50 protein-coding genes and 2 tRNA genes (2 of these 52 cut by a window edge) are annotated in these 55,484 nt (G+C 70.3%); 32 read left to right on the top strand and 20 right to left on the bottom strand.

The annotated features are described in order from the left end of the window. Nucleotides 1-9, bottom strand: the beginning of a protein-coding gene (locus K8556_RS00880) for a hypothetical protein (RefSeq protein WP_223738125.1). Its footprint begins 348 nt before the window's first position; 9 of the gene's 357 nt are visible here — the first part of the coding sequence; the start codon lies at nucleotides 7-9; the stop codon falls past the left edge of the window. A gap of 95 nt (nucleotides 10-104) precedes the next feature. On the opposite strand from K8556_RS00880, the gene K8556_RS00885 reads away from it, so the two are divergent. Next, entirely contained in the window at nucleotides 105-1,925 is a 1,821-nt protein-coding gene (locus K8556_RS00885) for a long-chain fatty acid--CoA ligase (RefSeq protein ID WP_223738126.1), read from the top strand. A gap of 78 nt (nucleotides 1,926-2,003) precedes the next feature. On the opposite strand, the gene K8556_RS00890 is transcribed toward K8556_RS00885, so the two are convergent. From K8556_RS00890 to aroF, 8 genes are all read right to left on the bottom strand, one after another. Beyond that, complete coding sequence (locus tag K8556_RS00890; protein ID WP_223738127.1) at nucleotides 2,004-3,305, bottom strand: citrate synthase; 1,302 nt, start codon at nucleotides 3,303-3,305, stop codon at nucleotides 2,004-2,006. Between the two features lie 86 nt (nucleotides 3,306-3,391). Next, nucleotides 3,392-4,687 (bottom strand): 3-phosphoshikimate 1-carboxyvinyltransferase, encoded by a 1,296-nt coding sequence (locus K8556_RS00895; RefSeq protein WP_223738128.1) that lies wholly within the window; start codon nucleotides 4,685-4,687, stop codon nucleotides 3,392-3,394. Continuing rightward, a complete protein-coding gene (locus K8556_RS00900; protein WP_223738129.1) occupies nucleotides 4,684-5,754 on the bottom strand; it encodes a 3-dehydroquinate synthase family protein in 1,071 nt (356 codons plus the stop codon). The genes K8556_RS00895 and K8556_RS00900 overlap by 4 nt, the downstream gene beginning before the upstream one ends. Continuing rightward, nucleotides 5,751-6,770, bottom strand: a complete 1,020-nt coding sequence (gene aroC, locus K8556_RS00905) for a chorismate synthase (RefSeq protein ID WP_223738130.1) — start codon at nucleotides 6,768-6,770, stop codon at nucleotides 5,751-5,753. Before aroC ends, K8556_RS00900 begins: the two co-directional genes overlap by 4 nt. Next, nucleotides 6,767-8,014 (bottom strand): shikimate dehydrogenase, encoded by a 1,248-nt coding sequence (locus K8556_RS00910; protein ID WP_255651267.1) that lies wholly within the window; start codon nucleotides 8,012-8,014, stop codon nucleotides 6,767-6,769. Before K8556_RS00910 ends, aroC begins: the two co-directional genes overlap by 4 nt. Continuing rightward, nucleotides 8,014-8,613, bottom strand: a complete 600-nt coding sequence (locus tag K8556_RS00915) for a shikimate kinase (protein WP_223738132.1) — start codon at nucleotides 8,611-8,613, stop codon at nucleotides 8,014-8,016. The genes K8556_RS00910 and K8556_RS00915 overlap by 1 nt, the downstream gene beginning before the upstream one ends. Beyond that, a complete protein-coding gene (gene ubiE, locus K8556_RS00920) occupies nucleotides 8,594-9,283 on the bottom strand; it encodes a bifunctional demethylmenaquinone methyltransferase/2-methoxy-6-polyprenyl-1,4-benzoquinol methylase UbiE (RefSeq protein WP_223738133.1) in 690 nt (229 codons plus the stop codon). Before ubiE ends, K8556_RS00915 begins: the two co-directional genes overlap by 20 nt. Further along, complete coding sequence (gene aroF, locus K8556_RS00925; RefSeq protein ID WP_223738134.1) at nucleotides 9,280-10,119, bottom strand: 3-deoxy-7-phosphoheptulonate synthase; 840 nt, start codon at nucleotides 10,117-10,119, stop codon at nucleotides 9,280-9,282. Before aroF ends, ubiE begins: the two co-directional genes overlap by 4 nt. 204 nt (nucleotides 10,120-10,323) lie before the next feature. Here aroF and K8556_RS00930 point away from each other — a divergent pair, with 204 nt between their 5' ends. From K8556_RS00930 to K8556_RS00960, 7 genes are all read left to right on the top strand, one after another. After that, entirely contained in the window at nucleotides 10,324-11,619 is a 1,296-nt protein-coding gene (locus K8556_RS00930; RefSeq protein WP_223738135.1) for an isochorismate synthase MenF, read from the top strand. Beyond that, the gene (menD, locus tag K8556_RS00935) at nucleotides 11,619-13,388 is read left to right on the top strand and encodes a 2-succinyl-5-enolpyruvyl-6-hydroxy-3-cyclohexene-1-carboxylic-acid synthase (protein WP_223738136.1); all 1,770 of its coding nucleotides are present in this window, start codon (nucleotides 11,619-11,621) and stop codon (nucleotides 13,386-13,388) included. Before K8556_RS00930 ends, menD begins: the two co-directional genes overlap by 1 nt. Further along, nucleotides 13,379-14,230 (top strand): 2-succinyl-6-hydroxy-2,4-cyclohexadiene-1-carboxylate synthase, encoded by an 852-nt coding sequence (gene menH / locus K8556_RS00940; RefSeq protein ID WP_223738137.1) that lies wholly within the window; start codon nucleotides 13,379-13,381, stop codon nucleotides 14,228-14,230. The genes menD and menH overlap by 10 nt, the downstream gene beginning before the upstream one ends. Nucleotides 14,231-14,238: 8 nt before the next feature. Next, nucleotides 14,239-15,147, top strand: coding sequence for a 1,4-dihydroxy-2-naphthoate polyprenyltransferase (locus K8556_RS00945; RefSeq protein ID WP_370639872.1), 909 nt, complete (start codon nucleotides 14,239-14,241; stop codon nucleotides 15,145-15,147). Nucleotides 15,148-15,156: 9 nt separating this feature from the next. Beyond that, complete coding sequence (menC, locus tag K8556_RS00950) at nucleotides 15,157-16,311, top strand: o-succinylbenzoate synthase (protein ID WP_223738139.1); 1,155 nt, start codon at nucleotides 15,157-15,159, stop codon at nucleotides 16,309-16,311. A 41-nt stretch (nucleotides 16,312-16,352) separates the two neighbouring features. Further along, entirely contained in the window at nucleotides 16,353-17,816 is a 1,464-nt protein-coding gene (gene menE, locus K8556_RS00955; protein ID WP_223738140.1) for an o-succinylbenzoate--CoA ligase, read from the top strand. A gap of 107 nt (nucleotides 17,817-17,923) precedes the next feature. Beyond that, complete coding sequence (locus tag K8556_RS00960; protein WP_223738141.1) at nucleotides 17,924-19,249, top strand: cytochrome P450; 1,326 nt, start codon at nucleotides 17,924-17,926, stop codon at nucleotides 19,247-19,249. Nucleotides 19,250-19,318: 69 nt separating this feature from the next. Here the strand turns inward: K8556_RS00960 and K8556_RS00965 are convergent, their stop codons facing one another. Continuing rightward, a complete protein-coding gene (locus K8556_RS00965) occupies nucleotides 19,319-19,519 on the bottom strand; it encodes a hypothetical protein (RefSeq protein WP_120619305.1) in 201 nt (66 codons plus the stop codon). 107 nt (nucleotides 19,520-19,626) lie between these two features. Further along, nucleotides 19,627-20,421, bottom strand: coding sequence for a hypothetical protein (locus K8556_RS00970; RefSeq protein ID WP_223738142.1), 795 nt, complete (start codon nucleotides 20,419-20,421; stop codon nucleotides 19,627-19,629). Nucleotides 20,422-20,864: 443 nt separating this feature from the next. Between K8556_RS00970 and K8556_RS00975 the strand changes: the two genes are divergently transcribed. Further along, nucleotides 20,865-22,505, top strand: a complete 1,641-nt coding sequence (locus tag K8556_RS00975) for a bifunctional 3-(3-hydroxy-phenyl)propionate/3-hydroxycinnamic acid hydroxylase (protein WP_223738143.1) — start codon at nucleotides 20,865-20,867, stop codon at nucleotides 22,503-22,505. A 7-nt stretch (nucleotides 22,506-22,512) separates the two neighbouring features. Here K8556_RS00975 and K8556_RS00980 read toward each other — a convergent pair whose 3' ends face one another. Both K8556_RS00980 and K8556_RS00985 read right to left on the bottom strand, forming a co-directional pair. Next, on the bottom strand, nucleotides 22,513-23,256 hold the full coding sequence (locus tag K8556_RS00980) for an iron-containing redox enzyme family protein (RefSeq protein WP_223738144.1): 744 nt from the start codon (nucleotides 23,254-23,256) through the stop codon (nucleotides 22,513-22,515). Between the two features lie 11 nt (nucleotides 23,257-23,267). Beyond that, on the bottom strand, nucleotides 23,268-25,415 hold the full coding sequence (locus tag K8556_RS00985; RefSeq protein WP_223738145.1) for a hypothetical protein: 2,148 nt from the start codon (nucleotides 25,413-25,415) through the stop codon (nucleotides 23,268-23,270). Between the two features lie 398 nt (nucleotides 25,416-25,813). Between K8556_RS00985 and K8556_RS00990 the strand changes: the two genes are divergently transcribed. The 17 genes from K8556_RS00990 (at nucleotide 25,814) to rsmI (ending at nucleotide 41,695) form a co-directional block, all read left to right on the top strand. Beyond that, nucleotides 25,814-26,365 carry a sensor histidine kinase gene (locus tag K8556_RS00990; protein ID WP_223738146.1) on the top strand — a complete coding sequence of 184 codons (552 nt, stop codon included), beginning with the start codon at nucleotides 25,814-25,816 and terminating at the stop codon, nucleotides 26,363-26,365. Between the two features lie 179 nt (nucleotides 26,366-26,544). After that, nucleotides 26,545-27,840, top strand: a complete 1,296-nt coding sequence (gene icd / locus K8556_RS00995) for an NADP-dependent isocitrate dehydrogenase (RefSeq protein ID WP_223738147.1) — start codon at nucleotides 26,545-26,547, stop codon at nucleotides 27,838-27,840. A gap of 29 nt (nucleotides 27,841-27,869) precedes the next feature. Beyond that, entirely contained in the window at nucleotides 27,870-28,811 is a 942-nt protein-coding gene (mdh, locus tag K8556_RS01000) for a malate dehydrogenase (RefSeq protein ID WP_223738148.1), read from the top strand. Nucleotides 28,812-29,039: 228 nt separating this feature from the next. Further along, on the top strand, nucleotides 29,040-30,917 hold the full coding sequence (gene sdhA / locus K8556_RS01005; RefSeq protein WP_255651299.1) for a succinate dehydrogenase flavoprotein subunit: 1,878 nt from the start codon (nucleotides 29,040-29,042) through the stop codon (nucleotides 30,915-30,917). An 88-nt stretch (nucleotides 30,918-31,005) separates the two neighbouring features. Then, a complete protein-coding gene (gene sdhB, locus K8556_RS01010) occupies nucleotides 31,006-31,812 on the top strand; it encodes a succinate dehydrogenase iron-sulfur subunit (RefSeq protein WP_223738150.1) in 807 nt (268 codons plus the stop codon). 268 nt (nucleotides 31,813-32,080) lie between these two features. Next, on the top strand, nucleotides 32,081-33,241 hold the full coding sequence (gene sucC / locus K8556_RS01015; protein WP_223738151.1) for an ADP-forming succinate--CoA ligase subunit beta: 1,161 nt from the start codon (nucleotides 32,081-32,083) through the stop codon (nucleotides 33,239-33,241). Nucleotides 33,242-33,273: 32 nt separating this feature from the next. Beyond that, complete coding sequence (gene sucD, locus K8556_RS01020; RefSeq protein WP_223738152.1) at nucleotides 33,274-34,170, top strand: succinate--CoA ligase subunit alpha; 897 nt, start codon at nucleotides 33,274-33,276, stop codon at nucleotides 34,168-34,170. Nucleotides 34,171-34,212: 42 nt separating this feature from the next. Beyond that, entirely contained in the window at nucleotides 34,213-34,635 is a 423-nt protein-coding gene (gene ndk, locus K8556_RS01025; RefSeq protein WP_120546387.1) for a nucleoside-diphosphate kinase, read from the top strand. A gap of 207 nt (nucleotides 34,636-34,842) precedes the next feature. Continuing rightward, entirely contained in the window at nucleotides 34,843-35,973 is a 1,131-nt protein-coding gene (rlmN, locus tag K8556_RS01030; protein WP_223738388.1) for a 23S rRNA (adenine(2503)-C(2))-methyltransferase RlmN, read from the top strand. A gap of 102 nt (nucleotides 35,974-36,075) precedes the next feature. Continuing rightward, entirely contained in the window at nucleotides 36,076-36,336 is a 261-nt protein-coding gene (gene rpsP / locus K8556_RS01035) for a 30S ribosomal protein S16 (RefSeq protein ID WP_014397299.1), read from the top strand. Between the two features lie 23 nt (nucleotides 36,337-36,359). Further along, nucleotides 36,360-36,644, top strand: a complete 285-nt coding sequence (locus tag K8556_RS01040) for a KH domain-containing protein (protein ID WP_223738153.1) — start codon at nucleotides 36,360-36,362, stop codon at nucleotides 36,642-36,644. Further along, nucleotides 36,641-37,192, top strand: coding sequence for a ribosome maturation factor RimM (rimM, locus tag K8556_RS01045; protein ID WP_223738154.1), 552 nt, complete (start codon nucleotides 36,641-36,643; stop codon nucleotides 37,190-37,192). Before K8556_RS01040 ends, rimM begins: the two co-directional genes overlap by 4 nt. Continuing rightward, nucleotides 37,189-37,926 (top strand): tRNA (guanosine(37)-N1)-methyltransferase TrmD, encoded by a 738-nt coding sequence (trmD, locus tag K8556_RS01050; RefSeq protein WP_223738155.1) that lies wholly within the window; start codon nucleotides 37,189-37,191, stop codon nucleotides 37,924-37,926. Before rimM ends, trmD begins: the two co-directional genes overlap by 4 nt. 119 nt (nucleotides 37,927-38,045) lie before the next feature. Beyond that, entirely contained in the window at nucleotides 38,046-38,435 is a 390-nt protein-coding gene (gene rplS, locus K8556_RS01055; RefSeq protein ID WP_223738156.1) for a 50S ribosomal protein L19, read from the top strand. Between the two features lie 101 nt (nucleotides 38,436-38,536). Continuing rightward, complete coding sequence (locus tag K8556_RS01060; RefSeq protein ID WP_223738157.1) at nucleotides 38,537-40,447, top strand: ATP-binding protein; 1,911 nt, start codon at nucleotides 38,537-38,539, stop codon at nucleotides 40,445-40,447. A 35-nt stretch (nucleotides 40,448-40,482) separates the two neighbouring features. Then, nucleotides 40,483-40,848, top strand: coding sequence for a YraN family protein (locus K8556_RS01065; RefSeq protein ID WP_223738158.1), 366 nt, complete (start codon nucleotides 40,483-40,485; stop codon nucleotides 40,846-40,848). A 13-nt stretch (nucleotides 40,849-40,861) separates the two neighbouring features. Next, nucleotides 40,862-41,695, top strand: coding sequence for a 16S rRNA (cytidine(1402)-2'-O)-methyltransferase (rsmI, locus tag K8556_RS01070; protein WP_223738159.1), 834 nt, complete (start codon nucleotides 40,862-40,864; stop codon nucleotides 41,693-41,695). Between the two features lie 36 nt (nucleotides 41,696-41,731). Here the strand turns inward: rsmI and K8556_RS01075 are convergent, their stop codons facing one another. From K8556_RS01075 to K8556_RS01095, 5 genes are all read right to left on the bottom strand, one after another. Beyond that, on the bottom strand, nucleotides 41,732-43,036 hold the full coding sequence (locus K8556_RS01075) for a hypothetical protein (RefSeq protein ID WP_223738160.1): 1,305 nt from the start codon (nucleotides 43,034-43,036) through the stop codon (nucleotides 41,732-41,734). 78 nt (nucleotides 43,037-43,114) lie between these two features. After that, nucleotides 43,115-44,146: a M23 family metallopeptidase gene (locus K8556_RS01080; RefSeq protein WP_223738161.1), complete on the bottom strand. Its 1,032-nt coding sequence runs from the start codon at nucleotides 44,144-44,146 to the stop codon at nucleotides 43,115-43,117. A gap of 75 nt (nucleotides 44,147-44,221) precedes the next feature. Then, complete coding sequence (locus K8556_RS01085) at nucleotides 44,222-45,646, bottom strand: sigma-54 dependent transcriptional regulator (protein ID WP_223738162.1); 1,425 nt, start codon at nucleotides 45,644-45,646, stop codon at nucleotides 44,222-44,224. A 25-nt stretch (nucleotides 45,647-45,671) separates the two neighbouring features. Further along, nucleotides 45,672-46,544: an encapsulin nanocompartment shell protein EncA gene (gene encA, locus K8556_RS01090; RefSeq protein ID WP_120566121.1), complete on the bottom strand. Its 873-nt coding sequence runs from the start codon at nucleotides 46,542-46,544 to the stop codon at nucleotides 45,672-45,674. A 56-nt stretch (nucleotides 46,545-46,600) separates the two neighbouring features. Next, complete coding sequence (locus tag K8556_RS01095) at nucleotides 46,601-47,089, bottom strand: ferritin family protein (RefSeq protein ID WP_223738163.1); 489 nt, start codon at nucleotides 47,087-47,089, stop codon at nucleotides 46,601-46,603. 201 nt (nucleotides 47,090-47,290) lie between these two features. On the opposite strand from K8556_RS01095, the gene murJ reads away from it, so the two are divergent. The 4 genes from murJ to K8556_RS01115 all read left to right on the top strand — a co-directional run bounded on the left by murJ (nucleotide 47,291) and on the right by K8556_RS01115 (nucleotide 51,492). Continuing rightward, nucleotides 47,291-48,928 (top strand): murein biosynthesis integral membrane protein MurJ, encoded by a 1,638-nt coding sequence (murJ, locus tag K8556_RS01100; RefSeq protein WP_223738164.1) that lies wholly within the window; start codon nucleotides 47,291-47,293, stop codon nucleotides 48,926-48,928. A gap of 228 nt (nucleotides 48,929-49,156) precedes the next feature. Continuing rightward, entirely contained in the window at nucleotides 49,157-51,163 is a 2,007-nt protein-coding gene (locus K8556_RS01105) for a S1 RNA-binding domain-containing protein (protein WP_223738165.1), read from the top strand. A 103-nt stretch (nucleotides 51,164-51,266) separates the two neighbouring features. Next, a tRNA-Met gene (locus K8556_RS01110) sits at nucleotides 51,267-51,340 on the top strand. 78 nt (nucleotides 51,341-51,418) lie between these two features. Next, a tRNA-Met gene (locus K8556_RS01115) sits at nucleotides 51,419-51,492 on the top strand. Nucleotides 51,493-51,537: 45 nt separating this feature from the next. On the opposite strand, the gene K8556_RS01120 is transcribed toward K8556_RS01115, so the two are convergent. Further along, entirely contained in the window at nucleotides 51,538-52,479 is a 942-nt protein-coding gene (locus K8556_RS01120; protein ID WP_223738166.1) for a LysR family transcriptional regulator, read from the bottom strand. Nucleotides 52,480-52,589: 110 nt separating this feature from the next. Between K8556_RS01120 and K8556_RS01125 the strand changes: the two genes are divergently transcribed. After that, entirely contained in the window at nucleotides 52,590-53,225 is a 636-nt protein-coding gene (locus K8556_RS01125; RefSeq protein WP_223738167.1) for a pyridoxamine 5'-phosphate oxidase family protein, read from the top strand. A gap of 60 nt (nucleotides 53,226-53,285) precedes the next feature. Beyond that, a complete protein-coding gene (locus tag K8556_RS01130; protein ID WP_223738168.1) occupies nucleotides 53,286-54,497 on the top strand; it encodes an alpha/beta hydrolase in 1,212 nt (403 codons plus the stop codon). A gap of 9 nt (nucleotides 54,498-54,506) precedes the next feature. Here K8556_RS01130 and K8556_RS01135 read toward each other — a convergent pair whose 3' ends face one another. Next, a protein-coding gene (locus tag K8556_RS01135) for a patatin-like phospholipase family protein (RefSeq protein WP_223738169.1) crosses the window boundary here: on the bottom strand, nucleotides 54,507-55,484 show its 3' portion. Its footprint extends 87 nt past the window's final position; the window shows 978 of its 1,065 coding nt (coding positions 88-1,065); its start codon lies beyond the right edge, outside the window; the stop codon is at nucleotides 54,507-54,509.

A 55,484-nucleotide genomic window follows, 5' to 3' on the forward strand; every position in this document is an offset into this window, starting at 1 on the left:
GATGCTCATGGTCGGGCGCGGCATACAAAGCCGGTGAACATGCTGTCAACGCCTGAGACGGGGGGACGTGGAACGGGCGGGGCGCTTCCACTACGTTTCACCAGATGGACCTGCCCAAGACGATGCTGCATGCGCTCCATGACCAGGCCGCGCGGCTGGAACACCGCCCGGCGCTCTGGTCCCGGCATGGAGGCGCCTATGTCCCCACCTCGTGGTTCGACTACGCCCAGCGCGTCAAGCGCTTCGCCCTGGGGCTGCACGCGCTGGGGTTCCGGGACGGCGACCCGCTGGGCATCCTGAGCTTCAACCGCGAGGCGTGGCACGTCGCGGACCTGGGGGCCATGGCCCTGGGCGGCGTGCCGGTGGGGCTCTACACCACCAGCAGCGTGGACCAGCTCGTCTACATCCTGGGCCACTGCCAGGCGCGCTTCCTCCTGGTGGAGAACGCGAAGCACCTGGCCACCGGCCTGGAGGTCCAGAGGCGGCTGCCCGCGCTCCAGCACCTCATCGTGGTGGACGCGCCCGCGCCGCTGCCCGAGGGCGTGCTGCGCTACGCGGACGTGCTGGCCTCCGGCGCGAAGGCGGACGAGGCCCCCTACTGGGACGGCGTCCACTCGCTCCACCCGGACGCGCTCGCCACGCTCATCTACACGTCCGGCACCACCGGCCAGCCCAAGGGCGTGGCGCTCAGCCACCGCAACCTCGCCTGGACGGCGAAGCAGTTGGGCGACACCCTGGGCTTCCAGGACATGGAGGACGAGCGGCTGGTGTCGTACCTGCCGCTGTCGCACATCGCGGAGCAGATCGTCTCCCTGCACAGCCCGCTGCTGTTGGGCATGCAGGTGTACTTCGCGGACTCGCTGGACGCGCTGGGCCAGAACCTCAAGGACGTGCGTCCCACCCTCTTCTTCGCGGTGCCGCGCGTCTGGGAGAAGTTCAAGACGAAGGCGGAGGAGGGCCTCGCCGCGCAGCCGCCCCTGAAGCGCCGGCTGGTGGAGTGGGCCCGCGCCACGGCGCTGGAGCGCAACACGCGCGTGTTGAGCCAGGAGCGCGTCCCGTCGCTCATGGAGGCCAAGTTCGCGCTGGCCCGGCGGCTGGTGTTCCATCCGTTGAAGACGCGCATCGGCCTGGAGAAGGCGAAGCTGTACGCCACCTCCGCGGCGCCCATCGGCCGGGACGTGCTGGACTTCTTCGCCTCCATCGACGTCGTCCTGCTGGAGGTGTGGGGCATGACGGAGGTGTCCGGCCCCGCCACGGTGAGCACCGCCGAGTGCGCCCGGCTGGGCACGGTGGGCCGCCCCATGCTGGGCGTGGAGGTGCGCATCGCGGAGGACGGGGAGATCCTCGTCCAGGGCGGCAACGTGTGCCTGGGCTACCACCGCAACCCGGAGGCCACGCAGGAGCTGCTGGCGGACGGGTGGCTGCACACGGGCGACGTGGGGCAACTGGACTCCGAGGGCTTCCTGCGCATCACCGGGCGCAAGAAGGAGATCATCGTCACCTCCGGCGGCAAGAAGACGTCGCCCGCGAACATCGAGGAGCTGCTCAAGGCCGTGTCCCCCGTGGGGCACGCGCTGGTGGTGGGCGACCGGCGCAACTACCTGGTGGCGCTGGTGACGCTGGAGCCGGACCGGGCGCGGAAGCTGGCGCGGGAGAAGGGCTGGCCGGAGGACGTGGCCGCGCTGGTGAACGACGCGCGGCTCCAGCAGCACCTGCAGGAGGCCTTCGAGCGGGACGTGAACCCGAAGCTGTCCCGCTTCGAGACCATCAAGCGCTTCCGCGTGCTGCCGGGGGAGTTCTCCATCGACGGCGGGGAGCTCACGCCCAGCATGAAGATGCGCCGCAAGGTGGTGGAGCAGAAGTACGCGGACGTCATCGACGCGCTCTACAGCGAGCCCGGCGGCCCCGTCGCCGCCCACGGTTAGGGCAAAGCGAAAGGGGCGGGGGACTCACGCTTCGAGTCCCGCGCCCCTTCGTGCTTCAGCGGCCCTGGCGGCCGGTGACTACTTGCCGGTCCGCTTCTCGCGGGCGACGTAGTCGCGGCGGGCGGAGCCCGTGTAGACCTGACGGGGACGGGCGATCTTCTGCTCGTTGTCCGTCACCATCTCCTCCCACTGCGCGCACCAGCCCACCGTGCGGGGGATGGCGAACAGGACGGGGAACATCTCCGCCTGGAAGCCCATCGCCTCGTAGATGAGGCCCGAGTAGAAGTCGACGTTCGGGTAAAGCTTGCGCTTCACGAAGTACTCGTCCTCGAGCGCGATGCGCTCCAGTTCGAGCGCGATCTCCAGCAGCGGGTTCTTGCCCGTCACGTCGAAGACCTCGTCCGCCACGCGCTTGATGACCTTCGCGCGCGGGTCGTAGGACTTGTAGACGCGGTGGCCGAAGCCCATGAGCTTCTTCTCGCCCTCGCCGCCCTTCACCTGCTTGATGAACTCCGGGATGTTGGCCTTGCTGCCAATCTCGCGGAGCATGCGGAGCACCGCCTCGTTGGCGCCGCCGTGCAGCGGGCCGTAGAGCGCGCCCACGCCCGCGGCGACCGCGGAGTAGGGGTCCACCTGCGAGGAGCCCACCGTGCGCACGGACGTGGTGGAGCAGTTCTGCTCGTGGTCCGCGTGCAGGATGAAGAGCACGTCCAGCGCCTTCTCCAGCGTGGGGTGCACCTTGAAGGCGCTCGTGCCGATGCGCTTGATCATCGCCAGGAAGTTGGCGACGTAGGACAGGTCGTTGTCCGGGTAGACGAACGGCAGGCCCATCGCGTGCCGGTACGAGAACGCGGCGAGGGTGGGCATCTTCGCGATGAGGCGCGTGATCTGGATCTCACGGCTGCGCGCGTCCTTGATGTTCTTCGCGTCCGGGTAGAACGCGGACAGCGCCGCCACCGTGGAGCCCAGCATCGCCATGGGGTGCGCGTCGTAGCGGAACCCGTCGATGAAGGACTTGATGTTCTCGTGAACCAGCGTGTGGTGGGTCACGTTGAACGTGAAGTTGTCCAGCTCCTTCTGCGTGGGCAGCTCGCCCTTCAGCAGCAGGTAGGCCACCTCCAGGAAGGAGGACTTCTCCGCGAGCTGCTCGATGGGGTAGCCGCGGTACTCGAGGATGCCCTTGTCACCGTCGATGAACGTGATGGCGCTCTTACAGTTCGCCGTGTTCAGGAACGCGGGGTCGTAACCCATCAGACCGAAGTCATCGCTGCCGGTCTTGATCTGGCGCAGGTCGGGGGTGCGGATACAGCCGTTCTCGATCGGGATCTCGTACGTCTTCCCGGTCCGATTGTCGGTGACGGTCAGCGTGTCCTTGGGCATGGGCGGAGATTTCACAGGGCGGCGGACGCTTTCAACAAAAAAGAACGATAAGTCCGGGAGGCGAAGTTTCTGGTCCGCGCGCCCGCTCAGGAATAGCGGACGCCGGCCCGCGCGAGCTGCCGCCAGAAGCCCGGGAAGCTCTTCTCCACGCACTCCGGCCCCGTCAGCTCCAGCGGCACCCCGGACAGCACACACAGGGTGGCCGCTGACATCGCCAGGCGGTGGTCGCCCCGGCTGTCCATGGCGAAGCGCGCGGGCTTCACCTTCGGCGGGAGGATGCGGAGCGACTCACTGTCGGCTCCGGCCGACAGCTCCGTGGTGCCGCCGTAGGCCGACACCAGCGTGCGGATGCCCTCCAGCCGGTCGCTCTCCTTGACCCGCAGGATGCCCACGTCGCTGAGCGTGGTGGGGCGGGGCAGCACGCACGCGAGCGCCGCCAGCGTGGGCAGCAGGTCCGGGCACTCCTTGCCCGTCGCGCGCAGCTCGCCCGTGGCTTCACCCTCGAAGCGCCACGTGTTGGGCGCGCCGGACGGGAGCATCCTCAGGCCCACTTCGGCGGCCAGCCGGAGGATCGCCTGGTCCGGGTGGGCGCTCTGGGGCTCCGCGCGCTCCACCGTGCCGCCCGTGCGCCAGGCGATGAGCACCAGATAGCCCAGCGAGGACCAGTCGCCTGGCAGTGATGGCACGGATTCAGGCGCCTGATAACCCGTGACGGAATAGTGACCTCCGGACTGTTCCACGGTGAAGCCGAAGCGGCGCAGCCACGCCACCGTGAGGTCCATGTAGCCGGCGCTGGTGAGCGTGCCTTCAATCTCCACGCTCCACGCGCGCTTCTCCCGCAGGAAGCGCTCCGCGCAGCCCAGCAGCAGGCTGGAGGCGTACTGGCTGCTCTGCGCGCCCGGCACGCGGAACACCGGCGCGACCCTGGAGGTGTCCAGGGGCGCGTGCAGCTCCACCGGCCACGGGGTGCCCTCGGTGAGCGTCAGGCCCGCGGGGCCCAGGGCCTCCTTGAGCGACGTGAAGAGCGGGCCGTGCGGGCGTTCCCCCAGGCGGGGCGTGCCGGTGAAGCGCACGCGCGCGCCGGGCGTCACCGCGGCCTGCGTGACGAGGATGCGGAAGGGGGCGCCGCCGTCCGCGCAGTCCACGTCGCGCACGGGGCCCGCGGGAAGGCGCAGGGCCTCCACGCCCCGGCGCAGCACGCGCACGTCCGCGGGGAGGTCCTCGTCCGACTCCGCCTGCACCGACGGCAGCGGCCAGGCGCCCGTGAGGTGTCCCAACACCAGGGCGCGCTGGGCGTCCGACTTCGACACGGGCGGGGTGAGCGGTGAGGCGCTCAAGGCGCTCGGGTCGACGGTGAGGCGGTTCGGCGAGGCGTGGCTCACGGGCGGGCTCCACGGGTCCAGGCGGGCCACAGGGCCCGCCACGTCTTGGGCATCACATCCACGACCTCGGCGGTGCCCACGGCGGTGAGCAGCACCATGCGCAGCTCGCCGTTGGCGCCGGCCTTCTTGTCGGCGTCCAGCAGCGCGACCACGTCCTTCAGCGGCGCGCGGTGGGCCAGCTCCGCGGCGCGGTCACGCCCGAGCACGCCCGGGCCCCGCGCCAGCGCGCGCTCCACTTCATGCGCCACGGGCTCCGGGGTGATGCCCAGGTGCCGGCCCACGTCCAGGGCCCAGAGGATGCCCAGGCCCACCGCGTCGCCGTGCGACAGCTTGAAGCGCGACAGGCTCTCCAGCACGTGGCCGAAGGTGTGGCCGAAGTTGAGCACGCGGCGCAGCCCCTGGTGCTCGTAGGGGTCCTTCGAGCAGACGTCCTCCTTCAGGCCGCGCGCGTCCTTCACCAGCTTCTCCAGCGTCGGCGGCGTGCGCACGTAGCGCTTGAAGAGGGACCCATCCAGCGACGCGACCATCTTCCACGCCTCGATGGAGCCCTCGCGCACCTGCGCGTCGGACAGCGTGGCGTACAGCTCCGGGCACAGCCACGTCTCGTCCGCGTAGTGGAAGACGCCGGCGGGGTTCTTCACCACGCGGCCCCGCACCGTCAGGTCCACCGCGCCCTTGCCGCCCAGGCTGCTGTCCACCGCCGCGAGCAGCGTGGTGGGCACCTGCAACAGCCGCACGCCGCGCTTGAGCAGGTGCGCGGCCACGGTGGCCACGTCGCCCACGGTGCCACCGCCCACGGCGACGAGCGTGCCGGAGCGCGGCAGGGTGATTCCCCCCGCGAGCACCTTCTGGAGCGAGATGAGGCTCTTGGCGCGCTCACCGCCGACCAACTGGATGATGGCGCGCGGCCTGCGGGCCTCGATGGCGGGGATGAGCGTGGGGTGGAAGCGGGCGACGGTGCGGTCCACCACGGCGACGCTGCCCTCGGGCAGCCTGGCGACGAGCTTCGTGAAGGAACCCCAGCGGTCGTTGGGGGGGCGGTAGGAACCGGGAGGAAGCGGGCTCATGCGGAGTGGGGGCGGGCGTTGAACTGCTGGACGAGGTCGGCGATGACGAGCGACACCATGGCCTCCAGCACCGGGACGGCGCGGGGCATGATGCACGGGTCGTGACGGCCGCCCTTGGCGTGATCCGCCAGCGTCGCGGGCGGCTTGAAGAAGGCGCGCACCTGCATGGGCTCACCGTTGGCGAGGCCCCCCTGGATGCCGCCGTACGCGTCCTTCACGGCGTGGAACTTCGTGCCGGGCTGGCCGATGCGCTGGAGCAGATCCGGCGGGCCCCACACGACGCCGGTGACCGCGCCGATGCTGCCCAGCGCCTGCGCGATGAGCGCCTTCAGCTTGCCGAAGATGGGCTCGCCCAGGCCCACGGGCAGGCCCTCCACGCGCACGTCGATGGCGCCGCCCAGGCTGTCCCCGGCCTCCTTCGCGGCGAGGATCTGGCGGGACATCTCCTCGCGCACGGCGGCGTCCGGGCAGCGGGTGGCGTGCGCGTCCACCATGGCGCGGGTGAGGCCCGGCGGCGGGACGGAGGCGACCAGCTCACCCACCTGGGAGACGTAGGCGACGGTGCTCAGCGAGGGCAGGTCGCGCGCGAGGTACGCCTCCGCGACGGTGCCGCCGATGACGCGGCAGAGCGTCTCGCGCCCGCTGGTGCGGCCGCCGCCCCGGTGGTCGCGGTGCTTGTAGCGCTCACGCCACACGGCGTCCGCGTGGCCCGGCCGGTCCACGGTGGCCAACTGGTTGTAGTCCTGCGAGCGCTGGTTCGTGTTGCGCACGATGGCCGCGATGGGCGTGCCCAGCGTCTTGTCCTGGAAGACGCCGGAGAGGATCTCCACGGTGTCCGGCTCGTTGCGCGCCGTCACCAGCGCGGACTGCCCGGGGCGCCGGCGATCCAGCGCCGCCTGGAGCATGTCGCGCGTGAGCGGCACCCCCGCGGGACAGCCGTCGATGACGGAGCCCAGCGCGGGGCCATGGCTCTCGCCAAAGGTGGTCAACCGGAAGAGGGTTCCAAAGGTATTCATGTCGCCGTTTCCCAGAGTTGTCGCTGCCGCCGGGCCTGGGCGACGAACCACGCCGCCCCGAGCAGGAGTGGGGTGCCCCCGCGGCGAACGATCTCCGCGGCGACGCGCCGGCCCGGCGCACCGTATGCGATCACCGCCACGCGTGCCCCCTGGAATCGCAGGTTCTCAGGAGTGGCCACGCGGTCTGGCCACGTCCAGACCCAATCCCCGGACAGCGGTGCTTGTATCTCCGCGCGCTTGACGACCCGCAGGGCGAGCCCGTGTTCAGCGGCCACCAGGCGCAGGGCCTGCGTGGAGCCGCCATCGCCCAGCACCGACACGTCCTTCGCGCCCAGGCGCGTCAGCACCGCGCGCGCGCCCTCCGTGTCGGTGTTGAAGGACTCCCACCGCGAGCCCCGGCGCACCAGCGTGTTGATGGCGTCCAGCGACGAGCCCGTGTGCTTCGCGAGCCGCATCTTGAACGGGCTCGTCACGGCGAAGCCCGCGTAGTGCGGCAGCAGCGCGTCCACCACCGCCTCCACCGGCGCGTCCTCGGCCAGGTCGATGCGGTCGAACGGCGGGCGGTGGATGCGCGGCGAGCGCGAGTGCGCGATGGCGGTGCCCAGGATGCCCAGGCGGAGCGCGAGCGGGTCCTTCGCCTTGCGGTGCTCGCGCACCACGTCGTCCAGCAGGCGCTGTCCCGGGGCCGCCGTCCACGGGCCGCCCATGGCCACGTACTCCAGGCCATTCTTGCGCGACAGCACCGCGCGCGCGGGAATGGCGACAGGGCCCATGCCCAGCACGGTGACGCGCTCGGCGCCGAAGCGCTGGGACAGCGCGGCCTGCGTCCGGAGCAGCACCTCCAGGTGCGCGGGTCCGTCCATGGGCTCCACGTGCTTCACCAGCGCGTCCGGCGGGAGGGGGCGGGACCAGCGCCGGAGCGCCTCCTCCGTCGTCAGCGGCCCCTCCGCGTGGTGCGACGCGAGCAGCTTCCCCGGCGGCGCGTCCATGTCCTGCGCGCGCTCCACGTCGCGGTCAACGCGCCACGCGGCCTGGACCCACGGCGCCGGCAGCGGCTTGCCCCGCTCGGAGACGAGCAGCGGCATCACGCGGGCGAGCGCCTCCGGGTCGATGTCGCCGGGCGCGTGCAGATCCGTCCGCACCTCGATGACATCCGCGCCCCGCTTCAGGCCGTCGCGCGCGAAGGCCACGGCGTCCGCGCCGGTGAGGGTGGGGGGCAGGGTGATGATGCGCCGGGTGGCCATCACGCGGGCTCCTGGGCAAGACACCCCCGGAGGAAGTCCGCCAGGGAGATGGTGGGCACGCGGGCGTGCAGCGCCTCGCGTTCATGGAACAGCGAGTGGAGCTCCTCCTCCAGCGACACGTCCGCGCGCAGCCGCGGGCGCGTGGTGTCCGCCATCAGCCGCTCGCGGTACGTGTCGAAGGTGACGGGGACGACGAGCGTGAAGTGCCCCGCGAGCGCCTCCGGATGGTGCGACAGGAAGCCGCCGCCCACCGCCACCACGCTGCCCGGAGGCAGCAGGCCCAGCGTCTCGCGCTCGGCGGCGCGGAAGGTGGTGGGGGATTCAGCCACCCAGGAGCGCAGCAGGCGCCCGTGCCGGCGCTCCAGCTCCGCGTCCAGGTCCAGCCCGGCCCTGCCGAGCAGTTGGGAGACGAGCGGCAACAGGCGCGTCTTTCCGGCCGCCCGGTGCCCCGCGATGACGACCGTCTGCGCGCCGACGGGGCGGGGGCAGGGCCCCGGGGACGCGAGTGCCCCCTGGAGCGCCTGCTGGAGTCTGGGGTCTACCGACGCGACGACTTGCGAGACGAGAAGGCGCCGGGCCTCAACGGACGGTGCCGACATAGACGTAGGCGGTTCCAAACAGCAGGGGGTGGGCGGCGCGCTCGGAGTAGGCGCCGGCCTGGTCCATCAGCGAGAGGAAGCGCTCGCCGGCGGGGAAGGCCGCGGCGGTGCGGGGCAGGTACTGGTACGCCGCGCGGTTGCCCGTGAGCAGGCCGCCAATCGCCGGCATCACCGTCTTGCTGTAGAAGCGGAACAGCGCGCCGTACGGGCCCGTGGGCTGGCCGAACTCCAGCACCACCACGCGGCCCCCGGGGCGCACCACGCGCGCCATCTCCTGGAGGCACTTCACCGGATCATCCACGTTGCGGATGCCGAAGGAGATGGACGCCACGTCGAACGTGTTGTCCGGGAAGGTGAGCGCCATGGCGTCCTGCACCTGGAACTCCACTTCCAGGCCCGCCTTGGCCGCCTTGGCCGGCGCGCTCTCCAGCATCTCCGGGCAGAAGTCCGTGCCCACCACTCGGCCCGTGGGCCCCACCGTGCGCTTGAACGTCAGCGCCAGGTCGCCCGTGCCGGTGGCGCAGTCCAGGACCTGGCTGCCTTCCTTCGCGCCGCTGAGCTTCACCGCCGCACGCCGCCACAGACGGTGCACGCCGAAGGAGAGGACTTCGTTCGTCACGTCGTAGCGCGTGGCGATGGAGGAGAACATCTGACGGACTTCGGTGCTCATCGCGCCCCCGCGATCTGTGCCGGCCCCGCCGGCGTCCAAAGGTGACGGTCCACCGCGGCGAGCACGCCCGGCAGCCGTTGCATCAACGTAGCGAAATCCCCGGGCGGCATCGCCTGCTGACCGTCGCACAACGCCTGCTCCGGCCGGGGGTGGACTTCAATCAACAATCCATCCGCCCCACAGGCCGCTGCCGCCAGCGACATGGGAGCGATAAGCGACGGAATGCCCGTCGCATGCGAAGGATCCACGATGACCGGCAGGTGCGTGCGCTCCTTCGCCCACGCCACCGCGGCCAGGTCCAGCGTGTTGCGCATCGCGGTCTCGAAGGTGCGGATGCCGCGCTCGCAGAGCATCACCTGCTCGTTGCCGCCCGCCAGGATGTACTCGGCGGCGTTGAGCCACTCCTGCACCGTGGCGGACAGCCCGCGCTTGAGCAGCACCGGCTTGCGCAGCCGCCCCAGCGCGCGCAGCAGCCCGAAGTTCTGCATGTTCCGCGCGCCCACCTGGAGGATGTCCGAGTGCTCCGCCATGAGGGGCAGTTGCTCCGTCTCCATCACCTCACTGATGATGGGCAGGCCGTGGCGCCGTCCGGCATCCACCAACAGCTTCAGCCCCGGCTCCCCCATGCCCTGGAACGCGTACGGGCTGGTGCGCGGCTTGAACACGCCTCCGCGCAAGAGGTGCGCCCCCGCCTGCGCCACCGCGCGGGCCGCCAGCTCCAACTGCTCCGCGCCCTCCACCGCGCACGGCCCCGCCATCACCACGAAGCCGGGCCCGCCCACCTCCACGGCCCCCACCTGGACGCGGGTGCCGCCTGGACGCGCTGCGCGAAGCACCCGGTGTGCACCCGGGTCACGCCGCCCGGCTGGGTCGTCTGGTTGCTGGCCTCCCACGGCGGCTCCCTCGCTGGAGTTTCTGGAATTCAGGTTCCATTGAGTTCAAGCGGTTTTGAACTCCATGGTGCATGTATAGCCGAGATCGCTTAGAAGACAATCGAAGGTGATGTCACTCGCCTCCCCCGAGGTGCAGGAGAATGGCTGATGACGCCGCTCAGTCCCGCTGAGGATCCGCGATGGGTCGCCGGGATGATGCCCCTGCCCGGAGTGGATCCGCTGGCGGGAGCGGGCAGCCTCGGCGTTCCTTCCGTGTACTGGGAGCGGCCGGTGGCGCGCGAGGCGGTGGCGGGGTGGGGTGAGGCGGGCGTGCTGGAGGCGCACGCGCCCGGTGAGTTGCCGGCGGTGCTGGGCGCGCTCGGGCACGACCGCGTGCGGTGGTTGGACGCGGAGGCCCCCCGGTTGCCGGGCCCCTGGTTCGGCGGCATGCGCTTCAGCCCCACGCAGCCGGTGGACTGCGCGTGGCGCTCGCATGGGCTGGCGCGCTGGACGCTGCCGGAGGTGCTGGTGTGGCGCGAGGGCAGCGCGCTGGCGGTCGCGGTCTTCGCTCAGGAGGGGGCGGGCGCGGAGGACGTGGTGCGCTCGCGGCTGGAGCGCGTGCGGGCGTCCTTCCCCCAGTCCTACCGCCATCCGGTGGGCGCGCCGGTTTCGCTGCGCACGGCCTCGTCGCGGCCGGACTTCGAGGCGCTGGTGGACCGCGCGGTGGAGGCCATTGGCGCGGGCCAGTTGCACAAGGTGGTGCTGGCGCGGGCGCTGGAGGCGGAGGGGCCGGAGCCCTTCGACGTGGTGGACGTGCTGGCGCGGCTGCGCGAGCAGAACCCGCGCTGCGCGACGTTCCTCTTCCGTGCGCCGGACGGCACGGGCTTCCTGGGCGCGACGCCGGAGACGCTGTGCCGGCTGGACGGGCGCAGGCTGGAGACGGAGGCGCTGGCGGGGTCCGCGGCGCCGGGCGGCGCGGAGGCGCTGGACGCGAGCGACAAGGACCGGCGCGAGCATGAAGCGGTGGTGCGCTACATCCTCCAGGCGCTGACGCCGGTGGCCGCGAGCGTGTCCGCGGACGCGCAGCCGTCGGTGCTCGCGCTGAAGAACGTGGTGCACCTGCGCACGGGCATCCGCGCGGAGCTGGCGGACGGCGTGGACACCGCGAAGGTCGTCACCGCGCTGCACCCCACGCCGGCGGTGGGCGGCACGCCGCGCGAGCGCGCGCTGTCGTTCCTGGTGGAGCACGAGTCCCTGGACCGGGGCTGGTACGCGGGGCCGGTGGGCTGGGTGGGCCCCGGGCGCGCGCATCTGGTGGTGGCGTTGCGCTCGGCGCTGGTGCGCGGAGCGAAGGCCCGGCTCTTCGTGGGCGCGGGCATCGTCGCGGGCTCCAGCGCGGAGTCCGAGTGGCGGGAGACGGAGATGAAGAGTCTGGCGATGCTGCGCGCGCTGGGGGGCCGGTGATGTCCCTGGACGCCAACCTCAACGTGCTGTGGTCGCGAGCCCTCCTGGAGGAGCTGGTGCGGGGCGGCGCGCGGCACGCGGTGGTGTGTCCGGGCTCGCGCTCGTCGGCGCTGGCGCTCGCCTGCGCGCACACGCCGGGCCTGCGCGTCTGGTCCGTCATCGACGAGCGGAGCGCGGGCTTCTTCGCGCTGGGCATCGCGAAGCAGTCGCGTCAGCCGGTGGTGCTCGTCGCGACGAGCGGCTCCGCGGGCGCGCACTTCTTCCCGGCCGTCATCGAGGCGGCCATGGCCCAGGTGCCGCTGATCATCCTCACGGCGGACCGGCCGCTGGAGCTGCAGGGCTGGGGCGCGCCGCAGACGGTGCCCCAGGGGCGCTTCTACGGCGACTTCGCGCGGCTGTACGCGGACGTGGGCCTGCCCGAGGCGAGCAGCCCCGCCATCGCCCACCTGCGGGCCACGGCCGCCCGGGCGGTGAGCACCGCGTGCCGCGCGCCCCGAGGCGCCGTGCAGCTCAACGTGCCGTTCCGCGAGCCGCTGGCGCCCATCGCGCAGGACTTCGGCGCGGAGAAGCTGACGGCGCTCGCGAGGGAAGGGCGGACGGACGCGCCCCTCACCCGCATCGCGCAGGCGTCGCGGGCCCCGGACGCGGCGGTGCTGGAGGACGTGCGCGCGCGCATCGCCGCCACCGAGCGCGGCGTCATCGTGTGCGGCCCTCGCGACGAGGACGACGGCTTCGCGGAGGCCATCACCGCGCTGAGCCTGGCGACGGGCTACCCGGTGCTCGCGGAGGCCACGTCGCAGGCGCGCTACGGGGGCGGTCCGCTGACCGTGTCGCTCTACGACGCGCTCCTGCGCCATGAGCCCTTCGCGCGGAGCCACACGCCGGAGCTGGTGCTGCGCTTCGGCGGAGGCCTGACGCCCAAGTCGCCGCAGCAGTGGCTGGACGCCTCCGGCGCGGACATCACCGTCTTCAGCGACGAGGGCGCGCTGTACGACCCGGCGCACCGGGCCGCGCGGGTGGTGGAGGGCAACGCGGTGCTCGCGTGCCGCGCGCTGACGGAGGGGCTGTCGCGAGGCCCCGGCCGCTGGGCGCGGGACTTCGTGAACGCGGAGCGGGTGGCTCGCAGCGCGCTGGAGACGGCGCTCGGTGAACAGCCGGACGCGCTGACCGAGCCCCGGCTGGCGCGCGAGGTGGTGGCGGCGCTGCCGGCGAACGCGCTCTTCTTCGTGTCCAGCAGCATGCCCATCCGCGCGGTGGACGCGTTCGCCCACGGCGGCGGCGTGCCGCTGCGCGTGCTGGCGAACCGCGGGGCCAACGGCATCGACGGCATCGTGTCCAGCGCGGCGGGCATGGCCGCGGCGGCGGGCAGGCCCGCGGTGCTCCTGTCCGGCGACCTGGCGCTGCTGCACGACGTGGGCGGGCTCGTCTCCGCGGCGCGGGCGCGCGTGCCCCTGACGGTCGTGGTGGTGAACAACGACGGCGGCGGCATCTTCTCCTTCCTGCCGCTGGCGCAGGTGGCGAAGCCTGACGAGTTCGAGGCCCTCTTCGGCACGCCGCACGGAATGGACCTGTCGCACGCGGCGGCGCTCGCGGGCGCTCGCTTCGAGCGGCCCACGACGCCCACGGCCCTGCGCGCGGCGGTGCGCACCGGGCTGGAGGGAGGCCTCCACCTGGTGGAGGTCCAGGTGGACCGGGCCACCAACGTGGATGCGCACCGACACCTCTTCGCGCGGATGGCCGCCGCACTGGGAGAAGGACCATGGGCGTGACGCTCGCTTATGACATCTGGGGGGACGGCCCCCATACGCTCCTGGCGCTGCACGGCTTCACCGGCAGCGGCGCTTCGTTCGAGCACCTGCGTCCGCTGCTCGGCCGCTCCGTGCGCGTGGTGGCGGTGGACCTGCCCGGCCACGGCCGCACGCCGCTGCCGGAGAAGACAGGCCGTGACGGCTTCCTGGAGACCGTGGACGCCGTGGTCCGCCTGTCCCGCGAGCTGGGCGGCCCGGCGGATCTGCTCGGCTATTCGCAGGGCGCGCGGGTGGCGCTGGGCGCCGCGGTGCGCGCGCCGGAGTGCTTCGGCCGGCTGATCATGGAGAGCGGCTCGCCCGGACTGCACCGCCGCCAGGAGCGCTCCGAGCGGCGCGAGGCCGACGCGAAGCTCGTGGACTTCATCCGCGCGAAGGGCGTGGACGCCTTCGTGGAGCGGTGGGAGGCGCTGCCCTTGTTCGACGGACTGCGCCGCCTGCCGGAGCCGGAGCAGGCCGCGCTGCGCGAGCGCCGCAAGGCGTGCACGGCGCAGGGGCTGGCCGGAGCGCTGGAGACCCTGGGGCTGGGCGTGCAGCCGGACTACTGGCCAGCGCTGCATCGCCAGCGCCTGCCCACGCTGCTGCTCACCGGGGCGCTGGACGTGAAGTTCACGAACCTGGCGCGGCGCATGGCGGCGGAGCTCCCGGTGGTGTGGCGCCACGCGTTCGCCGGGGTCACCCACGCCCCGCACCTGGAGGCGCCGGAGGCGTACGTGCGCGAAGTGCTCTCGTTCCTCCAGACGCCCTGGTACGAAGCGCCGCAGTTCGAACACGCCATCCTGGCGCGAGAGGCGATCCACTCGTGACGACCCTGGTGAGCACACCCCCTGATGCGGCGCGTCCCAGGCCCACGCTGAAGACGTGGCTGATGGCGGTGCGTCCGAAGACGCTGACGGCCGGCGCGGTGCCGGTGCTCGTCGCCACGGCGCTCGCGTACGGTGACGGCGTGGGGCGCCTGCTGCCCGCGCTCGCGGCGCTCGTGGGCGCGGTGCTGATCCAGATCGGCACCAACTTCATCAACGACTTCTATGACTTCAAGAAGGGCGCGGACACCGAGGAGCGCCTGGGGCCCAAGCGCGTGACGCAGAGCGGGCTCATCGCGCCGGGCACGGTGCTGCTGGGCGGGCTCGGGTGCTTCGCGCTGGCGACGCTGGTGGGGCTGTACCTGGTGGCGGTGGGCGGCTGGCCCATCGTGGCCATCGGCGTGGCGTCGCTGGTGTGCGGCTACGCGTACACGGGGGGCCCGTTTCCGCTGGCCTACCTGGGCCTGGGCGACCTGTTCGTGCTCATCTTCTTCGGCATCGTCGCGGTGACGGGCACGTACTACGTGCAGGCCGGCGTCGTGAGCCCCGCGGCCTGGTGGGCGTCGGTGCCGGTGGGCGCCATCGGCACGTGCCTCATCGTCGTGAACAACCAGCGCGACGCGAGCACGGACGTGAAGGCCGGCAAGCGCACGATGGCGGTGCGCTTCGGCCAGGGCTTCGGCCAGTTCGAGTACGTGCTGCTGCTGGTCGTCTCCTACGTCACGCCGTTCGTGCTGTACGCCCGGGGCGATGCGAGCGCCTGGGTCTTCCTGCCGCTCCTGAGCCTGCCGCTGGTGGTGCCGCCGCTGAAGCTGATGCTGAAGGCGCAGGGCGCGGCGCTCAACCCCGCGCTGGGCGGGACGGCGAAGCTTCAGATGGTGTTCGGGCTGCTGTTCGCGGTCGGGCTGTACCTGCGCTGAAGGGGCGTCATGCGCATCATCGAGGCGACGCTCACTCCGCTGCACCTCACGCTGGTCCACCCCCTGAAGACGGCGAGGGGCTCCTACGCCACGCGCGACGGGTTCCTCGTGCGGCTGCGGGACGAAGAAGGCCACGTGGGGCAGGGTGAAGCCATGCCCCTGCCCGAGTTCGGCACGGAGTCCCTGGCCATGACGCACACGGTGCTGCGCGCGTGGCTGAGTTCGCTCCGGGGGCAGACGCTGGAGGACAGCATCGAGGGCGTGGAGGCCACGCTCGTCCCGTCCGCCAGCGAGGAGGTGCGCCAGCGCGGCGCGCGGATCCGAGGCATTGATCCGGAGGAGCCCGTCCCCGCCGCGCAGCATGGCCTGGAGCTGGCGCTGCTGGATCTGGTGGCCCAGCGCAAGGGCGTGCCCCTGTGCTGGCTGCTCGCGGAGGAGGCGCGGCAGGAGGTCCTGGTGAACGCGCTGCTGAGCGCGGAGGAGCCGGAGGCGCTGGCCCAGGAGGCGCGAGCGGCCGTGGCGGAGGGCTATCAGACGCTGAAGGTGAAGGTCGCGGGCCGCTCGCTGGACGCGGACGAGGCGCGGGTCCGGGCCGTGCGCGACGCGGTGGGGCCGCGCGTGCGCCTGCGCCTGGACGCGAACGGCGGCTGGACGGAGCCCGAAGCCAACCGCGCCCTGGATCGGCTGGGCTGGTACGACCTGGAGCTGGTGGAGCAGCCCACGCCTCCGGAGGACCTGCAGGCGCTGTGGCGGGTGCAGCGCCGCGCCCCGTGCATCATCGCCGCGGACGAGACGCTCGCCACGCCCGCCGCGGTGCGCACGCTCCTCACGATGGACCTGGGCGGCGGGCCGGCCGTGGGCGCGGTGGTGATCAAGCCGATGGTGCTCGGGGGGCTGCTGCCCTCCATGGTGGTGGCGCTGCGCGCGGCCCGCCTGGGCATGCACGCGTACGTCACCAGCTCCATCGACGGCGTGGTGGCCCGGGCAGGCGCCGCGCACCTGGCCTCCGCGCTGCCGTCAGGAGAGCTGGCCTCCGGCCTGGCCGTGGGACGGCTCTTCGCGGACGAGCCCAAGGATCATCCCTATCAACCCCAACAGGGACTCGTGCGGCTGCGCGACCTGCCCGGGCTGGGATTGAACCCGGACCTCATCTTGGATCGCTAGGCCGGGAGCCGCGGCCGTTCCACGCACGGAGCTGCATGGCCATGATCTACGACTGCCCCATCCGCGAAGGCGCGCGGCAGCATCCCCATGCGGAGGCGCTGCGCTTCACGGGACGGACCTGGACCTACCGCGCGCTGGACGAAGAGGTGACGCGCTGGACGCAGGCCCTGTCCGCGCGAGGCATCTCACAGGGGGACCGCGTGGCGATGCTCTCCACGAGCCACCCGGCGGTGACCTTCCTCTTCTGGGCGATGGGCCGCCTGGGCGCGATCTTCGCGCCGCTCAACGCCCGGCTCACACCGGCGGAGCTGCGGCCCCTGCTGGAGGACGTCGAGCCCCGGCTCACGCTGGCGCTCGGTGCCCTGCGCGACAGGCTCCCGGAGGCGGAGGCCCTGGAGTCCTTCCCCGACGGCGTGACGAGGGACTCCGTGCCCGAGCGCGCCTGGGACGCGGACACGTCCCGGGTCATCCTCTTCACCAGCGGGACGACAGGCAGGCCCAAGGGGGCCGTCCTCACGGAAGGCGCCTTCCGCGCCTCATGCCGCGCCTCCGCGGCGAACCTGGGCGCGCACCCCGCGCCGCGCTGGCTGGGCACGCTGCCCCTGTTCCACGTCGGGGGCCTGGCCATGCTCACGCGCACCGCCTACGAAGGCGGCTGCCTCCTCCTGCACGAGCGCTTCGACGCGGACGCCGTCAACCACGCCATCGACACGGAGGGCGCGTCCCACGCCAGCTTCGTCGCCACCACGCTGGAGCGGGTGCTGGACGCGCGGAGGGATCGCCGGCTGCCCTCGACCTTCCAGTGCGCGCTCATCGGCGGAGGTCCCGTCCCCACGGCCCTGCTCACCCGGGCACGGGCCGCGGGACTCCTGGCCCTCCAGACCTACGGCCTCACCGAGGCCTGCTCCCAGGTCACCACCGAGCGCCCCTCGGAAGCGGATGGCCGCACCGCGGGACCGCCCCTGCCAGGGCTCGAGGTCCGCATCGTCGGGACCGACGGCGCGGCGCTCGGTGAAGGACACGAAGGGGACGTGGAGGTCCGCGGCCCCACGCTCATGGCCCGCTACTGGCGCCAGCGCGAGGCCACGCGCGACGCCTTCCATGACGGCTGGCTGCGCACCCGCGACGTGGGCGTCCTGGACGCGAAGGGGCGCCTCACCCTCCTGTCGCGCCGCACGGACCTCATCGTGCGGGGAGGGGAGAACCTCTACCCGGCCGAGATCGAAGCCGTTCTCGCCAACCACCCGGCCATCCTGGAGTCCGCCGTCGTCGGCGTGCCCGAGCCCCAATGGGGCGAGGTCCCCGTCGCCTTCGTCGTCCTGCGCCCCGGCCACGCCCTCCCCGAGGACCTGGACGCCTGGTGCCGCCAGTCGCTGGCGCGCTTCAAGGTGCCCACCCACTTTGTTGCAATTGAAACATTGCCTCGGAACGCCATGAGCAAGGTGGAGCGCCCCGTCCTAAGGGAACGCGCCCGGTCTCATCCCCCGTATCAGCCAGGGTCCTAGCAACCCTGTTTTCCTGATGGGTGGGGTTCACAGGACTCGCTGAGAAGACCTGTCAGGTCGGGTTATATAATATTCCGTTGTGGGGGGATCCTGAGAGGAAGCTCACGGTGAGTACCGCAGTGGAAGCAGTGAAGGTGGAAGGGCAGTCCGAGGCGATCCACATCGACGCGCACGCCGGCAACGCCGCTGGCGCGATGAAGTGCCCCCATCTGGGCGCCCAGTACAACCCGTTCGCGGGGCCGCACGTCGAGGACCCACATCCGTTCTACGCGCAACTGAGGCGGGACGCGCCCGTCAGCTACAACCCCATGCTGGGGATGTGGCTGGTGAGCCGTTACGAGGACATCTGCCACGTGCTGAAGGATCCGGCGCGCTACTCGTCGGCGGACCTGGGCAACATGGGCTCCGTGCTGTCCCCGGCGACGCTCGCGGTGCTCGCCGAGGGCTATCCCCTGGCGGACAGCCTGATCAACTCGGATCCGCCCGCGCACACCCGGCTGCGCAAGCTGCTGGGGCGCGGCTTCTCCGCCCAGCGCATCTCCGCGCAGGAAGCCCCCATCCGCGCCGTCTCCGAGGAGCTCATCCAGGCCTTCGCGCGCAAGGGACACGCGGACCTGGTGACGGAGTTCGCGTACCCGCTGCCCGTGCGGGTCATCCTGGGCATGGCGGGCGTGCCCCAGGAGGACATGGCGGACATCAAGCGCTGGTGTGACGACTTCTTCCGGATGATCTTCACCCGCGTCCCCGCCGAGGAGCAGCCGCCGCTCGCCCGGAGCTGGGTCACCTTCCAGCACTACGTCGCCCGCCTCATCCGCGACCGCACGGACGAGCCGCGCGACGACCTGATCAGCTACCTGGTCACCACCGACGCGGACGGCGAAGCGCTCACGCTGCCGGAGCTGATCATCGCCATCGCCGGGAGCATGCTGGCGGCGGGCCACGAGACCACGACCGCGCTGCTCGCCCAGTGCTGGAAGCAGGCCCTGCTCCAGCCCGGCCTCTGGCAGCGGCTGCGCGAGGACCGCTCGCTGGTGCCGCACCTCATCGAGGAGACGCTGCGCTTCGACTCCGTGGCGCACGGGATGATCCGCACCACCCTGGAGGACGTGGAGCTCGCGGGCGTCGCGCTGCCCAAGGGCTCGCGGCTGCTCCTGCTCTACGCGTCCGGCAGCCGTGACGCCGCGCTGCTCGCGGACGGCGACCACTTCGACATCTCCCGGCACCACCCGACGCACCTGGGCTTCGGCCGGGGCATCCACTTCTGCATCGGGGCGCCGCTCGCGCGGCTGGAGGCGCTCATCGCCACCAACCTGCTGCTGGATCAACTCCCGGACCTGAAGCTGGAGGAGAACCCGGACTTCGGCCACACGCAGTCGCTGACCATCCGCACCATCCAGCACCTGCGCGTGAACTGGACCCCCGCCGGGACCTGAACGCCGCCCGCCCGGCTCCCGCCCCGCCCGTGGTGCCCCCACGGACGGGCCGGGTGCTTCATCCGCGTCTCAGCACTCCGACGCGGGGTGCCCCCAGGGGTTGCTGCGCGGATACTGGCGCAGCAGCGTGCACAGGCGGTGCGCGGCGACCATCGTCGCGGACGGCCGCGGCGGCTCGGCGTGCATCGCTGTCTGGCCCAACCGGGCCGCCTGCAGTGCCAGCGCGTGCTGGACTTCGGGAGACCAGCGCTTGAATTCAAGCCATTCCATGAGCCTGCTCCTCGTTGAAGGAGCGGCCATTGAACCCCCTTCAAACCTGGAAATCACGACGCCCCGCGTCGGCCCGGGGCGTCAGTGACCTCCTGCTGACAGCCCACTCAGGCTTTCGAGGGGGTGGCGGGTCGGCCAATGAGCATCATCAGGCCGAAGGGGTTCCCCGGGTTGGTGAGCCGGTCGATGTCCCAGACGTAGTCGTCGCTCAGGCCGTGGGTGAGCTCGCGCATCTCCTCCACGGAGTACGTGCGCAGACAGGACACCACGCCGTCGAACGCCGCCGCGATGGGGATGAGCGGCATGAGGTAGGTGAGGGCGAGCCTGTCCGCGCGCACGGGGCGGATGAACGGCGTCGTCAGCGGCACGTTGATCAGCGCCGCCGCCGTCATCGCGATGGCCGGCCCGCGCCGCTCCACCAGCTCCATGATGGCGATGCCCCGGCGCTGGGCCACGGCGTCCGCCAGCACCTTGCGCGCCATGTCCGGCGGCAGGTGGTGGAACGAATTGCACATGATGCGGAAGCCCTTGTACGTCGCGGGCACCGCCGTCGCGTCCACCGGCGTCGTCACATAGTCGATGCGGCCGGGGTTCGCCGCCTTCGCCTTCTCGAACGCGGAGACCTCCGGGTACAGGTCCGTCAGCAGCGCCGTCGCCTGGTAGCCCTCCTGCGTCTCCAGCATCTCCAGCAGCTTCGGCACCGGCCCCGCGCTGCCGGACGCCATGTCCAGCAACTGCGTCTCGCCCATCGCCGCCATCGCGCCCTTGAGCCGCTTCACGAACTCCGAATAGCGGTCATCCGACAGGCTCCACACGTACGCGAGGAAGTCCGTCACCCCCCGGCGCAGCACCTTCGGGAACCAGGGCTGATCCTCCAATTCAAAAAGTTGCAGTCTGGGCATAATCGCTGGGCGCTCCAAGGGGCTCAGGGGGGAGACAACTCCCGCACTGTCCCGCAGTCCCGCGCGACGTACAAGGGGCGCCTTCCAGGGCCATCCGCACACATCCGCAGTGCGGGGGATCCCAACAAACCCTTCATTTCCTGCCGCCGCCACGAAACTTTGAAGCCTTGCAGGAAAACACTGCACGAAAGGCAGACATCCGCGCCACGGGATGATCCGCCGCCGCAAGGTTTCTGAAGGGGTGCGTTTGATTATCAGGCAGTCGGAGTGACGCCGGCCGGGTGTTTCTGACTCGGGGGCGGGCAACCCGGAACGCGCTGAAACAGCGTATCCAGAGTGGGGTTGCCGGAGTTTATAGGTATTATTACTTACGACCGAGGGGGGCTTCGGTCGTCCGGTCGCTCGGTTCAACGCGGATAGCTGGCACACAACGGGAGGGAGTAATGGCTCCGGAATCTGTTGATGTGATCGTCGTCGGAAGCGGCCCGGTGGGTGCCATGGCGGCCAACCTGCTTGGCCAGTACGGCCTGCGCACCGTGGTCATCGAGAAGGAGACCACCGCGCACACCCAGTCCCGCGCCATCAACGCGGACGACGAAGCGCAGCGCATCTTCCAGGCCGCGGGTCTCACGGGCGAGCTGGGGCCGGGCTTCCACCCGTGCCTGAAGATGACCTACGTGGATGACGAGATGCGGATGCTCGCCGAGGTGGACTTCACCAAGGTGGAGCGCCCCAACGGCCACTACATCGGCGCGCTCTTCAACCAGCCCCGGCTGGAGGCCTCGCTGCACCGCGGCCTGGAGCGCTTCGCGCACGTCACCATGTGGCGCGGCCACGAGGTCGAATCCTTCATGCAGGACGACGACGGCGTGTCCGTGCGCGTGAAGGACAACGTCGCCGGCCGCACCATGACGGTGCGCGCGCGCTACCTGCTCGCGTGCGACGGCGCCAAGAGCGGCATCCGCCGCCGCCTGGGCCTGAAGCTGGAGGGCACCACGGCGCTGGAGCACGCGCTGGCCATCTCCGTGGAGACGCAGTCGTCCGCGCCGGACTTCACCTACTACCCCTGCGGCCCGGAGCGCGTGGGCATCGTGACGCGCACCGCGCACGACGAGATGCGCTTCGACACGGTCATCAAGCCGGGGCAGGACCTGGAGAAGGTGAAGACGCCCGAGTACGTGCGGAGCATCATCGCCCCCTTCATCGACCCGGACACCGTGAAGGTGAAGAGCGTCAACCTCTACGCCTACCACAGCCGCATGGCGGAGAAGTGGCGCGTGGGCCGGGTGTTCCTGCTCGGAGACGCGGCGCACCTGATGCCGCCGTTCCTGGGCCAGGGCCTGTGCTCCGGCCTGCGCGACGCGGCGAACCTCACCTGGAAGCTGGCGCACGTGCTGGGCGGCGCGGCGGACGCGTCGCTGCTGGACACCTATGAGGTGGAGCGCCGGCCGCACGCCGCGGAGATGATGCGGCTGTCGGACTCGCTGGGCTCGATGCTGGCGTCCGGCGGCCCGTTCATGGCCCGCGCGCGCAACGCCTTCATCAAGCTGCTGTACCGCATGCCCGTCACCGGCCCCTTCATCCGCGAGTACAAGATGAAGCCGAACCTCTTCCACGCGGAGGGGTTCCTCTTCGGCGGCAAGCGCGGCAAGTCCAAGCAGGCGGCGGAGGGCGCCTACTTCCCGCAGCCGCGCGTGGAGCACGGCGAGGAAGGGGAGCGCCCGCTGGATGACATCATCGGCCAGCGCTTCGCGGTGCTGACGCGGCCGGGCGCGCCCGCGGAGGTCCAGCAGGCCGCCAGGACGCTGGCGGAGGACATCGGCGGTGTGTGGCTGTCCGTGGCGCCGGCGGCGCGCTCCGGCGCGGGCCGCTCCGGCGAGGTGGTGGACCTGGAGGGCAAGCTGGGCGAGTGGTTCGCCCAGCACGGCTCGGACCTGGTCGTGCTGCGCCCGGACCGCTACGTCTACGCGGCCACGAACAGCGCGGGCGTCGCGCAGGTCCACGCTTCGCTGAAGCAGGCCATCCGCCCGCTCACCCGCTGGGGCAACCGCAACTCCCGGCGGGCGGCGCAGCTCGGGGCCTGAGGCATCTTCAGGCGGCGGCGGACTGGAGCAACTGCTTCGCCTTCGCCATGCAGTCGCCGTAGAAGCGCAGGTAGATGTCCAGGGCACGGGCGCCCGTCTTCGCGATGGTCGCCGCGTGCTCGGGCTTCTGGCCCAGCAGCTTGTTGAGCATGACCTCGTTGAGCGCCGTGTGGCCCACGTCCAGCTCCACGTGCTCCTTGATGAACGACAGCGAGTTCATCACGTCCGGGCCCAGCACGCGCTTGCACTGCTCGATGAGCCGGGGCGCGAACACCACCGACAGGTTTTCAATCTCGTACTCGATGGCGACCTGGCCGCCTGGCATGGGGCCCGCGATGGTCTCCTCGTGGATCTCCCGGTACTCCTGCATGGCCCGGGTGGGGGCCTGCGCCATCAGGGCCTCCGCGTCCAGCTTGGGGAAGCGGCGCGCGTTCCAGCCCGCCACCAGGTTCTTCGTGTCCTCCACCATCATCAGGTGGTGACCGGCCTCGTGCTTGGCGTGGGTGATCAGCTTCTCGCCCACGTCCACCATCCCCGCCTTCACGCACGCCTCACCGGCGCGGCGGATCCACCCGTCCACGGGCTCCGTCATGTAGACGCCCAGGGCACACAACTGGATGAGGAAGGCCTCCAGCAGGGCGGGCTCCACGTTGGGGTCCAGCAGCGTCGTCACGTGGGGGCCGGTCGCCAGCAGGTTGCGGACGTCGGTGACGTGGGGGAGGTACTGCTCTTCGACGAGGGGCTTGTTCATGGGGGGGATCCTCAACGGGAGTGGGCACCACGGCGCCCGATGGTGAGTTCGCTGATGTGCTCCAGGAAGTCCGGGACGAGCTTGGCGGAGATGATCCACAGGTAGGGATCCGGCCCGTCGTGCAGGCCGCACTCCTGCACGTAGTCGCCGCCCTCGTCCTCGCGCAGGTAGAGGAAGGAGGGGCGGTTGCGCGCGGCGTACCAGCGGCGGGCCGCGTCCAGGAGCGCCGAGTACGCGCGCGTCCCGTCTCCCAGCAGGGAGAACAGGCGCGTGTTGTCCAGCAGGCGGAAGAGGTTCGCGCCCAACTGGCCCAGCTCCACCACGGCGGCGGCGTGGGGGACGCCGTCGCGGCGGGCGACCAGGACGGTGCGCTCGCGCTCCATGCCGAAGCTCTTCCACTTCGCCGTCACCGGACCCATGTCCAGCCGGTCGCGGGTGAGGTCCAACGACTGCACGTAGCACTCGGGGAACTGCTGCGCGATGGTCGCCGCCAGCAGGCTCAGCTCGCTCGCGGTGGCGGGGCCCACCGTGTACGGGTGCACGCGGCCGGTCAGCTCGTTGCTGAAGGCCTTCATCTTCTGGATCTTCCGCGTGTAGGCCAGGGGAGAGCCGGCCTCCATCTGGCGCTGCGCGTACTTCACGTGCGCCTTGTTGATCCACGGGTTGAGCGCCTCCACGTAGGCCACCACCCAGTGGAAGTCCGGGTCGCTCTGCGGGTGCTCGAAGGTGCGCAGGTAGAGGTCGCGCATGATGGCGCCCGCCTCCTTCAACCCCTCCGGCGGCTTGCCGGGCCGCTTCGCCACCTGGTGGCCCAGCCACGCGTTGCGGTACGGCTTGGTGAAGGACAGCGTCGCTTCAATGCCGCGCTCGGACGGCCACACCGCGTTGCAGAACAACTGCGGCACCTCCGCGGCGCGCTTCGCGAGCGACGCGAAGTTCTGCTTCAGCTCCTCGAACTCCGCCGGGGTGCTGCCACCCAGGCTGAAGAAGCCGGAGCGGTTGAACAGATCCCAGAGCTGATCCACCAGGCCCTCGCTGGTGCGAGTGGCGGGGGACAGCGTCTGCGACACGAAGCGCACCCAGCGCGCCTCGTCGGAGGAGTAGGGCAGCACGCTCAGGCCGCACAGCACGGTGCCGTCCGCGCGCAGGCTGCTGACGTAGCGGACCTCGCCGCGCACGCTGACGCGCTGGCCATCGCCCAGCTCCAGCTCGATGAGGGGCGGCAGCAGGCCGGGGAAGAGCAGGTCCTGCGGCTGGCAGCGCATGCACAGGCCGGAGAAGGAGATGTCCAGCACCTCGCGGCGCAGCAGCCCCTGCTCCCGCCAGAGCGGGTGGTGGAACCGGGCGTGCACGCCATCGGGGGCGGGGACGCGGCGGTGCCAGCGGTGACGGATGCGGAACAGCTCCGCGGGCAGCGAGGTGAAGAGGCGGTCACCCTCGGTCCGGCCCGTCTCCGCGCGCAGGCGGTAGGCGGAGTTGTAGCCGATGACGTCAATGTCGTACGCCGGCTCGCCGAAGTCCGGGGTGGACTCCTCCGTGCGCCACTCCAACTGACCGGAAGAGGCGTGGAAGCGCTCCAGCACCATGCGCACCACCCGGCCCTGGCGGCGCAGCACGCCCTTGTTCCCGGACGCGCAGATGGCGGTGAAGATGGAGCGGATCCGCTCCGGGTCCGTGATGATGTCCTGCACGGGCAGCGCGGAGGCCGCCGGCACCGCCACGCCCTGGCGCAGCGCGTCCGCCAGGAAGCCCAGGATCTGCCGCCCCTGCTCCAGCGTCACGCCCACCAACTGCAGCCCCACCGGCGCGTTCGGGACGTCCATGTCCGTCCGGATGAAGGCGCCATTGAGCGGTCCAATCGTGGCGCCGTTGCACGCCAGGTACACGGGGAAGGTGCGCGACTCGGTCGTGTCCGCCAGCGGCTGCCGCGGGGCCACCCACACCACCGTCGGGGACAGCCGCGTCACGTCACCCAGCACCGCGTCCGGCCGGCCCACCGCGCAGGTGATGGCCGTGGGGCCGCTGCCGTGCAGCGAGTAACCCGAGTCATCCAGGGCGGCTTCAGCGGGGGGAAGGGGAATCACGTTGTGCAGCGCGTCGCCACTGCCGAATTCGATCGCATGCCGGAACTTCGAGGACGCCGGGAAGCCTCCATCCATCGTCAGGACTCCCCTCTTGCGGGCAGCGCTACCATTCGTGGTCGGCGATGTTGCGAGCACAACACTTCCTCCCTGATTCACTGGAGACGCTGACGGCTCTGGATTCTGGGAGGACATATTGGAGATCTCGGCCGTAACAGTCAAATCGAATTTATATGCCTGGGCTGTTTTTCCGCCGGACCCCCTGACTCACCCTGGGTCATAGTTGACCGTGGATATAAGGGTTTTCCGAGGAGCAATACGGACCCAGCGTGCGCATTCTTATCAGCAAAGTGGCGCAGAGCTGTAACCCTCCTTCACACGGAAAAGCGGGCGAGACCCGGGGCTGACGGGCAATGGACCGTGTCAGGGGTGGCCGTTAAGGTCGGGTGCTTCTGGGCAGGGGAAGGGAGCCGCGAATGAGCGCAGCGCTGGATGTGGTGGGGTTGCCGGGGGGCGCGGGCGCCTTCCCTGGTGGACAGGGGCTCGAGCCCGTGGACCTTCCGGAAGTCTTCCAGGTGGACGTGTCGCGGTGTGTGCGCGACGTGCTGCAGTTGCTCCGCGCGACACGCCGGCTGCACGACGTGGAGGTGGCGCTGGAGCTCCCCGAGGACCCGGTGATGGCCCGGGTCAGCGGGCGCCGCGTGGAGCAGGTCCTGCTGCTGCTGGTCGCCCACGCCGCGGACATGGCCCCTCCACGGGCCCCCGCCGTGCGGGTGGTGGTGGATCCGCCGGACGACTTCGGGGACGAGGGCCCCCGCTTCCAGGTGGTGATGCCGGGCGTGAGCCTCTCCGAGCGGGAGACGCACTCCGTGGTGCTGTCGCCCCTGCGGGTGGGCAGCCCCCAGCGCAAGCTGGCCCGGGCCCGGGAGCTGGTGGATTCCATGGGCGGTGAGTTCGCGCTGGAGCGGCTGGACGGAGGGACGGCGGTGCGCGTCCAGTTGCCGGCGCCCGGGCTCGCGAGCTTCTAGCCCCGGTCCAAATCCGGAATAACGATCCTGCTTCCGGACCATTGGCTGCGATAAGCGCGGCACGCCCCGGGTGCGTCCAACCCAGGGGGACGTGCGGCCAAACTCCTTGACGACCGGGGGCGGGTTCCGGACTATCCGCCGCCTCTCAATACCCCGGTCTCAATCAGGAGTTTGCGTTCATGGCGCCTCCCTCTGGCGAGAAGATCACCCTGCAGAACGGCAAGCTGACCGTTCCGAACAACCCGATCATCCCCTACATCGAGGGCGACGGCACCGGCCGCGACATCTGGAAGGCCTCGCAGGCCGTGTTCGACGCGGCGGTGGAGAAGGCCTACGGCGGCAAGAAGAAGATCTCCTGGTACGAGGTGCTGGCCGGCGAGAAGTCCTTCAAGCAGGTGAACAACTGGCTGCCGGACGAGACGGTCGCCGCGTTCCGCGAGTACCTGGTGGGCATCAAGGGCCCGCTGACGACGCCGGTGGGCGGTGGCATCCGCTCCCTGAACGTGGCGCTGCGCCAGATGCTGGACCTGTACGTCTGCCTGCGCCCCGTGCGCTACTTCAAGGGCGTGCCCTCTCCGGTGAAGCAGCCGGACAAGGTGGACATGGTCATCTTCCGTGAGAACACGGAGGACATCTACGCTGGCATCGAGTTCGAGGCCGGCACCGCGCAGGCGGAGAAGTTCCTGGGCTGGCTGAAGCAGGAGTTCCCCAAGGAGGCGGGCAAGATCCGCTTCCCCGCGAACGTGGGCATCGGCATCAAGCCCGTGTCGAAGGAAGGCACGGAGCGCCTGGTGCGCGCGGCCATCCAGTACGCGGTGGACCTGAAGCGCAAGAGCGTCACCCTGGTCCACAAGGGCAACATCATGAAGTTCACCGAGGGCGCGTTCCGCAAGTGGGGCTACGACCTCGCGGCGCGCGAGTTCGGTGACAAGGTCTACACCTGGGACCAGTGGGAGGCCACCAAGGCCGCCAAGGGCGAGGACGCCGCCAACGCCGAGCAGAAGGCCGCGGTGTCCGCCGGGAAGATCATCGTCAAGGACTCCATCGCGGACATCACCCTGCAGCAGGTGCTGACCCGTCCGGACGAGTTCGACGTCATCGCCACGCTCAACCTCAACGGCGACTACCTGTCGGACGCGCTCGCGGCGCAGGTGGGCGGCATCGGCATCGCGCCGGGCGGCAACATCAACTACGTCTCCGGCCACGCCGTCTTCGAGGCCACCCACGGCACCGCGCCGAAGTACGCGGACCTGGACAAGGTGAACCCGGGCTCCGTCATCCTCTCCGGTGAGATGATGCTGCGCCACATGGGCTGGCACGAGGCCGCGGACCTGATCATCAAGGGCATGGACAAGGCCATCGCGGCGCGCACCGTGACGTACGACTTCGCGCGCCTGATGAAGCTGGAGACGAAGGAGACCGTGTCCGAGGTGAAGTGCTCGGAGTTCGGTCAGGCCATCATCAAGCACATGTAGTCCCCACCCCAAAGCAGGAGGGCGAAACCATGGCTCACAAGAAGAAGAAGATCGGCCTCATTGGCGGCGGTCAGATCGGCGGCAACCTGGCGCTGCTGGCGGTCCAGAAGAACCTGGGCGACGTGGTGCTGTACGACATCCCGGCCGCCGAGGGTCTGGTCAAGGGCAAGGCGCTGGACATCAACCAGTTGTCCGCGGTGGACGGCTACGACTGCCGCGTCACCGGCTCCACGGACTGGAAGGACGTCGCGGGCTCGGACGTGATCATCATCACGGCCGGCGTGCCCCGGAAGCCCGGCATGTCCCGCGAGGACCTGCTGGACGTCAACCTGAAGATCATGAAGGACGTGGCGGGCAACATCAAGCAGCACGCCCCGGACGCCTTCGTCATCAACGTGGCCAACCCGCTGGACGCGATGGTGTTCGCGCTCCACAAGATCGCCGGCCTGAAGGACAACATGGTCGTGGGCATGGCGGGCGTGCTGGACACCAGCCGCTTCAAGTGCTTCGTGGCCGAGGCCCTGGGCGTGTCCATCCGTGACGTGGAGGCGCTCGTCCTCGGCGGCCACGGCGACGACATGGTCCCGCTCGTGCGCCACAGCACCGTGGGCGGCGTGCCCCTGACCCAGCTCATCGCCAAGGACAAGCTGGACGCCATCATCGACCGCACCCGCAAGGGCGGCGCGGAGCTGGTGGGCCTGTACAAGACGGGCAGCGCCTACTTCGCCCCGGCGTCCTCCTCCATCGCCATGGCGGAGAGCTTCCTCTTCGACCGCAAGCGCGTGCTGCCGGCCGCCGCCCTGCTCAAGGGCCAGTACGGCATCAAGGACTTCTTCTTCGGCGTCCCCGCGCAGATCGGCGCGAACGGCGTGGAGAAGATCATCGAGGTCGAGCTGAACGACGCGGAGAAGGCCGAGCTGAACAAGTCCTTCACCTCCGTGAAGGGCACCGTCGAGCTCGTGAAGCTGTAGTCCCCGGCACGTCGGCCGGGCCCGCCGGAAGCTTGCTGGCGGGCCCGCCTGATGCCGTGAATGATCCGGGCTTATCGCCCGGCGGACCGTCGTTGCGGCGGTATTTTTCCAAGTTAATTAGCGTGTTGGACTGTACCTGGCACGGGTGCGGGGCAGCGTCGCGAAGCAGGACTTCAGCGGCCCCCCGTGAAGGCACCCCCCCGGCAGCCGGTGCTCAAGGAGACGATGATGGCGGCAGCAGCGCGATTCACGGTGGTGGGCGGCGGTCTGGCCGGGCTGATGACGACGATCAAGCTGGCGGAGGCGGGTCACCAGGTGGACGTGCTCTCGCTCGTCCCCGTCAAACGCTCGCACTCCGTCTGCGCCCAGGGCGGCATCAACGGCGCGGTGAACACGAAGGGTGAGGGCGACCACCCGGACATCCACGTGAAGGACACGCTGCGCGGCGGCGACTTCCTCGCGGAGCAGGTGTCCGTGAAGGGCATGTGCTACGCGGCGCCCGGCATCATCTACCTGCTGGACCGCATGGGCGTGACGTTCAACCGCACGCCGGAAGGCCTGCTGGACTTCCGCCGCTTCGGCGGCACCCTGCACAACCGCACCGCGTTCGCGGGCGCCACCACCGGCCAGCAGTTGCTCTACGCGCTGGACGAGCAGGTCCGCCGCTACGAGGCGGAGGGCAAGGTCACCAAGTACGAGTACTGGGAGTGGCTGGGCACGGTGAAGGACGAGTCCGGCCGCTGCATCGGCAGCGTGGCCATGGACCTGCGCACCATGGAGATCCGCACCTTCCCGGCGGAGGCGGTGTGCCTGGCCACGGGCGGCCCCGGCATCGTCTTCGGGCGCTCCACCAACTCCATCATCAACACCGGCACCGCCGCGGGCCGCGCGTACATGGAAGGCGCGCTGTACGCCAACGGCGAGTTCATCCAGGTGCACCCCACCTCCATCCCGGGCGAGGACAAGCTGCGCCTGATGAGCGAGTCCGTGCGCGGCGAGGGCGGCCGCGTCTGGGTGCCCCGGAAGAAGGGTGACACGCGCAACCCCCGGGAGATCCCGGAGAGCGAGCGCTGGTACTTCCTGGAAGAGAAGTACCCCAAGTACAAGAACCTGGTGCCGCGCGACGTGGCCACGCGCGAGATCTTCATGGTCTGCCGCGACCTGGGCATGGGCCTGAACGGGCGCGACGGCGTGTACCTGGACGTGACGCACATCCCGGCCAAGACGCTCGACGCGAAGATCAAGGGCGTGATGGAGATCTACGAGAAGTTCGTCGGAGATGATCCGCGCCACACGCCCATGGTCATCTTCCCGGGCATGCACTACTCGATGGGCGGCCTGCACGTCTCCTTCGAGGCCGACCCGCGCACCCAGACGCCGCTGGACGGCAGCCCGGTGAACCAGAGCACGCGCATCCCGGGCCTGTACGCGGCCGGCGAGGCGGACTACGCCTTCCACGGCGCGAACCGCCTGGGCGCCAACTCGCTCCTGTCCTGCATCTACTCGGGCATGATCGGCGGCCCGGCGATGGCGTCCTTCGCCAAGAGCCAGACGACGAGCGCCGCGGCGATGCCGGAGAAGTACTTCGCGGACGCGAAGAAGTACTGGCAGGACCGCTTCGCCACCATCAAGGCGATGAACGGGCAGGAGAACCCGTACCAGATCGCCAAGGAGCTGGGCGAGGTGATGACGGAGAACTGCACCGTCGTCCGCTACAACGACCGCCTGAAGAAGACCATCGAGCGCGTGCGCGAGCTGAAGGACCGCTGGAGCCGCGTCAACGTGCTGGACACGGGCGTGGTCGCCAACCGCGCGCTGTCGTACACCAACCAGGTGTGGAACATGCTGGAGCTGGGCGAAGTGATCGCCACCAGCGCGCTCCTGCGCGACGAGAGCCGCGGCGCCCACTACAAGCCGGACTTCTCCCTGCCGGAGCCCAAGACGAAGGATCCGCGCGAGGATCCGCAGTGGATGGACCTGTGGCGCCAGCGCCACGAGAAGTGGGCGAAGACGACCATCGCCACCTACGCCGCCCAGGGCCCGCAGATCTCCTACCAGGACCTGCCCACGCCGGTGCTGGAGCCCGAGCCCCGCTGGTACGCGTAAGGGCGTTCGTTTGCTTTCCGGGCCCGCGCGCGGTGAGGCGCGGGTTTCCGCCACCTGATCTGGCAGTGAAGGGAAGGGCAGCCGCACCATGGACACCGCACAGGCGAGCGCCGTCAGCTCCAAGACCATCTCCTTCCGCATCTGGCGGCAGGATGATCCGAACAAGCCGGGCCACTTCGAGGAGTTCAAGGTTCCCTATACGAAGGGCGCCAACGTCATCTCCTGCCTGATGGAGATCCAGCGCAACCCCGTCACCGTGGAGGGCAAGAAGGTGGCCCCCGTGGTGTGGGACTCCGCGTGCCTCGAGGAGGTGTGCGGGAGCTGCGCCATGAACATCAACGGCCGGGTGCGCATGGCGTGCTCCGCCCTGGTGGACAAGCTCCAGCAGCCCATCACCCTGGAGCCCATGAAGAAGTTCCCGGTGGTGCGCGACCTCACCGTGGACCGCGACCGGATGTTCGAGTCGCTCAAGCGGGTGAAGGGCTGGGTCCCCGTCGACGGCACGTACAACCTGGGCCCCGGCCCGCGCCAGTCGCAGAAGGATCAGTCCGTGATGTACGTGCTGTCCACGTGCATCACCTGCGGAAGCTGCCTGGAGGCGTGCCCCCAGGTGACGCTGGACAACGACTTCATCGGCGCCGCCCCCATCAGCCAGGCCCGCCTGTTCAACATGCACCCCACGGGCAAGCTGAACGCGGAGGAGCGCACGCGCGCCCTCATGGGCCCCGGCGGCATCCAGGACTGCGGCAAGGCGCAGAACTGCGTGAAGGTCTGCCCCAAGGAGATCCCCCTCACGACCTCCATCGCGGTGATGAACCGCGAGGTCAGCAAGCTGATCATCAAGGACATCTTCTTCAAGGAAGAGGAGCAGAAGGCCTCCGCCGGTCCGGGTTGACCCTCTCGGACGCCGTCCTGGCTTGCTCGCGGCCCCGTGCCTGCGCCCCCTGTCGCTGGGGCGCCGGGCGGGGCCGTGTCCGTTAGGGTGAAGGCCGCCTCATCCGCCCGGACACCGGGTGTTATTGGTGAGAGGCGGAGCCTGTGTCCCGTCGCGACGCTGGAGGCCAAACGGCCTTGCCATCCGTCGTTTTCTGCGCAATGAGGGCCCGCGTTGACGCCCCGTGTAGGGGCTGTCCTCGTCTCCCCTCGTCCCACCCGGAGATTCGATGAAGATCCACGAGTACCAGGGCAAGGAACTCTTCCGGAAGTATGGCGTGCCCACGCCGCGCGGCATCCTCGCGCTTTCTCCCAACGAGGCGGAGGCCGCGGCGAAGGAGCTGGCCACGCCCGTCGTCGTCGTGAAGGCGCAGATCCACGCGGGCGGCCGCGGCAAGGGCGGCGGCGTGAAGCTGGCCAAGAGCCCCGCGGAGGCCAAGGAGCTCACCCAGCACATGCTGGGCATGATGCTCAAGACCATCCAGACCGGCCCGGAAGGGCAGAAGGTCAACAAGGTCTACATCGAAGAGGGTCTGGACATCGGCCAGGAGCTGTACCTGGGCGTGACGCTCGACCGCGCCACCAGCCGCATCACCTTCATGGCGTCCACCGAGGGCGGCGTGGAGATTGAAGAAGTGGCGGAGAAGCACCCGGAGAAGATCCTCCGCGCCGTCGTGGACCCCGCGATCGGCTTCGCGGACTTCCAGGGCCGCGAGCTGGCCTTCGGGCTGGGCCTGACGGGCCCCACGGTGAACAAGTTCGTCCAGTTCTGCAGCGCGCTCTACAAGATGTACGTGGAGACGGACGCGTCGCTCGTGGAGATCAACCCGCTGGTCATCCGCAAGAGCGGCGGCGTGGTGGCGCTCGACGCGAAGGTGAACTTCGACGAGAACGCGCTCTACCGGCACAAGGACCTGCTGGAGTACCGCGACCTGGCGGAGGAGGAGCCCCGCGAGACGCAGGCCAAGGAGTACGACCTGGCCTACATCGCGCTGGACGGCAACATCGGCTGCATGGTGAACGGCGCGGGTCTGGCCATGGCCACCATGGACACCATCAAGCTGGTGGGCGGCAACCCGGCCAACTTCCTGGACGTGGGCGGCGGCGCGAGCAAGGAGAAGGTGACGGCGGCCTTCAAGCTCATCCTCGCGGATCCGCAGGTCAAGGCGGTGCTCGTCAACATCTTCGGCGGCATCATGAAGTGTGACGTCATCGCGGAAGGCATCATCGCGGCGGCGAAGGAAGTGCAGTTGAAGATCCCGCTCGTCGTGCGCCTGGAAGGCACCAACGTGGAGCAGGGCAAGGAGCTGCTCCGCAACTCGGGCCTCGCCATCACCCCCGCGGACAACCTGCGCCAGGCGGCCGAGAAGGCCGTGGCGGCCATCAAGTAGGGCCTTCGCCCCCTCTTACCTGAAAGATCGCCATGAGCATCCTCGTCAACGAGAACACGAAGGTCCTCGTCCAGGGCATCACCGGTTCGGCGGGCTCGTTCCACGCCAAGCAGATGCTGGAGTACGGGACGAAGATTGTGGGCGGTGTCACGCCGGGCAAGGGCGGCACCTCCTTCGAGGGCAAGGTTCCCGTGTTCAACACGGTCGCCGACGCGGTGAAGCAGGCGGGCGCGAACACGTCCGTCATCTTCGTGCCGCCGCCCTTCGCCGCGGACTCCATCATGGAGGCCGCGGACGCCGGCATCTCCCTCATCATCACCATCACCGAGGGCATCCCGGTCAACGACATGGTGCGCGCCAAGCGCTACCTGCAGGGCAAGCCGGGCGTGCGCCTCATCGGCCCGAACTGCCCGGGCGTCATCACCCCCGGCGCCAGGTGCAAGATCGGCATCATGCCGGGCCACATCCACAAGCCGGGCCGCATCGGCGTGGTGTCCCGCTCCGGCACGCTGACCTACGAGGCCGTGCACCAGCTCACGCAGTTGGGCCTGGGCCAGTCCACCGCGGTGGGCATCGGCGGCGACCCGGTCAACGGCACCAACTTCGTGGACGTGCTGAAGCTCTTCCAGGCCGACCCGGAGACGGACGCCGTCATCATGATCGGTGAGATCGGCGGCAGCGCGGAGGAAGAGGGCGCCGAGTACGTCAAGCGCGAGTTCACCAAGCCGATCGCCGGCTTCATCGCCGGTCAGTCCGCGCCCCCGGGCAAGCGCATGGGCCACGCGGGCGCCATCATCTCCGGCGGCAAGGGCACGGCCTCGGAGAAGATCAAGGCGATGGAGGGCGCGGGCATCCTGATGGCCGCCAGCCCCGCCGAGCTGGGCACCACGCTGCAGGCGGCCGTCAAGCGCGGCCCGCCGAAGCGCTGAGCCGAACCTTTCACACGACCCACACACGAGGAGCCAAACACCATGGCCATCGAGCGCACGCTGTCCATCATCAAGCCCGACGGAGTGAAGAACAACCACGTCGGCGAGATCATCGCCCGGTTCGAGAAGGCGGGCCTGAAGCCCGTCGCCATCCGCCGGCAGCAGCTCTCCCAGGCGGAGGCCGAGGGCTTCTACGCCGTCCACAAGGCCCGGCCGTTCTTCAAGGACCTGGTGTCCTTCATGATCTCCGGCCCGGTGGTCCTGATGGCCCTGGAGGGTGAGAACGCCGTCCAGAAGAACCGCGACCTGATGGGCGCCACGGATCCGAAGAAGGCCGACAAGGGCACCATCCGCGCGGACTTCGCCCAGAGCATCGACGCGAACACGGTCCACGGCTCGGACAGCCTGGAGAACGCGAAGAACGAGGTCGCGTACTTCTTCCGCGAGACCGAAATCCACGGCTGAGCAGCCTCCAGCCTGGTGACAGCGGCCCGGTGTCCACGCCCCACGCGGCGCGGACCCGGGCCGTCGTCTTTTCCGGAGCTCCGCGCTGCCTCCCCGGGCACCCGGACTCGAAGGGGCCGGCAGGGAAGGGGGCGGGCACTCCTTTGACTTGCCGTGCCTTCTTGTGGGAAGCACGCCCCATTGCCCTCCGTTAGCCCCGACTGAATGATGTCCGAGCCCACCGCCACAGCCCTCCCAGTCACCGAGCCCCTGCCGGTGCCGGCCCCCGCGAAGCTGGTCGACGTGGCCAGCCTGTCGCGCGAGAAGCTCGCGCTGTTCCTGAGCGAGCAACTGGGCGAGCGCCCGTTCCGCGCGGCGCAGCTCTACCGCTGGCTGCACCAGCGCGGCGCCACGACGTTCGACGAGATGACGGACCTGTCCAAGGCCCTGCGCGAGAAGCTCAAGGTCCAGGCGGAGATCGTCCCGCTGGTGAAGGACCTGGAGCAGCGCAGCGTCGACGGCACCATCAAGTACCGCTTCAAGACGCGCGACGGGCGCTTCATCGAGTCCGTCTACATGCCGGCGGAGGACCGCAAGACGCTCTGCGTGTCCACCCAGGTGGGCTGCGCCATGGCCTGCTCGTTCTGCATGACGGGCACGCTGGGGTTGAAGCGCAACCTCACGCCCGGCGAGATCGTCGCCCAGGTGCACGCGGTGAACCGCGAGGTGCGCGCCAACGAGGGCCTGGAGACGCTCCGCCCGCTCACGAACCTGGTGTTCATGGGCATGGGCGAGCCGCTCCACAACTTCGAGAACCTCAAGACGGCGCTCTCCATCCTCCAGTCGGAGGAGGGGCCCAACTTCAGCCACCGGCACATCACGGTCTCCACCGTGGGCCTGGTGCCCATGATCGAGCGCTTCGGCCAGGAGACGGACGTCAAGCTGGCCATCTCGCTCAACGCCAGCACGGACGAGCAGCGCAGCAAGACGATGCCGGTGAACCGCAAGTGGAACATCCAGGCGCTGCTGGATGCCTGCCGCAAGTTCCCCCTGCGTCAGGGCCGCCGCATCACCTTCGAGTATGTGCTGCTCAAAGGGTTCAACGACACCGACGAGGACGCGCACCGGCTGAAGGAGCTGTTGCGCGACATTCCCGCGAAGGTGAACCTGATCCCCTACAACGAGAACCCTGGCCTGGGGTTCCAGACGACCGGCGAGCAGCGGGCCGAGGAGTTCCGGGCCATCCTTGCCGAGGCCCACGTCGCGGCATACATCCGGAAGAACCGGGGCCGGGACATCGCCGGGGCCTGTGGCCAGCTCGCCAACCGCGACGAGACGGCCGCTGAAGCCCCGGTGTGACATAAGCACCCGAGCTTCCTTGACAATCCAGTCGGCGGGGCGCTAAGAGCGCCCCCCTCCGCCTGTTACCGTAGAAGTCACACGATTTCGCTGGAGCGTTCCATGGCCGTTGTCCTCCGTCTTGCCCGCGCGGGCGCCAAGAAGATGCCGTACTACCACGTGGTTGCCACCGACTCGCGCAGCCCGCGCGATGGCAAGTTCCTGGAGCAGGTCGGTTCCTACGACCCCAACCACAGCCCCGCGAAGGTGCAGTTCAACGAGGAGCGGCTGAACTACTGGCTGAAGAGCGGCGCGCTGCCCTCCGAGACGGTCGCGGACCTGATCAAGACGGCGAAGAAGCAGGCCCCGGCGACCACCGCCTGAGCACGCCCCCGTCTGGACAAGACGTGGAGCCGCTGCTCACGTATCTGGCGAAGGCCCTGGTTGATCAACCCGACCAGGTCACCTTGCGCATCTCCGAGGCGGATGGCGGCCGGCTCTATGAGCTGAAGGTCGCCCCCGAGGACGTCGGCAAGGTCATCGGACGTGATGGGCGCACCGTGAACGCCCTCCGGACGCTGATCAACGCCGCCGCCCAGAAGCAGGGCCAGAAGGTCCGCCTGGAGATCCTTGACGATCGCCGCGCTCCGGGTTCTCCCCCGGCGCCGCCCACTCCGGACGCCGCGCGGTGAGCGCGCAGGCCTGTCTGGAGCTGGGCTACGTGGCCCGTGCGCACGGGCTGCGCGGCGAGGTGGCGGTCAAGAGCTTCGACCCCGCCTCGGAGACGCTCGGCACGGTCGAGCGTGTCCGGCTGCGCCTGCGCTCCGGGGAAGAGCGCGAGTACGCCCTGGAGACCTTCCGCCCCGCGAACAAGGAAGACCTCGTCTGCTTCGAGGGCGTGGAGTCCCGCACGGCCGCGGAGGCGCTGGTGGGCGCGAAGGTGTTCGTCTACCGCGAGGACCTGGAGCCGCCCGAGGAGGGCGAGTTCTTCCAGGGTGACCTCGTGGGGTTGAACGCCGTGGACGAGCAGGGCGCCTCCCTGGGCACGGTGGAGGAGGTCTGGGCCACCGGTGAGGTTCCCAACCTGGTGATCCGCGCGAAGGGCCGGCCGGAGCTGGTGGTGCCCTTCGCGGACGAGTTCGTGCCGGCGGTGGACGTGCCCGCGGGGCGCATCGTCATCCGGCCTCCGGAGTACCTGGACGCGGACGATTCGCCGGGGAAGTCTGGAGACGGCGGGTGAGCTACCGGGTGGAACTGCTCACGCTGTTCCCCGGGATGGTGTCCGGCTACCTGGGCGCGAGCATCCTCGGGAAGGCCCAGGAGAAGGGGCTGCTCTCCGTCACGCTCACCGACGTGCGCGACTACGCCGAGGGCAAGCACCGCGTCACCGACGACGCGCCCTACGGCGGCGGCGCCGGCATGGTGATGAAGCCCGAACCCCTGGTGGCCGCCATCGAGGCCGCCCGGGCCCGTCTGCCCGGGGCGAAGGCGCTCCTGATGAGCCCCCGGGGGCCCACGTTCACACAGGCGACGGCGCGCGAGCTGGCGCGGCACGAGGCCGGGCTGATCCTCGTGTGCGGCCGGTACGAAGGCGTGGACGAGCGGGTGATGCCCTTCCTGGACGGCGAGCTGTCCCTGGGCGACTTCGTCCTCACGGGCGGGGAGGTCGCAGCCCTGGCGGTGGTGGACGCGGTGGCGCGGCTGGTGCCGGGCGTCCTGGGCAACGAGGCGTCCTCGGTGGCGGAGAGCTTCGAGGAAGGCCTCCTGGAGCACCCGCACTACACCCGGCCGCCCGTCTTCCGGGGGGCCGAGGTGCCGGCCGTCCTCCAGTCCGGCGATCACGCCCGCATCGCCCGCTGGCGCCGGTGGAAGGCCATCAAGCTCACACAGGAGCGGCGGCCGGACCTGTTCGCGCGGCTGGTGTTCAGCAAAGCGGATCAGAAACTGCTCGCCAGGGAAGAAGAAGCGTTGTAACCCTGCGTGTTCTCGCGGAACCTTTTGTTGCAGGCTTGTTCGTCCCGGCGGTCTCTGCTAGGACGGCCCGCTCTTTTCCACGCGTCCTACGCGTCAAGTTCCGCTTTCTGGAGTCCGTCATGCGCCGCAGCCTCATCGAGCACGTCGAAAACAAGTTCCTGCGCAAGGACATCACCGCGTTCCGCACGGGTGATTCCGTTCGCGTCCACTGGAAGGTCAAGGAAGGCGAGAAGGAGCGCGTGCAGGCCTTCGAGGGCGTGGTCATCCGCAAGACCAAGGGCACGAACCGCGCGACCTTCACCGTGCGCAAGATGTCCTTCGGCGTCGGCGTGGAGCGCATCTTCCCCATCCACAGCCCGCGCTACGAGAAGATCGAGGTCCTCACCCGCGGCGACGTGAACCGCAAGCGCCTGTTCTACCTCCGCGAGCTGAAGGGCAAGGCCTCGCGCGTGGACGTGCAGGTGGACCCGGACAAGGCCGCCGCCAAGGCCGCCGCCGCCCGGGGCTAGTAGGTCCTCAGAAACCCTCTCGCGGCCTTCGCGGCCGCGTGCGAGAAGGAGCGTCCGTCACTGGACGCTCCTTTTTTCGTTCGGGCTAGACTGCGCGCGCCATGCACTTCGTCGAGGTCGCCATCCAGAACGTCCGCGGGTTCTCTCCCGCCGGGCGTTTCCCGCTGAAGACCGGATACCTCATCCTCAAGCCGCCCACGGCGGACGTGCTGCCGCTGGCGAACCTGGCGCTGTCGCTGTTGTTCGCGGATGGCCGGGGCGGGGACGCGAGCCTGGTGGGCTCCGCGGGGCGCTCCGGCAAGGCCGCGCTGACGTTCGTGGGGCAGGACGGGATGACGTACCGGGTGTTGCGCGAGCTGGGCGGCTCGGGATCGCTGCACCGGCTCAACCCCGCCACGAGCCAGCCGGAGCTGGTGTCCACGGACGTCTCGGAGATCAACCAGTACCTGCGCGGCCAGGCGGGACTGCCTCCGCGCACCACCTTCGAGCAGGTGTACTGCCTCCAACTGGTGATGCTGCCGTCGCGCCGGCCTCGCAAGAGCCTGGCGAAGGCCGCGGCGGCCGCGGGCGCGAGGGCCTCCGGGGCCACGCCGTCGCTGGCGACCGCTTCCCAGGTGCTCCCGGCGGAGGACGTGCCGGCGGCCGAGGCGAAGGTGAAGGTGCTGGAGAAGGAGCTCGTCACCGCGAAGGCGGTGGATCAGCTCCAGTTCAAGGTGGACGAGCTGGCGTCGCTCATCTTCGAGGCGGACTCGAAGCTCAAGGGCGGGGAGGGGCTCAAGGAGGCCATTGCCCAGGCGGAGGCCGCCTGGCGCGCGGCCCCCTCGCCGGAGTCGCTGGGGCTGCCCCTGGACATCCTCTCGCGCGTGAAGCGCTACCCGAAGGTGGTGGCGCGGCGGGACGAGGCGCTGGCGCGGCTGGAGACGGACCGCGATCCAGAGCTGGAGGACGCGTCGCTGAAGGTGCCGCCCCTCACCCAGAACCGCTACTTCTGGGGAGGCCTGGGCGCGGGCGTGCTCTTCATGGGCCTGAGCGTGGGCCTGGGCATCGTCGCGGCGCAGCCCATGTGGCGCTACCTGGCGCTGGTCAACATCCCCGCCTTCGGCGCGGCCGCGTGGATGGCGCTGCGCTACGTGGACGACCTGCAGCACGCCACGCGCAAGGGCTCCAAGGACAACCGCAAGGACGCGAGGCAGAAGAAGATCCTCGACGAGTTCGAGCTCGAGGACGCGCCCGTGCGCATGGCCGTCAAGGCCCTGAACCTGGAGAGCTACACGGAGATCCCCGCCGCGCTGGAGCAGAAGGACCTGCTCGGCATCCGGCTGGGGGAGCTGCAGACGCAGTTGGAGGAGTTCGAGGCCTCCGAGGAGTACCAGGGCGCCATCCGCGACGGACAGGAGCTGCGCGCGCAGCAGGAGGCCCTCAACGCGGAGCTGTCCGCCAAGGGCACCTACGTGCGCGACCTGCGCGAGGTGGAGCGGGAGCTGTCCCGGCTGAAGGAGTCCATCGCGCTGGCGAAGGCGCCCCCGGTGCCGGTGGCCGCGGCGCCCGGCCAGACGCCCGCGCCGGTGGATCCGCTGGAGGACCCGTCCCCCCTGGTGCTGTCGCAGACCGCGGACGTGCTCACGACGGACATGCTCTCGGTGCAGGCGCTGCTGAAGGACCGCTGCGTGCAGTACCTCACCGCGCTCACGGACCGGCGCTACCAGGGCGTGGAGTGGGACCGCGAGGGCAACGCCTTCCTGCTCGCGCAGAACAACCGCATCCCGGTTGGGGAGCTGTCCCCGAAGGACATCGACCTCTACTACCTGGCGCTGCGCATGACGGTGGTGGAGAAGACGTGCGCCCGGGTGAAGCGCCCCTTCCTCCTGGACGACGTGCTGACGGGCGTGGACGAGGCGAAGCTGCCCCTCGTCGCCCGCATGCTCAAGCACCTGGGCACGCTCACGCAGGTGCTGCACGTCACCGCCCACCCGGGCTTCGGCCAGATGTCGGACGGCACCGTTAACGTCTAGCCGCCGCCGGAGGTCCAAGGGGCGGCGGGGACGGAATGGGGACGCGGCGGGACGTGGGGGACGTGGCGGAGTCGCAGGGCGTGCGCCTGCTGGAGTCGCAGGGCTTCCGGGTGGTGGCGCGCAACTGGACGTGCCGCTATGGCGAGCTGGACATCGTGGCGGAGCAGGGGGAGCTCGTGTGCTTCGTGGAGGTGCGCATGCGCTCCACGGCGGCGTGGGGAGACCCGTCGCACACCGTGTCCTTCGCCAAGCAGCGCCGGGTGGTGAAGGCCGCGCTGCACTATCTCTTCCAGAACGGCATCGACGGGCGCATGGTGCGCTTCGACGTCATCTCCGTCGTGGGCCAGGGCGAGCACGCCCGGGTGGAGCACCTGCCCGCCGCCTTCGACGCTGGCATGTAAAGGAATCCGTCCCTTGGCTGGAACGCTCTACCTCGTGGCCACGCCCATCGGGAACCTGGGGGACGTCACCGCCCGGGCCCTGGAGACGCTGCGCACCGCCGGCTTCCTCGCGTGCGAGGACACCCGGCACTCGCGCATCCTGTTGGACCACTTCGGCATCGCCGGGAAGGACCTGGTGAGCCTGCCCGCCTTCGCGGAGGGGCAGCGCGCCGGGCGCATCCTGGACCGCATCGAGGCGGGGGAGGACTGCGCGCTCATCACCGACGCGGGCAGCCCCGGCATCAGCGACCCGGGGGAGAAGCTGGTGGCGGAGGCGCTGGAGCGCGGCCTGAAGGTGGAGCCGGTGCCCGGCCCCACGGCGCTGGTGGCCGCCCTGAGTGCGTCAGGCCTGCCCACCGGGCGCTTCCACTTTCTGGGCTTCCTGCCGCGCAAGGGGCCGGAGCGCCGGGCCATGCTGGATGAAGTGGCGCCCCTGTCCGCCACCTGCGTCCTCTACGAATCTCCGCGCCGCCTGGCGGAGACGCTGGTGGACCTGCAGGAGGCCTGGGGCGACCGCCGCGCGTGCGTGGCGCGCGAGCTGACCAAGCTGCACGAGGAGTTCGTCCGGGGTCCGCTGTCCGCGCTCGTGGCGCGCTACGCGGGCGAGGAGACCCGGGGCGAGGTGGTGGTGCTGGTGGAGGGGCGCACCGGGGAGCAGCGCTGGAGCGAGGACGAGCTGCTCCGGGCGCTGGAGTCGGGCCTGGCTCGCGGCGAGAAGCTCAAGCCGCTGAGCACGGAGCTGGCCCGCCGCGCGGGGTGGCCCGGCCAGGAGGTGTACCGGCTGGGCCTGGGGCTGAAGCAGCGGTAGGGGAGGCCCACCGCCGCGGTCATCCGGCGCGGGCCTTCAGAAGCTGAAGGTCGCGCCCAGGTCGAAGCGGAACGTGGTGCTCTGGATGGCCCGGAAGCGGCGGGACACCAGGTCGTAGCGCCAGTCGAACGTGGGGTTCAGCTCGTCCGAGCCCGGGGCCGTGTCCACGGTGCCGTCGCCGTTCAGGTCCTGGCCAATGGCCTCGGTCGTGAGCAGGTGGTCCGTGTTGTAGAGGAAGTTGCCGGAGGCCCGGATGGTGAAGGCCTGTGCGGCGCGGGCGGTGACGCCCACCTGGCCACCCACCTGGAAGTAGTCGTCGGAGGTGAGCAGCTTGCGCAGCGCGGAGCTCAGCTCGTTGTAGTACCGGCCGCGGCCCACGTAGTTGCCCAGCAGCCGCAGGTCCAGGGCGAACTTCTGGGACCTGGCCGCGTTCTCGAAGGGCACCAGCTCCATGCCGAAGGTGAGCGCCGTCTGCGAGGGGGCCTGGATGCCCGTCTCCTTCCGGGTCCACGGCTCCTTGTAGCAGTTGTACGGCGCACCCAGGTTGGGCCGCCCGTCGCCGAAGTTGGGCGGGGGAGTGACGGACTGGTCGCAGTTGGAGTAGGCGCCGGGGCCGCGCACCGGGATGGTGTAGGACGCCTTGAAGTACGGCTCCGCCACGCCCATCTTCCGCGAGAAGGACGTGTAGAGCTGGTACTTGTGGACGCGGTCGCCCACGTTGCCGCGGTCGCCGTCCGGGTCCGTGTTGTCCAGGCTCGGGTCGCGCTGCTTGGCGGTGGGCGCCTCGTAGTCGATGCCGACGATCCACGTGGGCTTGGTGTCGTCCTTCTCCTGGTTGAAGAAGGCGTACGCCAGGCCGAAGTGCACGTTGCCCAGGCCGCCGCGGTAGCTCTCCTGGGGCACCTGGAACAGCCGGCCCTTGCAGCCTTCGGCGGAGTAGGGCGAGCCGTCCGCGTTGTAGCAACTGTTGGTGATGGTGGAGTTGCCCTGGGTCGTCCCCGAGACGAAGTCCCAGGTCTCGTTCTGCTGGAAGACGATGGGCAGCTTGAAGCTGAACTCCAGGTCCTTCCACAGGCCGAAGGCCACGGCCAGGTTCAGCCGCGCGTCCACGCCCTTGTACCAGAGCTCATTGACGTCCGGGACGCTGGTGGCGTCACCGTCGCTGAGCTGCTCGCGGACGATCTTCGCGCGCGTCTGCGAGCGCTCGAAGCCCACGTCGAGGAAGAGGTCGAACGGATCATCGTCCTCGAACGAGGAAGCAATCCGGGTGATCTCCGCCGCGCTGGCGGCGAACGGCACGCCCAGCGTCAGCGCGGCGATGACGGCGCGAAACCTGTGCATCCACTACCTCCGACGACCACGGCCCAGGCCTGCCAGCTAGCCGTGCCGTCGGAGGAGTGTCAAGAAATGGGTGGGGCTTTACTTCCCCGCGACGGAGGTTCCCAGCAGTCCGTCCAGCCGCTGGACCTCGGTGTCGAAGGCGCCCTTCTGGGCGGCCGCCAGGGACGCGCGGAAGGTCTTGTGCTGATCGAAGGGGTCCAGGACCCGGTTTTCGCCCAGCATGAGCTGGTAGTGCAGGTGGGGGGCGAAGGAGTGGCCCGTGTTGCCGCTCTGGGCCAGGACCTGGCCCGCGTTCACGCGCATCCCGGGCTGGATGCTCTTGGGCAGCTCCGCCAGGTGCAGGAAGAGGGCGCGGCGGCCCTTGCCCCCGGACTCCACCAGCTCGATGCAGTTGCCGTTGCTGCCGAAGTTCCAGTTCTTGCGCTTGATGACGCCCGCGAAGGGCGCCCGGACCGTCGTGCCCACCGGCGCGCGGAAGTCCACGCCCTTGTGGCCGCGGCCGTCGCGCAGGAGCGAGGTGATCTGCTCGTAGCTGTCGATGGGCGACTTCTCCATCCGCAGCTCCAGCTCGTCGCCGCCAGGCAGGTAGTAGCGGGCGTTCTGCTCGCCCGCGGGCGTGAAGCGGTAGGCGCGGTGCGTCTGGCCCGTCTTGCCGCTCACGAAGCGCACCGCGTACACCAGCGGCTCCTCGTTGGGGCGGCGCTGGTAGAGCACGTCCAGGGTGTCCCCCCGGAGGATTTCACCGGGGACGCGCACCCACCACACCAGCGTGCGCGTCACCACCTGCGCCAGGGCGGGGCCCACGGTGGCGTCGGAGGCCTGGACGAGCGCCGTCTCCAGCGGGCCCTCGATGCGGATGGACACGCGCTCCAGGCCCGCGGCCTTCACGGGGTCGGTGGGCGCGGGCGGGGCCACGGGGGCCTCGGCCACGGTGCCGGCGTCCAGCGCGGACGCGGTCTGCGAGGCGACGTCCAGGGGGACATCCGCCATGCGCTGTTTCCACCACCACACGCCACCCGCGGCCGCGCCGAGGATGACGGAGACGGCAACCACCGGTCCGAAGGGATTGCGCTTCGGTGGTCCACCGAGGGTGGGAAGATTCGGCCGCATTCAGGCTCCCTGAGGGTAAGAAGGTACGCGGGGGCCGAAACCGCCGGGAAGAAGGCGATATTTCGGCGCCCCGGGCTACTCGTCCGGGCCGTCTTCCTGACCGTCCGGGGTGGTGTCGCGCAGGCCGAACTCCTTCATCTTCGTCTGGAGCGACTTGCGGCTGATCTGCAGGAGGCGCGCGGCGCGCGTGACGTTGCCGCCCGTCTCCTCCAGCTTCTTGACGATGAGGTCGCGCTCCAGCTCCGCGGCCTTCATGCGCACGATGTCCTTGAGGCCTACCTCGCCCACGGGGACGTCCAGCGTGCCCAGCGAGGCGGCGACCTGGGCCCCCGCCTGCACGCCCGCTCCCCCGCGCACCGGCTCCGGCAGGTCCCTGGCGGTGATGAGGGGGCCGTCCGCGAAGAGCAGCACGCGCTCGATGAGGTTCTCCAGCTCGCGGATGTTGCCCGGCCACGCGTACGCCTGGAGCAGCGCGAGCGCGTCGTCGGCGATGCCTTCTATCTTCTTGTGGAGCCGCCGGTTGTACTTGTCCACGAAGTGCGCGGCGAGCATCGGGATGTCGCCCCGGCGCTCACGCAGCGCGGGCAGCACGATGGGCACCACGGCCAGCCGGTAGTACAGGTCCTTGCGGAAGCGGCCCGCCTCGATCTCCGCCTGGAGGTCGCGGTTGGTGGCGGCCACCAGGCGCACGTTCACGCGCGTCGTCTTGATGCCGCCCACGCGCTCGAACTCGCCCTCCTGGAGCGCGCGCAGGAGCTTCACCTGCATCTCGACGGGGATCTCGCCAATCTCGTCCAGGAAGAGGGTGCCCTCGTCGGCCAGCTCGAAGCGGCCGGGCTTGGACGTGACGGCGCCGGTGAAGGCGCCCTTCTCGTAGCCGAACAGCTCGCTCTCCAGGAGCGTGGCGGGGATGGCGGCGCAGTTGATCTTGATGAACGGCTTGTCGCGGCGGCTGGACGCGCCGTGCAGCGCGGTGGCGATGAGCTCCTTGCCCGTGCCGCTCTCCCCGGTGATCAGCACCGTGGAGGGCGTGTCCGCGACCTTGTCGATGATCTTGTAGACGTCTTGGATCTGCGGCGACTCGCCGATGATGGCGGACCGGGCCTTGTGGTCCGCGCGCACGGAGCGCTTGGCGCTCTCGTTCGTCTTGGCGGCCTTGGCCACGACGGAGGACAGCTCCGCCTGATCAAACGGCTTGGTGATGTAGTCGAACGCGCCCGCCTTGATGGCCTCCACGGCGGAGTCCACGGTGCCGTGCGCGGTGATGATGATCACCGGCACGTCCGGGTTGGCGGTGCGCACGGCGGCCAGCACCTCCATGCCGCCCAGCTTGGGCATCACCAGGTCGGTGACGACGATGTCCGCGCCGTTCTTGTGGAACTCGGCCAGGCCCTGCTCGCCGTTCTCCGCCACGGTGACGTCGAACCCGTCGCGGCGCAGCAGGGCGGCCAGCACCTTGCGCAGGTTCGTCTCGTCGTCGATGACCAGGACCTTGGCCATGAGTCTTTCGCGCGGCGACCGCGACCTAGCGGCGCGCCGGGGGAGCGGCGGGGGTGGCGCCTTCCAGCGTGCAGATGGCGTCCGGGTGCTTGATGCGCAAGAGCAGCGACTCCAGCACGCGGAACGGGTGGTTCATCTTGCTGGCGCCCAGGTAGGCCGCGACCATGTCCATGGCCACCGCCAGGTCCATGTTCTCCCGGCCCGTGGACACCACCACGCCGGACTCACCGCGCAGGCGGTTGGACTGGTAGACGCCGTCCGCCGCGAGCTGGCTGATGGTCTGGATCTCCAGCACGCCCGTCTTCTCGTAGATGCGGTGCAACTGCGAGTACAGGCGCGGCGACAGCACCACGGCGTAGGGGCCGAAGTGGCCGGCCTCGTTGAGCTTGCGCGTGGCCTCCACGATGGTCTGGAAGCCGCCGCCCGGCGCCGTCCAGTCCCCCAGCGTGGCGGTGAGGCGGCCGTTGGCCGTCATCAGGCCCTCGTAGCCCAGGCGCTGGTCGCCGTAGAAGATGAGCTCGTCCTCCTGCTGCGCGCACAGCGCCGCGGCGCCGGCGGCGGCGGACACGTCCAGCGGCATGTTGTGCGTGCGCGCCGCCTCGATGTCCCGCCAGTGCAGCAGGAAGTCCTTGTAGATGATGGGGATGGTCTTGAACTTGCGGACGTCGGTGAAGACCATCGCGGTCTCCTGCTCCCCGACGATGTCCACCGCGCCCGGGGACACGCCCTGGAACTCGTCGTACGCCACCGTCTGCACGCCCGCGCCCAGCGGCCCGTAGATGTCCAGGATGCGGCGGCCCACCAGCGACCGGCGAGCCACCTGGATCACCGTCTCGTTGAGGCGCGCCCACTCCTCTTCGCGCAGCGGGTTCTCGGCATGTCCAAGGAAGTCAGGCATCTGTGTCTCCGTCACGAGCGGCGGCAGAGGAGGGGAAGGCAGGAAGCAAAAGGGTTCTAACGACCGCCACCGGAGCCACCGCTTCCACCGCCGCGGCGCAGGCTGCCGATGGTGAGCGGGTGGCCGTTGGCGGCGGGCGGCGGCGCGGGGACGCCGTAGATGAGGCGCTGGGGCGGCAGGGACGTCAGGGGCTCGTTCGCCAGGCGGCCCACCGAGGGCGGCGCGCGCGTCACGACGGGCGAGGGTTCAGCGGCGGGCGGGGCGGGCTCCGGGGAGACACCCCCCGTGGCGGCCTGGAAGTGGCCGGGGACGAAGGGCTTCGCGAAGTGCGCGTCCTGACCCTTGTCGAGCATGCGGAGCATGTGGGTGGCCTCGGACACGTGCTCCTTCTCCTCCGCCGCCAGGTGGAGGAAGAAGGCCTTGACCTCCGGGAGCGAGGAGTCCTCGGCGTACGCCTCGTACTCGTTGATGGTCTCGAGCTCGCGCGCCAGGACGGCGCGGATGCGCGCGACGTCGGACCGCTCGGTGTCGGACTTTCCGGCCATTGAGGGCGGACCCTCGCAACCCGTGGGGAGACCGTCAAGTGAAACAGCGGTCGAAGGGTTTCCTGCTGCATGCCGAAGAACGCCGGACGTAGAGTCCGCCCCTTCGTGACCGCCCCCGCACCCGCCTCGCCCCCCCGGCCCGACGCTCCGGCCGCCCCGCCACCGTCCGGACCTGAACGCAGCGCGGGAGGCCGTGGCGCGATGCTGGTCGCCATTGGCATCCTGGCGTCGCGGCTGATGGGGCTGGTGCGCGAGCGGGTCTTCGCGCACTACCTGGGCAACGCGGAGGCCGCCGCCGTCTTCAAGGCCGCGCTGCGCATCCCCAACTTCCTCCAGAACCTCTTCGGCGAAGGCGTCCTGTCGGGCTCCTTCATCCCCGTCTACGCCCAGCTCCTGGGCAAGAAGGACGCGGACGAGGCGGACCGGGTCGCGGGCGCGGTGTTCGGCCTGCTGGCCCTGGCCACCGGCGTGATGGTGGCGCTGGGCATGCTGGCCACGCCGCTGTTCGTGGACCTCATCGCGCCGGGCTTCCAGGGCGGCGAGCGCGACCTGGCCGTGCGGCTGGTGCGCATCCTCTTCCCGGGCACGGGCTTCCTGGTGCTGAGCGCGTGGTGCCTGGGCATCCTCAACAGCCACCGGCGCTTCCTCCTGTCCTACCTGGCGCCGGTGGTGTGGAACGTCGTCATCATCGCCACGCTGCTGGGGGTGGGCCGCGTGCAGGGCACGTCCGGGGGCCGCGCGGCGGAAGAGGCCGTGACGGAGTGGCTGGCCTACGGCGTGGTGCTGGGCAGCTTCCTCCAGTTCGCGGTGCAGGTGCCCACGGTGATGCGCCTGTTGGGCCGCTTCCGCCCGGTGCTGTCGCTGGCGAGCGCCTCCGTGCGCCAGGTGCTGAAGAACTTCGGCCCGGTGGTGCTGGGGCGCGGCGTGGTCCAGTTCAGCGCGTGGGTGGACACCGCCTTCGCGTCGCTCATCTCCAACCGCGCGCTGTCCTCGCTGCTCTACGCGCAGACCATCTACCTCATCCCGGTGAGCCTCTTCGGCATGGCGGTGTCCGCCGCGGAGCTGCCGGAGATGGCGCGCGCCACGGCGGAAGGGGAGGCCCAGGCGCACACGAAGCTGCGCGGCCGCATCGACGCGGGCTCGCGCCGCATCGCCTTCTGGGTGGTGCCGTCCGCCGCCGCGCTCCTCTTCCTGGGGGACCTGGTGAGCGGCGCGCTCCTGCAGACGGGCCGCTTCGGCGCCTCGGACTCGCGCTACCTCTGGTACCTGCTGATGGGCGCCGCGGTGGGCCTGGTGGCGTCCACCGTGGGCCGGCTCTACGCGTCCGCCTTCTACGCGCTGAAGGACCCGAAGACGCCCTTGCGCTACGCCATCGTGCGCGTGGCCCTGGGGACGGTGAAGGCCTGGTTCCTGGCGCTGTGGCTGCCGGAGCGCCTGGGGCTGCCCCGGGAGCTGGGCGCGGCGTTCCTCACCCTGTCCAGCGGCATCGTCGCCTGGGTGGAGACCACGCTCCTGCGCCGCAAGCTGCGCTCCATCGTGGGGCCCGTGGGCCTGCCCTCGGGGCTGCTGCCCCGGCTGTACGGCGCGGCGGTGGTGGCCGGGCTCGTGGCGTTGGCCGTCAAGCAGGGCCTCACCGGCCTCCTGGGCCCCATGCCCGGGGTGGGGGTGGAGTGGGGAGGGACGCTGCTGGTGCCGCCCCGGCTGCACCCGGTGCTGGGCCTGATGGCGACGGCGGTGCCCTTCGGCGTCGTCTACTTCGCCGTGTCCGCCGCGCTGGGGGTTCCGGAGGCGGGCGCCGTCTTCCGCAAGGTGGGCCGGCGGCTGGGGCTCGCCCGGTAGACGCGGCGCGGCGCCCGGTGGGGCGGCTGCCCGGCGGGCGGTGCCTGGGAGCTCAAACGGAATGCAGGACAGGGCCCTTTCCGTTGCGATAGGAGGCCCTTTGTGGAGGGGATGGCCGCATGCGGCTTCCTCCGGGCATGGCGCGCGTGTAGAGTGCGCCGCCTTTTTCAAGAGGCCCTGACTTCAAGGAAGTCCCGGGTCGGAAATCGTCAACGGAAGGTCTCGGCAGTGAGCGACGAGAAGAGCGGCGGAAATTCGGGCGGTCCTGGCGGTTTCGGTCCCAAGAAGCCGAAGGCCACGTTTGGCGACGTGATGCTGGGCATCCCCTCGGGGGGCCAGGGCAACGAGCGCGGCGGTGGCCGTGGCGGCCGCGATGAGAAGAGCGGGCAGGGCCGCGGTGATCGCGGTCCTCGCGACGCCCAGTCGCAGCCCCGTCCCCAGGGCGACGCGCCCCGTGGCGGCGGCGAGCGCGGCGGTGGCCGTGGCGGCGAGCGCCGGGGAGGTGGCGGAGGCGGCGAGCGCCGTCCATCCGGTCCCATGGTGGTCGTGAAGCGGGCCTCGGGCTCCATCGAGACGCGCGCCCTGGAGGGTGAGAAGCCCGCCGAGGCGACCGCGACCGCGGAGCAGACGGGCGCCGACGCGCAGGCCTCCGCGGCCTCCACGCCGGCTCCCTCGCCGCGTCCGGTGACGCCGGCCCCCGCGCCGTCCAGCCCGCTGTACGACGAGGTCCCGGAGACCGAGTCCTTCGCGGACATGTTCGAGGCGCAGGTCAAGGACGGTGGCGCTCCGGGCCGCCGCGGCGTGCGCATTGGCGAGAAGGTCGCCGGCACCATCTTCCAGTTGGGCGCGGACACCGCGTTCGTGTCGCTGGACGGCTCCGCGAAGTCGGAGGCGATGATCGAGCTGCGCGAGCTCAAGGACGACGAGGGCATCCTGCGCTTCGGCGTGGGCGACCGCCTGGAGGCGCACGTCGTGGAGATGGGCGCCAAGGGCATCATGCTCAGCCGCGCGCTGGCCAAGGGCAACGCGTCCTTCGCCATGCTCGCGGAGGCCCGCGCCTCCGGCATGCCGGTGGAGGGCCTGGTCCTCAGCGTGAACAAGGGCGGCGTGGAAGTCGCCATCGGTGAGACGCGCGCCTTCTGCCCCATCAGCCAGTTGGACATCCGCTTCGTGGAGAAGCCGGATCAGTTCATCGGCGAGAAGCTCCAGTTCCGCGTGACGGAAGTGCGCGACCGCAACGTGGTGCTGTCGCGCCGCTCGCTGCTGGAGGACGAGCAGCGCCGGCTGGCCACGGAGACGCGCAAGAACCTGGCCGTGGGCAAGACGGTCAAGGGCAAGGTCTCCGGCGTGCGCGACTTCGGCGTGTTCGTGGACCTGGGCGGCGTGGAGGGCATGGTCCCCGTCTCCGAGCTCTCCTACACGCGCGTCGCGCACCCCAGCGACGTGGTGAAGCAGGGCGACGAGGTGGAGGTGGAGATCCTCCGCATGGAGGAGGGCCAGCCCAACTCCCCGGACAAGGCCAAGCAGAAGGAGCGCATCACCCTGTCGCTGCGGTCGCGTCAGGAGGATCCGTTCAAGAAGGCGCTGGAGGAGATCAAGGAGGGCGACCGCCTGCAGGGCAAGGTCGTCCGGCTCCAGCCCTTCGGTGCGTTCGTGGAACTGCGCCCGGGCGTGGACGGCCTGGTGCACATCTCCGCGCTGAGCGACCGGCGCATCGCGCACCCGCGCGACGCGGTGAAGGAAGGCGAGGTCATCTGGGTCTCCGTCGAGAAGATCGACCCCAATGACAAGCGCATCGGCCTGCGCCGCATCTCCGAGGAGGAGGCCCAGCGTCCTCCCGAGGAGCGTCCGGCGAAGGAGGCGCAGCCCTCGGCGCCCAAGGAGCCCGCGGCGCCCCGTCCCAAGGTGGGCGCGGTCGTCGTCGGCAAGGTGGACCGGCTGGAGCCCTACGGCGTGTTCCTCGCGTTCCCGGGCGGCAAGGGCCTCATCCCGGCCAGCGAGACGGGCACGGATCGCGGCACGGACATGCGCAAGCACTTCGCCATCGGCCAGGAGCTGAAGGTGGCGATCATCGACATCGACGCCTCCGGGAAGATCCGCCTGTCCATCCCCGCGGCCATCCGCGCGGAGGAGCGCGCCGAGGTCGAGGCGTGGCAGAAGACGCAGCAGCCCGTGGGCGGCGGCAAGAAGGGCTTCGGCACCTTCGCGGATCTGCTCAGCAAGCTGGGCAAGTAGTGACGTCACGCCATCTCGGCGCTCGCACGCGACAATGCGAGGGGGCGCCGAGATAGGTGTTGACGGTAGCGAGGGGCTTCGGTACTTACCCTCTCGTTCTCGCCGCGGGGTGGAGCAGCCTGGTAGCTCGTCGGGCTCATAACCCGAAGGTCGCAGGTTCAAATCCTGCCCCCGCAACTTGATAAGCCCGGGGTCGAAATGAAAGTTTCGACCCCGGGTGTTCAAGGTGATAACAGCAGTGCCGCGTCACGGTGACGCGGGGTGGAGCAGCCTGGTAGCTCGTCGGGCTCATAACCCGAAGGTCGCAGGTTCAAATCCTGCCCCCGCAACTTGAGAGAGGGCCCCGGTGGAAACGCCGGGGCCCTTTCGCTTTTTCAGCGTCTGGCTTTCCCGCCCGCATGCCCGGGCGGGCGCCATGCTTCGACGGGCCGCAGTGGGTGCTCCTCGAAGTGGCGGCGGGCCGTGCGGACGAACGCGCCCACGTTCGCGGAGGCGCTGCGGCGGCCAGGGTAGATGACGCTCACCGGGACGGGAGGCGGCGCGAACGCCCCCAGGAGCAGGACCAGCCGCCCCGCGAGCACGGCGTCCGCCACCTGGTATGAGAGCGTGCGCGCGATGCCAACCCCTTGCTCCGCCGCCGTGATGGCCGCGTCCGCGCTGTTGAGGATGAGCCGGGGCTGGACGCGCACCGGCTTCTCCCTTTCGCCGAACCGCCACTCGTTCGTCGCGTCGAGGTTCTCGAAGGCGATGAGCTCATGGCGGCTCAGCTCCGCGGGCGAGCGGGGTGTCTCGCGCTGCTTCACGTAGTGGGGGCTGGCCACCAGCACGCGCCGGACGGCGCCGACTTTAAGGGCGATGAGGCTGCTGTCCTTCAACTCCCCCAGGCGGACCGCCGCGTCGATGCCTTCGTCCACGAGCTGCTGGTTCCTGTCCGACAGGTGCAGGCGGACGGACAGGGCCGGATGTGCCGCGAGCAGCTTCTGGACCACGGGCAGGACGTGGAGCCGTCCGAAGACGATGGGGGCGGAGAGGTGCAGCTCGCCTCGCGGCTCGGCGTTCTCCCCCCGGACGCGGCGGTCGGCCTCGTCCAGGTCCTCCAGCAGCCGCTGGCAGCTCTCCAGGTAGACCTGCCCCCGTTCGGTGAGGCGCACGGAGCGCGTCGTGCGCGTGAGGAGCGCGAGCCCGAGCCGCTCCTCGAGCTGGGCGATGGCCCGGGTCGCCACCGAAGGAGAGATGCGCAGGTGGCGGGACGCGGCCGTGAAGCTTCCCTGCCTGGCGACGGCGACGAACGTCCGGAGCGTGAAGAGCTGGTCCATGATTCTTGCGAAGTTGGCAATGAAGTCTTGCCTGTCCGCCTGATTATTTCACCTGCCGCGGTGGCTATACGTGGTGCATCGGCAATTCCGCCGTGTCGCCAGGAAGAGCCATGGGCCGATTCGCCAGACTCGCCTTCACGCCCGCGGTGAAGGCGTTGCAGGAGCAGCATGGGAGCCGCGCGGCCTATGCGCGGATGGAGAGGGCAGGGGACGCGCCGGACGTGCTCACCCCCGACGAGGAAGAGTTCCTGGCCCGGCGTGACAGCTTCTACATGGCCAGCGTCGGCGCGAACGGCTGGCCCTACATCCAGCACCGGGGCGGTCCGCCGGGCTTCGTCCGGGTGCTGGATCCCCACACGCTGGGCTTCGCGGACTACCGGGGCAACAAGCAGTACATCTCCGCGGGCAACGTCAGCGAGAACGACCGGGTCGCGCTCATCTTCGTGGACTACCCGAACCGTGCGCGCCTGAAGGTCCTGGCGCACGCATCAGTCATCACCCGCGAGACGGACCCCGCGACGATGGAGCGCCTGGAGGTGCCCGGAGAAGGCACGAAGGCCGAGCGCGGCTTCGTGCTCCGGGTGGAGGGCTATGACTGGAATTGCCCCAAGCACATCACGCCCCGGTTCACCGAGGCGGAGCTGGACGAGCTGCTGCGGCCGGTGTCGACCGAGCTCCAGACGCTGCGCTCGGAGAACCGCTCCCTGCGCGAGGAGCTTGCTCGCTTGAAGCGTTCCCCCGTTTGACCCTGGACCTACGGTTGGGTAGGTTACGGTCTGGTAGGTATGGCCATGGAGGCACGAGCCATGAACAGCCAGTCGCCAGGCGTACGGACGAACGCGGAGGCCCTGCGGGGGGCCAGCCGCCTCGTGGTGCAGGGCACCCGGGGCGTGATGGGGCTCGTCGAGGAGGTGCACTGCACCATCGCCAGCGGGCCGTCCGTCCTGGGCAGGCCGCTGGAGCGCCCGGCGCGAGCCGTGACGAGCTTGATCTACTCGACCCTCCAGGAGGTCACGCGGCACGTCGGGGCAGGGCTCGATGCCGTGCTCGCGCGGCTCTCTCCGTGGCTGGGGGACAGTGCTCCGGGACCTCAGCGGGAGGCGGTGGTCTCCGCGCTGAACGGGGTGCTGGGGGACGCGCTGGAGGCGCAGGGCAACCCGCTCGCGATCCCGATGGCGTTCCGGGTCCACGGGCAGCCGTTGTGCCTGGAGCCCGAGGCCCTGCGCGCCGCCCTACCGGAGGCAGGGAGCCGGCTGCTCGTGCTGATTCATGGCTCCTCGATGAACGACCTTCAGTGGAGCCGGCGGGGGCATGACCATGGCGCGGCGCTGGCGCGCGACCTCGGCTACACGCCGGTCTACCTCCACTACAACAGCGGCCTGCACATCTCCCGGAACGGGCGTGCGCTCTCCGGGTTGCTGGAACAGCTCGTGGCCTGCTGGCCCGTGCCGCTCGAATCGCTGACGCTCCTGGGCCACAGCATGGGTGGACTGGTGGCGCGGAGCGCGTGCCTCGCGGCGGAGGCCGGGGGCCAGGGGTGGCGGTCCTTGTTGCGAGGGCTCGTCTGTCTTGGGTCGCCTCATCACGGTTCGCCGCTGGAGCGCGGTGGGAGCTGGGTGGACGTGCTGCTGGAGCTCAGTCCGTACAGCGCGCCGTTCGCGCGCCTGGGACGGATCCGCGGTGCCGGGGTCACCGACCTGCGCTTCGGCAACGTGCTCGACGCGCACTGGGAGGGGCGGGAGCGCTTCGGATGGGGTGGGGATGCGCGTCGCGGCCTCTCGCTGCCGGAGGGCGTGGCCTGCTACGCGGTCGCGGCCACCACCGCGAAGGCGTTGGCGGAGCGGCTGCCCGGTGACGGGCTGGTCCCGGTGGACAGCGCGCTCGGGCGCCATGCCCAGCCGGAGCTGACGCTGCGGTTCCCGGAAGCGAACCAGCGCATCATCCCGGGCGCGAACCACCTGGACCTGCTCGACCACCCGGAGGTCTACGCCGCGCTTCGAGCGTGGCTCGCCTGCTGATCGGCTCCGCTACAGCGGCTGGACGTGCTCCGCGATGCGCCCCGAGGCAAGCAGCTCGCGCAGTTCGTCCGCCATGCGGTCGCCCTCGGTCAGCACCTGCCTCCACGCGCGGATCCGGTCCGCGTCCTTCAGCTTCGTGAAGTCCGAGCGGTCCGGGATGCGTCCACCGGGCAGCCGTGCCAGGTGCGCGGGGGACGGCGTGATGATCAGCGCGCGGCGGAAGTTGAGCGGTCCCGCGCGCCGCCACTTGAGCGACTTGTCGAACCAGCCGGGCACCACGTACGGATAGAAGTGCGGATAGAGCACCAGCCCGTCGCCCGTGCCGTAGTCCACGTCCAGGTGGTAGTCGACGACGCCGCCGTCGCGGTACGTGCCAGGCGGAGCCCCAGGGATGTCGTGGACACCCGCGAGCACCATCGGGATGGAGCCCGACGCGATGAGCGCGGGGCGCAGGTTGTCGCGGGTGAGGGGACGGTGGACCGATGGCAGGTCCTTGAGCCCGGCGAAGGGGCTGGTGTCCCCGGCGGTGTGGAACACGACGCGCTCCATGTGGAGCGCGAGCGTCCGGCGGCTCACCGCGTTCGCCAGCGCGCCCAGCACGAAGCCCATGAGCTGCACGCTGGACTTCTCCACCGCGAGCAACCCCTTGCACCGGGTCGTCACCACGTGCAGCCGCGCCCACGGGTGCGTGAGGATCTCCTCCATGCCGTCCGGCCCCAGGAGTGACTCAAGGATCGTCGCGCTCCTCTCACTGACCAGCGAGGGCGGGGGCTTGGGAGGATAGCGCTGCTCCAGGTACGCGTCCGCGAAGCGCTTCAGCGCGGCCACCGGGTCCTTCTGCGCCAGACACGCCAGGCGCCAGCTCCCGATGGAGCTGCCGATGAGGTGCAGCGGCCGGGTGCGCGGCTGCTGGAGGAGCTCGCCGAACAGCACGCGGTCGATCCCCTCCAGCCCCAGCCACTTCGGGCCACCGGAAGCGCCCGGAAG

This window comes from Corallococcus sp. AS-1-12 (assembly GCF_020036995.1).
Taxonomy (GTDB): Bacteria; Myxococcota; Myxococcia; order Myxococcales; family Myxococcaceae; genus Corallococcus.

What these genes read in the sequence shown, in the direction of transcription:
- K8556_RS00885 (WP_223738126.1), top strand. Translation starts at nt 105, where the DNA reads ATGGACCTGCCCAAGACGATGCTGCATGCGCTCCATGACCAGGCCGCG.
- K8556_RS00890 (WP_223738127.1), bottom strand. Translation starts at nt 3,305, where the DNA reads ATGCCCAAGGACACGCTGACCGTCACCGACAATCGGACCGGGAAGACG.
- K8556_RS00900 (WP_223738129.1), bottom strand. Translation starts at nt 5,754, where the DNA reads ATGAGCCCGCTTCCTCCCGGTTCCTACCGCCCCCCCAACGACCGCTGG.
- aroC (WP_223738130.1), bottom strand. Translation starts at nt 6,770, where the DNA reads ATGAATACCTTTGGAACCCTCTTCCGGTTGACCACCTTTGGCGAGAGC.
- K8556_RS00910 (WP_255651267.1), bottom strand. Translation starts at nt 8,014, where the DNA reads ATGGCCACCCGGCGCATCATCACCCTGCCCCCCACCCTCACCGGCGCG.
- K8556_RS00915 (WP_223738132.1), bottom strand. Translation starts at nt 8,613, where the DNA reads ATGTCGGCACCGTCCGTTGAGGCCCGGCGCCTTCTCGTCTCGCAAGTC.
- ubiE (WP_223738133.1), bottom strand. Translation starts at nt 9,283, where the DNA reads ATGAGCACCGAAGTCCGTCAGATGTTCTCCTCCATCGCCACGCGCTAC.
- K8556_RS00930 (WP_223738135.1), top strand. Translation starts at nt 10,324, where the DNA reads ATGACGCCGCTCAGTCCCGCTGAGGATCCGCGATGGGTCGCCGGGATG.
- menD (WP_223738136.1), top strand. Translation starts at nt 11,619, where the DNA reads ATGTCCCTGGACGCCAACCTCAACGTGCTGTGGTCGCGAGCCCTCCTG.
- menH (WP_223738137.1), top strand. Translation starts at nt 13,379, where the DNA reads ATGGGCGTGACGCTCGCTTATGACATCTGGGGGGACGGCCCCCATACG.
- menC (WP_223738139.1), top strand. Translation starts at nt 15,157, where the DNA reads ATGCGCATCATCGAGGCGACGCTCACTCCGCTGCACCTCACGCTGGTC.
- menE (WP_223738140.1), top strand. Translation starts at nt 16,353, where the DNA reads ATGATCTACGACTGCCCCATCCGCGAAGGCGCGCGGCAGCATCCCCAT.
- K8556_RS00965 (WP_120619305.1), bottom strand. Translation starts at nt 19,519, where the DNA reads ATGGAATGGCTTGAATTCAAGCGCTGGTCTCCCGAAGTCCAGCACGCG.
- K8556_RS00970 (WP_223738142.1), bottom strand. Translation starts at nt 20,421, where the DNA reads ATGCCCAGACTGCAACTTTTTGAATTGGAGGATCAGCCCTGGTTCCCG.
- K8556_RS00975 (WP_223738143.1), top strand. Translation starts at nt 20,865, where the DNA reads ATGGCTCCGGAATCTGTTGATGTGATCGTCGTCGGAAGCGGCCCGGTG.
- K8556_RS00980 (WP_223738144.1), bottom strand. Translation starts at nt 23,256, where the DNA reads ATGAACAAGCCCCTCGTCGAAGAGCAGTACCTCCCCCACGTCACCGAC.
- K8556_RS00985 (WP_223738145.1), bottom strand. Translation starts at nt 25,415, where the DNA reads ATGGATGGAGGCTTCCCGGCGTCCTCGAAGTTCCGGCATGCGATCGAA.
- K8556_RS00990 (WP_223738146.1), top strand. Translation starts at nt 25,814, where the DNA reads ATGAGCGCAGCGCTGGATGTGGTGGGGTTGCCGGGGGGCGCGGGCGCC.
- icd (WP_223738147.1), top strand. Translation starts at nt 26,545, where the DNA reads ATGGCGCCTCCCTCTGGCGAGAAGATCACCCTGCAGAACGGCAAGCTG.
- mdh (WP_223738148.1), top strand. Translation starts at nt 27,870, where the DNA reads ATGGCTCACAAGAAGAAGAAGATCGGCCTCATTGGCGGCGGTCAGATC.
- sdhA (WP_255651299.1), top strand. Translation starts at nt 29,040, where the DNA reads ATGGCGGCAGCAGCGCGATTCACGGTGGTGGGCGGCGGTCTGGCCGGG.
- sdhB (WP_223738150.1), top strand. Translation starts at nt 31,006, where the DNA reads ATGGACACCGCACAGGCGAGCGCCGTCAGCTCCAAGACCATCTCCTTC.
- sucC (WP_223738151.1), top strand. Translation starts at nt 32,081, where the DNA reads ATGAAGATCCACGAGTACCAGGGCAAGGAACTCTTCCGGAAGTATGGC.
- sucD (WP_223738152.1), top strand. Translation starts at nt 33,274, where the DNA reads ATGAGCATCCTCGTCAACGAGAACACGAAGGTCCTCGTCCAGGGCATC.
- ndk (WP_120546387.1), top strand. Translation starts at nt 34,213, where the DNA reads ATGGCCATCGAGCGCACGCTGTCCATCATCAAGCCCGACGGAGTGAAG.
- rlmN (WP_223738388.1), top strand. Translation starts at nt 34,843, where the DNA reads ATGTCCGAGCCCACCGCCACAGCCCTCCCAGTCACCGAGCCCCTGCCG.
- rpsP (WP_014397299.1), top strand. Translation starts at nt 36,076, where the DNA reads ATGGCCGTTGTCCTCCGTCTTGCCCGCGCGGGCGCCAAGAAGATGCCG.
- rplS (WP_223738156.1), top strand. Translation starts at nt 38,046, where the DNA reads ATGCGCCGCAGCCTCATCGAGCACGTCGAAAACAAGTTCCTGCGCAAG.
- K8556_RS01060 (WP_223738157.1), top strand. Translation starts at nt 38,537, where the DNA reads ATGCACTTCGTCGAGGTCGCCATCCAGAACGTCCGCGGGTTCTCTCCC.
- K8556_RS01065 (WP_223738158.1), top strand. Translation starts at nt 40,483, where the DNA reads ATGGGGACGCGGCGGGACGTGGGGGACGTGGCGGAGTCGCAGGGCGTG.
- K8556_RS01075 (WP_223738160.1), bottom strand. Translation starts at nt 43,036, where the DNA reads ATGCACAGGTTTCGCGCCGTCATCGCCGCGCTGACGCTGGGCGTGCCG.
- K8556_RS01080 (WP_223738161.1), bottom strand. Translation starts at nt 44,146, where the DNA reads ATGCGGCCGAATCTTCCCACCCTCGGTGGACCACCGAAGCGCAATCCC.
- K8556_RS01085 (WP_223738162.1), bottom strand. Translation starts at nt 45,646, where the DNA reads ATGGCCAAGGTCCTGGTCATCGACGACGAGACGAACCTGCGCAAGGTG.
- encA (WP_120566121.1), bottom strand. Translation starts at nt 46,544, where the DNA reads ATGCCTGACTTCCTTGGACATGCCGAGAACCCGCTGCGCGAAGAGGAG.
- K8556_RS01095 (WP_223738163.1), bottom strand. Translation starts at nt 47,089, where the DNA reads ATGGCCGGAAAGTCCGACACCGAGCGGTCCGACGTCGCGCGCATCCGC.
- murJ (WP_223738164.1), top strand. Translation starts at nt 47,291, where the DNA reads ATGCTGGTCGCCATTGGCATCCTGGCGTCGCGGCTGATGGGGCTGGTG.
- K8556_RS01120 (WP_223738166.1), bottom strand. Translation starts at nt 52,479, where the DNA reads ATGGACCAGCTCTTCACGCTCCGGACGTTCGTCGCCGTCGCCAGGCAG.
- K8556_RS01125 (WP_223738167.1), top strand. Translation starts at nt 52,590, where the DNA reads ATGGGCCGATTCGCCAGACTCGCCTTCACGCCCGCGGTGAAGGCGTTG.
- K8556_RS01130 (WP_223738168.1), top strand. Translation starts at nt 53,286, where the DNA reads ATGAACAGCCAGTCGCCAGGCGTACGGACGAACGCGGAGGCCCTGCGG.